This window comes from Faecalicatena sp. (assembly GCF_058819085.1).
This window is the reverse complement of the sequence record NZ_JBZUUL010000024.1, coordinates 173,015-230,043: the sequence shown is the minus strand read 5'-3', so window position 1 is coordinate 230,043 and position 57,029 is coordinate 173,015. Positions and strand designations below refer to the sequence as shown.

Annotated in this window: 62 protein-coding genes (2 of these 62 running past the window's edge); 59 read left to right on the top strand and 3 right to left on the bottom strand. The window is 47.2% G+C overall.

Going from position 1 to position 57,029, the window contains the following annotated elements; translation table 11 throughout:
* The 14 genes from AC4OGX_RS12530 to rnfB form a co-directional block, all read left to right on the top strand.
* A protein-coding gene (locus AC4OGX_RS12530) for a sodium ion-translocating decarboxylase subunit beta (RefSeq protein WP_493330854.1) crosses the window boundary here: on the top strand, positions 1–669 show its 3' portion. Its footprint begins 483 nt before the window's first position; the window shows 669 of its 1,152 coding nt (coding positions 484–1,152); its start codon lies beyond the left edge, outside the window; the stop codon is at positions 667–669.
* A gap of 17 nt (positions 670–686) precedes the next feature.
* Positions 687–2,099 carry an oxaloacetate decarboxylase subunit alpha gene (locus AC4OGX_RS12525; protein ID WP_493330853.1) on the top strand — a complete coding sequence of 471 codons (1,413 nt, stop codon included), beginning with the start codon at positions 687–689 and terminating at the stop codon, positions 2,097–2,099.
* Positions 2,100–2,412: 313 nt separating this feature from the next.
* Positions 2,413–4,200, top strand: a complete 1,788-nt coding sequence (locus AC4OGX_RS12520; protein WP_493330852.1) for an aminopeptidase P family N-terminal domain-containing protein — start codon at positions 2,413–2,415, stop codon at positions 4,198–4,200.
* A gap of 292 nt (positions 4,201–4,492) precedes the next feature.
* Positions 4,493–5,449 carry a MurR/RpiR family transcriptional regulator gene (locus tag AC4OGX_RS12515; RefSeq protein ID WP_493330851.1) on the top strand — a complete coding sequence of 319 codons (957 nt, stop codon included), beginning with the start codon at positions 4,493–4,495 and terminating at the stop codon, positions 5,447–5,449.
* The gene (locus AC4OGX_RS12510) at positions 5,442–6,668 is read left to right on the top strand and encodes a BaiN/RdsA family NAD(P)/FAD-dependent oxidoreductase (protein ID WP_493330849.1); all 1,227 of its coding nucleotides are present in this window, start codon (positions 5,442–5,444) and stop codon (positions 6,666–6,668) included. The genes AC4OGX_RS12515 and AC4OGX_RS12510 overlap by 8 nt, the downstream gene beginning before the upstream one ends.
* Positions 6,669–6,703: 35 nt before the next feature.
* The gene (cmk, locus tag AC4OGX_RS12505) at positions 6,704–7,360 is read left to right on the top strand and encodes a (d)CMP kinase (RefSeq protein ID WP_493330847.1); all 657 of its coding nucleotides are present in this window, start codon (positions 6,704–6,706) and stop codon (positions 7,358–7,360) included.
* 72 nt (positions 7,361–7,432) lie between these two features.
* Positions 7,433–8,287: a 4-hydroxy-3-methylbut-2-enyl diphosphate reductase gene (ispH, locus tag AC4OGX_RS12500; protein ID WP_493330872.1), complete on the top strand. Its 855-nt coding sequence runs from the start codon at positions 7,433–7,435 to the stop codon at positions 8,285–8,287.
* Positions 8,268–9,350: a 30S ribosomal protein S1 gene (gene rpsA, locus AC4OGX_RS12495; protein ID WP_493330846.1), complete on the top strand. Its 1,083-nt coding sequence runs from the start codon at positions 8,268–8,270 to the stop codon at positions 9,348–9,350. Before ispH ends, rpsA begins: the two co-directional genes overlap by 20 nt.
* Positions 9,351–9,543: 193 nt before the next feature.
* Positions 9,544–10,863 (top strand): electron transport complex subunit RsxC, encoded by a 1,320-nt coding sequence (gene rsxC / locus AC4OGX_RS12490; protein ID WP_493330845.1) that lies wholly within the window; start codon positions 9,544–9,546, stop codon positions 10,861–10,863.
* An 83-nt stretch (positions 10,864–10,946) separates the two neighbouring features.
* On the top strand, positions 10,947–11,813 hold the full coding sequence (locus AC4OGX_RS12485) for an RnfABCDGE type electron transport complex subunit D (protein WP_493330871.1): 867 nt from the start codon (positions 10,947–10,949) through the stop codon (positions 11,811–11,813).
* Complete coding sequence (locus AC4OGX_RS12480) at positions 11,813–12,427, top strand: RnfABCDGE type electron transport complex subunit G (RefSeq protein ID WP_493330843.1); 615 nt, start codon at positions 11,813–11,815, stop codon at positions 12,425–12,427. Before AC4OGX_RS12485 ends, AC4OGX_RS12480 begins: the two co-directional genes overlap by 1 nt.
* Positions 12,420–13,139 carry an electron transport complex subunit RsxE gene (rsxE, locus tag AC4OGX_RS12475; RefSeq protein ID WP_493330842.1) on the top strand — a complete coding sequence of 240 codons (720 nt, stop codon included), beginning with the start codon at positions 12,420–12,422 and terminating at the stop codon, positions 13,137–13,139. The genes AC4OGX_RS12480 and rsxE overlap by 8 nt, the downstream gene beginning before the upstream one ends.
* A 22-nt stretch (positions 13,140–13,161) precedes the next feature.
* Positions 13,162–13,737, top strand: coding sequence for an electron transport complex protein RnfA (locus AC4OGX_RS12470; protein WP_493330841.1), 576 nt, complete (start codon positions 13,162–13,164; stop codon positions 13,735–13,737).
* A gap of 14 nt (positions 13,738–13,751) precedes the next feature.
* The gene (gene rnfB, locus AC4OGX_RS12465; RefSeq protein WP_493330840.1) at positions 13,752–14,564 is read left to right on the top strand and encodes an RnfABCDGE type electron transport complex subunit B; all 813 of its coding nucleotides are present in this window, start codon (positions 13,752–13,754) and stop codon (positions 14,562–14,564) included.
* Positions 14,565–14,688: 124 nt separating this feature from the next.
* Here rnfB and AC4OGX_RS12460 read toward each other — a convergent pair whose 3' ends face one another.
* Positions 14,689–15,666, bottom strand: coding sequence for an FAD:protein FMN transferase (locus AC4OGX_RS12460; RefSeq protein ID WP_493330839.1), 978 nt, complete (start codon positions 15,664–15,666; stop codon positions 14,689–14,691).
* A 128-nt stretch (positions 15,667–15,794) separates the two neighbouring features.
* Here AC4OGX_RS12460 and AC4OGX_RS12455 point away from each other — a divergent pair, with 128 nt between their 5' ends.
* The 12 genes from AC4OGX_RS12455 (at position 15,795) to AC4OGX_RS12400 (ending at position 26,359) form a co-directional block, all read left to right on the top strand.
* Complete coding sequence (locus AC4OGX_RS12455; protein WP_493330838.1) at positions 15,795–16,151, top strand: NusG domain II-containing protein; 357 nt, start codon at positions 15,795–15,797, stop codon at positions 16,149–16,151.
* Positions 16,152–16,163: 12 nt separating this feature from the next.
* Positions 16,164–16,661: a Gx transporter family protein gene (locus AC4OGX_RS12450; RefSeq protein WP_493330837.1), complete on the top strand. Its 498-nt coding sequence runs from the start codon at positions 16,164–16,166 to the stop codon at positions 16,659–16,661.
* A gap of 19 nt (positions 16,662–16,680) precedes the next feature.
* Positions 16,681–17,283 carry a Holliday junction branch migration protein RuvA gene (ruvA, locus tag AC4OGX_RS12445; RefSeq protein WP_493330836.1) on the top strand — a complete coding sequence of 201 codons (603 nt, stop codon included), beginning with the start codon at positions 16,681–16,683 and terminating at the stop codon, positions 17,281–17,283.
* 17 nt (positions 17,284–17,300) lie between these two features.
* Positions 17,301–18,299: a Holliday junction branch migration DNA helicase RuvB gene (gene ruvB, locus AC4OGX_RS12440; protein ID WP_493330835.1), complete on the top strand. Its 999-nt coding sequence runs from the start codon at positions 17,301–17,303 to the stop codon at positions 18,297–18,299.
* A gap of 213 nt (positions 18,300–18,512) precedes the next feature.
* Complete coding sequence (locus AC4OGX_RS12435) at positions 18,513–18,923, top strand: cell division protein ZapA (RefSeq protein WP_216242268.1); 411 nt, start codon at positions 18,513–18,515, stop codon at positions 18,921–18,923.
* 48 nt (positions 18,924–18,971) lie between these two features.
* On the top strand, positions 18,972–21,389 hold the full coding sequence (locus AC4OGX_RS12430) for a U32 family peptidase (RefSeq protein WP_493330834.1): 2,418 nt from the start codon (positions 18,972–18,974) through the stop codon (positions 21,387–21,389).
* A 13-nt stretch (positions 21,390–21,402) separates the two neighbouring features.
* A complete protein-coding gene (locus AC4OGX_RS12425) occupies positions 21,403–22,833 on the top strand; it encodes an FtsW/RodA/SpoVE family cell cycle protein (RefSeq protein ID WP_493330833.1) in 1,431 nt (476 codons plus the stop codon).
* On the top strand, positions 22,745–24,226 hold the full coding sequence (locus AC4OGX_RS12420) for a peptidoglycan D,D-transpeptidase FtsI family protein (RefSeq protein WP_493330870.1): 1,482 nt from the start codon (positions 22,745–22,747) through the stop codon (positions 24,224–24,226). Before AC4OGX_RS12425 ends, AC4OGX_RS12420 begins: the two co-directional genes overlap by 89 nt.
* An 18-nt stretch (positions 24,227–24,244) precedes the next feature.
* Complete coding sequence (locus AC4OGX_RS12415; RefSeq protein ID WP_493330832.1) at positions 24,245–24,589, top strand: hypothetical protein; 345 nt, start codon at positions 24,245–24,247, stop codon at positions 24,587–24,589.
* A 6-nt stretch (positions 24,590–24,595) separates the two neighbouring features.
* Positions 24,596–25,741 carry a DUF2953 domain-containing protein gene (locus AC4OGX_RS12410; RefSeq protein ID WP_493330830.1) on the top strand — a complete coding sequence of 382 codons (1,146 nt, stop codon included), beginning with the start codon at positions 24,596–24,598 and terminating at the stop codon, positions 25,739–25,741.
* A gap of 19 nt (positions 25,742–25,760) precedes the next feature.
* Positions 25,761–26,174 (top strand): GerW family sporulation protein, encoded by a 414-nt coding sequence (locus AC4OGX_RS12405; protein ID WP_493330829.1) that lies wholly within the window; start codon positions 25,761–25,763, stop codon positions 26,172–26,174.
* Positions 26,175–26,224: 50 nt separating this feature from the next.
* Positions 26,225–26,359, top strand: coding sequence for a hypothetical protein (locus tag AC4OGX_RS12400; RefSeq protein ID WP_281419954.1), 135 nt, complete (start codon positions 26,225–26,227; stop codon positions 26,357–26,359).
* Positions 26,360–26,533: 174 nt separating this feature from the next.
* On the opposite strand, the gene rpmB is transcribed toward AC4OGX_RS12400, so the two are convergent.
* Entirely contained in the window at positions 26,534–26,719 is a 186-nt protein-coding gene (gene rpmB / locus AC4OGX_RS12395) for a 50S ribosomal protein L28 (protein ID WP_251387355.1), read from the bottom strand.
* 301 nt (positions 26,720–27,020) lie between these two features.
* Here rpmB and AC4OGX_RS12390 point away from each other — a divergent pair, with 301 nt between their 5' ends.
* The 14 genes from AC4OGX_RS12390 to AC4OGX_RS12325 all read left to right on the top strand — a co-directional run bounded on the left by AC4OGX_RS12390 (position 27,021) and on the right by AC4OGX_RS12325 (position 36,483).
* Complete coding sequence (locus AC4OGX_RS12390; protein WP_493330828.1) at positions 27,021–27,422, top strand: DUF6483 family protein; 402 nt, start codon at positions 27,021–27,023, stop codon at positions 27,420–27,422.
* 33 nt (positions 27,423–27,455) lie between these two features.
* On the top strand, positions 27,456–27,914 hold the full coding sequence (locus tag AC4OGX_RS12385) for a hypothetical protein (protein WP_493330869.1): 459 nt from the start codon (positions 27,456–27,458) through the stop codon (positions 27,912–27,914).
* Positions 27,915–27,970: 56 nt separating this feature from the next.
* On the top strand, positions 27,971–28,327 hold the full coding sequence (locus AC4OGX_RS12380) for a hypothetical protein (protein ID WP_493330827.1): 357 nt from the start codon (positions 27,971–27,973) through the stop codon (positions 28,325–28,327).
* A 190-nt stretch (positions 28,328–28,517) separates the two neighbouring features.
* Positions 28,518–28,691 (top strand): hypothetical protein, encoded by a 174-nt coding sequence (locus tag AC4OGX_RS12375; RefSeq protein WP_493330826.1) that lies wholly within the window; start codon positions 28,518–28,520, stop codon positions 28,689–28,691.
* A 69-nt stretch (positions 28,692–28,760) separates the two neighbouring features.
* Entirely contained in the window at positions 28,761–28,988 is a 228-nt protein-coding gene (locus tag AC4OGX_RS12370; protein ID WP_493330825.1) for a permease of phosphate ABC transporter, read from the top strand.
* 47 nt (positions 28,989–29,035) lie between these two features.
* The gene (locus AC4OGX_RS12365; RefSeq protein WP_493330824.1) at positions 29,036–29,257 is read left to right on the top strand and encodes a DUF4318 domain-containing protein; all 222 of its coding nucleotides are present in this window, start codon (positions 29,036–29,038) and stop codon (positions 29,255–29,257) included.
* Between the two features lie 103 nt (positions 29,258–29,360).
* A complete protein-coding gene (locus AC4OGX_RS12360) occupies positions 29,361–29,966 on the top strand; it encodes a cytidylate kinase-like family protein (RefSeq protein ID WP_493330823.1) in 606 nt (201 codons plus the stop codon).
* Between the two features lie 139 nt (positions 29,967–30,105).
* Positions 30,106–30,465: an Asp23/Gls24 family envelope stress response protein gene (locus AC4OGX_RS12355; RefSeq protein WP_493330822.1), complete on the top strand. Its 360-nt coding sequence runs from the start codon at positions 30,106–30,108 to the stop codon at positions 30,463–30,465.
* A 14-nt stretch (positions 30,466–30,479) separates the two neighbouring features.
* Positions 30,480–32,144, top strand: a complete 1,665-nt coding sequence (locus tag AC4OGX_RS12350; protein ID WP_493330820.1) for a DAK2 domain-containing protein — start codon at positions 30,480–30,482, stop codon at positions 32,142–32,144.
* A gap of 162 nt (positions 32,145–32,306) precedes the next feature.
* Complete coding sequence (gene recG, locus AC4OGX_RS12345) at positions 32,307–34,367, top strand: ATP-dependent DNA helicase RecG (protein WP_493330819.1); 2,061 nt, start codon at positions 32,307–32,309, stop codon at positions 34,365–34,367.
* A 170-nt stretch (positions 34,368–34,537) separates the two neighbouring features.
* Positions 34,538–34,744: an alpha/beta-type small acid-soluble spore protein gene (locus AC4OGX_RS12340; RefSeq protein WP_009004297.1), complete on the top strand. Its 207-nt coding sequence runs from the start codon at positions 34,538–34,540 to the stop codon at positions 34,742–34,744.
* Positions 34,745–34,835: 91 nt separating this feature from the next.
* A complete protein-coding gene (rsmD, locus tag AC4OGX_RS12335; RefSeq protein ID WP_493330818.1) occupies positions 34,836–35,405 on the top strand; it encodes a 16S rRNA (guanine(966)-N(2))-methyltransferase RsmD in 570 nt (189 codons plus the stop codon).
* Positions 35,399–35,890: a pantetheine-phosphate adenylyltransferase gene (gene coaD / locus AC4OGX_RS12330; RefSeq protein ID WP_493330817.1), complete on the top strand. Its 492-nt coding sequence runs from the start codon at positions 35,399–35,401 to the stop codon at positions 35,888–35,890. Before rsmD ends, coaD begins: the two co-directional genes overlap by 7 nt.
* 2 nt (positions 35,891–35,892) lie before the next feature.
* Positions 35,893–36,483 (top strand): ATP synthase subunit B family protein, encoded by a 591-nt coding sequence (locus AC4OGX_RS12325; protein WP_493330815.1) that lies wholly within the window; start codon positions 35,893–35,895, stop codon positions 36,481–36,483.
* On the opposite strand, the gene AC4OGX_RS12320 is transcribed toward AC4OGX_RS12325, so the two are convergent.
* Positions 36,484–37,422 carry a transporter gene (locus AC4OGX_RS12320; protein WP_493330814.1) on the bottom strand — a complete coding sequence of 313 codons (939 nt, stop codon included), beginning with the start codon at positions 37,420–37,422 and terminating at the stop codon, positions 36,484–36,486.
* Positions 37,423–37,543: 121 nt separating this feature from the next.
* Here AC4OGX_RS12320 and AC4OGX_RS12315 point away from each other — a divergent pair, with 121 nt between their 5' ends.
* The 19 genes from AC4OGX_RS12315 to iadA all read left to right on the top strand — a co-directional run.
* Positions 37,544–38,986, top strand: coding sequence for an aminoacyl-histidine dipeptidase (locus AC4OGX_RS12315; RefSeq protein WP_493330813.1), 1,443 nt, complete (start codon positions 37,544–37,546; stop codon positions 38,984–38,986).
* A 55-nt stretch (positions 38,987–39,041) separates the two neighbouring features.
* Complete coding sequence (locus AC4OGX_RS12310; protein ID WP_493330812.1) at positions 39,042–39,911, top strand: M23 family metallopeptidase; 870 nt, start codon at positions 39,042–39,044, stop codon at positions 39,909–39,911.
* A gap of 29 nt (positions 39,912–39,940) precedes the next feature.
* The gene (locus tag AC4OGX_RS12305; RefSeq protein ID WP_493330811.1) at positions 39,941–41,344 is read left to right on the top strand and encodes an RsmF rRNA methyltransferase first C-terminal domain-containing protein; all 1,404 of its coding nucleotides are present in this window, start codon (positions 39,941–39,943) and stop codon (positions 41,342–41,344) included.
* A gap of 24 nt (positions 41,345–41,368) precedes the next feature.
* Positions 41,369–42,076, top strand: coding sequence for a pseudouridine synthase (locus tag AC4OGX_RS12300; protein WP_493330810.1), 708 nt, complete (start codon positions 41,369–41,371; stop codon positions 42,074–42,076).
* Positions 42,070–42,807: an HAD family hydrolase gene (locus AC4OGX_RS12295; protein WP_493330809.1), complete on the top strand. Its 738-nt coding sequence runs from the start codon at positions 42,070–42,072 to the stop codon at positions 42,805–42,807. The genes AC4OGX_RS12300 and AC4OGX_RS12295 overlap by 7 nt, the downstream gene beginning before the upstream one ends.
* A 9-nt stretch (positions 42,808–42,816) precedes the next feature.
* On the top strand, positions 42,817–44,775 hold the full coding sequence (locus tag AC4OGX_RS12290; RefSeq protein WP_493330807.1) for a YgiQ family radical SAM protein: 1,959 nt from the start codon (positions 42,817–42,819) through the stop codon (positions 44,773–44,775).
* 20 nt (positions 44,776–44,795) lie between these two features.
* Positions 44,796–45,560 carry an SDR family NAD(P)-dependent oxidoreductase gene (locus AC4OGX_RS12285; RefSeq protein WP_493330806.1) on the top strand — a complete coding sequence of 255 codons (765 nt, stop codon included), beginning with the start codon at positions 44,796–44,798 and terminating at the stop codon, positions 45,558–45,560.
* A gap of 33 nt (positions 45,561–45,593) precedes the next feature.
* Complete coding sequence (locus tag AC4OGX_RS12280; protein WP_493330805.1) at positions 45,594–46,172, top strand: hypothetical protein; 579 nt, start codon at positions 45,594–45,596, stop codon at positions 46,170–46,172.
* Positions 46,173–46,224: 52 nt separating this feature from the next.
* Positions 46,225–47,202 carry an RluA family pseudouridine synthase gene (locus tag AC4OGX_RS12275; RefSeq protein WP_493330803.1) on the top strand — a complete coding sequence of 326 codons (978 nt, stop codon included), beginning with the start codon at positions 46,225–46,227 and terminating at the stop codon, positions 47,200–47,202.
* Position 47,203: 1 nt separating this feature from the next.
* The gene (locus AC4OGX_RS12270) at positions 47,204–47,737 is read left to right on the top strand and encodes a Holliday junction resolvase RecU (protein WP_493330802.1); all 534 of its coding nucleotides are present in this window, start codon (positions 47,204–47,206) and stop codon (positions 47,735–47,737) included.
* Positions 47,738–47,813: 76 nt separating this feature from the next.
* Positions 47,814–49,064 carry an ATP phosphoribosyltransferase regulatory subunit gene (gene hisZ, locus AC4OGX_RS12265; RefSeq protein ID WP_493330801.1) on the top strand — a complete coding sequence of 417 codons (1,251 nt, stop codon included), beginning with the start codon at positions 47,814–47,816 and terminating at the stop codon, positions 49,062–49,064.
* Between the two features lie 12 nt (positions 49,065–49,076).
* The gene (hisG, locus tag AC4OGX_RS12260; protein WP_493330799.1) at positions 49,077–49,724 is read left to right on the top strand and encodes an ATP phosphoribosyltransferase; all 648 of its coding nucleotides are present in this window, start codon (positions 49,077–49,079) and stop codon (positions 49,722–49,724) included.
* Complete coding sequence (gene hisD / locus AC4OGX_RS12255) at positions 49,724–51,019, top strand: histidinol dehydrogenase (protein ID WP_493330797.1); 1,296 nt, start codon at positions 49,724–49,726, stop codon at positions 51,017–51,019. The genes hisG and hisD overlap by 1 nt, the downstream gene beginning before the upstream one ends.
* A 34-nt stretch (positions 51,020–51,053) precedes the next feature.
* Positions 51,054–51,644: an imidazoleglycerol-phosphate dehydratase HisB gene (gene hisB / locus AC4OGX_RS12250; RefSeq protein ID WP_493330795.1), complete on the top strand. Its 591-nt coding sequence runs from the start codon at positions 51,054–51,056 to the stop codon at positions 51,642–51,644.
* Positions 51,645–51,658: 14 nt separating this feature from the next.
* Positions 51,659–52,942, top strand: coding sequence for a bifunctional phosphoribosyl-AMP cyclohydrolase/phosphoribosyl-ATP diphosphatase HisIE (gene hisIE, locus AC4OGX_RS12245; protein WP_493330793.1), 1,284 nt, complete (start codon positions 51,659–51,661; stop codon positions 52,940–52,942).
* A 78-nt stretch (positions 52,943–53,020) separates the two neighbouring features.
* Complete coding sequence (locus tag AC4OGX_RS12240; RefSeq protein ID WP_493330792.1) at positions 53,021–53,335, top strand: hypothetical protein; 315 nt, start codon at positions 53,021–53,023, stop codon at positions 53,333–53,335.
* 37 nt (positions 53,336–53,372) lie between these two features.
* The gene (locus tag AC4OGX_RS12235; RefSeq protein ID WP_493330791.1) at positions 53,373–54,680 is read left to right on the top strand and encodes a hypothetical protein; all 1,308 of its coding nucleotides are present in this window, start codon (positions 53,373–53,375) and stop codon (positions 54,678–54,680) included.
* Positions 54,681–54,784: 104 nt separating this feature from the next.
* Positions 54,785–56,221 (top strand): Na+/H+ antiporter NhaC, encoded by a 1,437-nt coding sequence (gene nhaC, locus AC4OGX_RS12230; RefSeq protein WP_493330790.1) that lies wholly within the window; start codon positions 54,785–54,787, stop codon positions 56,219–56,221.
* 3 nt (positions 56,222–56,224) lie between these two features.
* A protein-coding gene (iadA, locus tag AC4OGX_RS12225; RefSeq protein ID WP_493330789.1) for a beta-aspartyl-peptidase crosses the window boundary here: on the top strand, positions 56,225–57,029 show its 5' portion. Its footprint extends 341 nt past the window's final position; only the first 805 of its 1,146 coding nucleotides appear in the window; the start codon lies at positions 56,225–56,227; the stop codon falls past the right edge of the window.

Below are 57,029 nucleotides of genomic sequence, written 5' to 3'. Positions count from 1 at the left end.
AAATTGCAGCAGACGGCTATCTTAGGACCGATCGCAGTTGCGGCATATTCTTATATGTCACTGGTGCCGATCATCCAGCCGCCGATCATGAAGCTTTTGACGACTGAAAAAGAACGTAAGATCAAGATGGAACAGTTAAGACCGGTTTCCAAGCTGGAGAGAATTTTGTTCCCGATCATCGTAACGATTGTTGTTTGTACGATCCTTCCTACCACAGCACCGCTGGTTGGTATGCTGATGTTAGGTAACCTGTTCAAGGAGTCTGGTGTTGTAAGACAGCTTCAGGAAACAGCATCCAATGCACTGATGTACATCGTTGTTATTCTGCTTGGTACTTCTGTAGGTGCAACGACAAGCGCAGAGGCATTCCTGAATTGGGATACGATCAAAATCGTAATCCTTGGTCTGATCGCATTTGCATTTGGTACAGCAGCCGGTGTATTGTTCGGTAAGATCATGTGCAAGGTAACAGGCGGCAAGGTGAACCCATTGATCGGTTCAGCAGGTGTATCTGCCGTTCCTATGGCAGCCAGAGTTTCACAGAAAGTCGGAGCAGAGGCGGATCCTACAAACTTCCTGCTGATGCACGCGATGGGACCGAACGTAGCAGGTGTTATCGGTACTGCGGTAGCAGCCGGAACATTTATGGCTATCTTCGGCGTTAAATAATAATGGAGGACAATGAAATGGCAGAGATCGAAAAGAAACCAGTTAAAATAACAGAAACCATTCTGCGAGACGCTCATCAGTCTCTGATTGCCACAAGAATGACAACAGAGCAGATGCTGCCGATCGTAGAGAAGATGGACAAAGTCGGATATCATGCAGTAGAGTGCTGGGGAGGCGCAACATTTGATGCTTCCTTACGTTTCCTGCACGAAGATCCATGGGACAGACTCCGTAAGTTCCGTGACGGATTCAAGAATACTAAGCTGCAGATGTTATTCCGCGGACAGAATATCTTAGGATACCGTCCATATGCAGATGATGTGGTAGAGTATTTTGTACAGAAGTCAGCAGCAAACGGAATTGATATCATCCGTATCTTTGACTGTATGAACGATATCCGCAACCTGCAGACAGCTGTTACCGCAGCAAATAAAGAAAAAGCACATGCTCAGGTAGCAATGTCCTATACTCTTGGTGATGCATATACATTAGAGTACTGGATGGATCTGGCGAAGAGGATCGAAGATATGGGTGCAAACTCTATCTGTGTAAAAGATATGGCAGGTCTTCTTGTACCATATGAGGCAACCAAGCTTGTGACAGCATTAAAAGAAGCTGTCAGCATTCCGATCGAGATGCATACACATTACACATCAGGTGTGGGTGGAATGACATACCTTAAGTCTGTAGAGGCAGGAGCAGATATCATCGATACTGCAATGTCACCGTTTGCAATGGGAACTTCACAGCCGGCAACAGAGGTTATGGTTGAGACCTTCAAGGGAACACCATACGACACAGGACTGGATCAGAACCTGCTTGCAGAGATCGCAGACTACTTCAGACCGATCAGAGATGAAGCTTTAGCGAGCGGACTTTTGAATCCGAAGAACATGGGCGTAAACATCAAGACACTTCTGTATCAGGTACCGGGAGGAATGCTCTCTAACCTGACAAACCAGTTAAAAGAGCAGGGTGCAGAAGACAAGTTCTACGAAGTGCTTGAAGAAGTACCGCGTGTGCGTAAAGACCTTGGAGAATGCCCGCTTGTTACACCGTCATCACAGATCGTCGGAACACAGGCTGTTTTCAATGTCCTGATGGGCGAGCGTTACAAGATGGCAACAAAGGAAACAAAGGATGTATTATCTGGAAAATACGGTGCTACAGCAAAACCGTTCAACCCGGAGGTACAGAAAAAAGTAATCGGAGATGCAGAGGTGATCACATGCCGTCCGGCGGACCTGATCCCGAACGAGTTGGAAACTCTGCGTAAAGAGTGTGAGCAGTGGATCCAGCAGGATGAAGATGTCCTGACATACGCCCTGTTCCCACAGGTAGCAACAGATTACTTCAAATACAGACAGGCACAGCAGACAAAGGTAGATGCAAAAGTTGCAGATACTGAGGATGGAGCTTATCCTGTATAAGTATCACGTAAGGAATAAACGTGCAGGGAATCGGCAGCCAGACGCCGTCCCTTAAAAAGAACAGGGTGGGTTAAAAGCCTAAAGGCAGGCTGCTGCTCATTCCTGACAAAGAAGACAGAGAAAATGATGGACATGGATTCACTCCACATTTTCTCTGTTTTTCTGTTAGTATTCCCCCGTAAGCGTTAAGTCCCGCCCCCTTCTCTGCCTCCTTCCGGGCGTCCCCTTCTACTTTTCGATCGAGTAAAATTTCCTCCCCCATTCCTCCAATTTGTGCTATAATATCTTTATGAATGTAAAAGGAGGTTTTTTCATGAAAGTTACAGAGAGAGTTGAAAAGCTTCGTCAGTTGATGGCGGAGAAGGGCATTGACGTTTATGTTGTGCCGACAGCTGATTACCACCAGAGTGAATACGTTGGGGAACACTTTAAGGTAAGAGCGTTTATGACAGGATTTACCGGATCAGCAGGTACGGCAGTGTTCACGAAGGATGAAGCCGGAATGTGGACGGATGGAAGATATTTTATCCAGGCTGCCCAGGAGCTGGATGGAAGCGGCGTTACACTTCGTAAGATGGGAGAGCCGGGAGTTCCTACAGTTGAGGAGTATTTAAAGGCTGCTCTGCCGGAGAACGGCGTCATTGGTTTTGACGGACGTACTGTTGGAGTTGATGAGGGACAGGCTTATGCGGACATCGCTGCAGCTAAAGGCGGAAGCGTTGTTTATGATTATGACCTGGTAGACGCGATCTGGGAAGAAAGACCGCCGCTTTCAGAGAAGCCGGCATTTTTGCTGGATCTGAAGTATGCTGGTGAGACGGTTGCCTCTAAGCTGGAGCGTGTAAGGGCTGCGATGAAAGAGGCAGGTGCGAATGTACATGTGATCACGAGTCTTGATGATACGGGATGGCTTTTGAATGTAAGAGGGGATGATGTAGAATACTTCCCATTATTACTCTCCTACACGATTGTAAAGATGGATTCAGTTGAGCTTTACGCAGACGAACGTAAGTTCAATGACGAGATCAGGGCAGAATTTGAGAAGAACAATGTTCGTATACATGCATACAATGATGTTTATGAGGCTGTTAAGGCACTTGGTGAAGATGATGTTGTCATGATCGACCCAAGAAGACTGAACTATGCATTGTACAACAACATTCCTGAGGCTGTTAAGACTGTAAAGCAGGAAAATCCAACTGTTCTTATGAAAGCGGTTAAGAATGATGTTGAGGTTGAGAATATCAAAAAAGCACATATCAAAGATGGCGTTGCACATACGAAGTTTATGTACTGGTTAAAGAAGAATGTTGGCAGGATGGAGATCACAGAGCTGAGCGCATCCGATAAGCTGGAGGAGCTGCGGGCAGAGCAGGAGAATTTCTTATGGCCGAGTTTCGAGCCGATCTGTGCATACAAAGAGCATGGTGCGATCGTTCATTATACCTCTTCACCTGAGACAAATGTGGAGTTAAAGGAAGGCGCATTATTCCTGACAGATACAGGAGCACATTTCTATGAGGGTTCCACGGATATCACACGTACAGTTGCGTTAGGCGAAGTCAGCCAGATCGAAAAGGACCATTTTACAGCAGTAGCAGTCAGCATGCTGAACCTGGCAGATGTGAGGTTTATGTATGGCTGTACAGGAATGAACCTGGATTATGTAGCAAGAGAACCGTTCTGGAGACAGAACTTGAATTTCAATCACGGAACCGGACACGGTGTAGGCTACCTTGGCAATATTCATGAGCCGCCGACAGGTTTCCGCTGGCAGTTCCGTCCGAATGAGGTACATCCATTCGAGGCTAACATGATCATCACAGATGAGCCTGGTATTTATATAGAAGGTTCCCATGGTATCCGTACCGAGAATGAGCTGTTAGTATGCAAGGGAGAGAAGAATGAATATGGTCAGTTTATGCACTTTGAAACGATCACATTCGTACCGATCGACCTGGATGCTATCAATCCAGACCTGATGACCGAGAAAGAGAAGAAGCTTCTGAATGATTACCACAAGAAGGTTTATGAACTCATCGGACCACATCTGAATGAAGAAGAGCGTGAGTGGCTGAAAGAGTATACAAGAGAGATTTAATCTCATTAAAGGAAGCAGTGAAGCGGATCAGGAATGTCCGCTTTGACAGAACATAACTGAATCAGAGCCAGATCTTATGGAATGTCAAAAGTCATTTGTAAGATCTGGCTCTTTTTGACGCTTTCACCGCCAAAACCAAAGGCGTGTTAAGAACCGAATGGTCTTATAGAAACTAAGAACCTCACAGATTCCGACTTGAAATCGAATTTTGGGTATTGTATAATCAGAATGTTATTAATTGATATAAACCAAGGTTTTCTATATAAAAATGGAAGCAGGAAGAGGAAAGATTGTGAGTGAAAATAAGGTGAGCACGAATGAGAGCGGTACGAATGAATTGCTGCTTCGGATTGAAGAAAGATATAAGAAACTCAGCAAGGGGCAGAAGCGTCTTGCCGATTATGTCTGCGAGAATTATGACAAGGCAGTGTTTCTGACTGCGGCAAAATTAGGCGAGATTGTTGGGGTCAGTGAGTCTACGGTAGTGCGGTTTGCCACCCAGCTTGGATATAAAGGGTATCCGGGATTCCAGAAAGCATTGGAGGAATTGGTGCGCAATAAGCTGAACTCGATCCAGAGGATGGAGGTGACTTATGGGCGGATCAGCCAGTCGGAGATCCTCGCGACTGTTCTGCAGTCTGATATTGAGAAGATCAAGCTGACTCTTGCAGGAATCGACCAGAAGGTATTTGAACTTGCCATTGACACGATTTTAAATGCGAAGAGAATCTATGTGATCGGGATCAGAAGCTGTGCGCCGCTGGCTGCATTCTTAACATTTTATCTGAATCTGATCTGTGAAAATGTAACTGCGGTGAATACAAACAGCTCCAGCGAGATTTTTGAACAGCTGATCAGGATCAATGAGAATGATGTGATCATCGGGATCAGTTTTCCAAGGTATTCTATGCGCACCTTAAAAGCGCTGGAATTTGCCAGCAACAGGAAAGCAAAGGTGATCACGCTGACGGACAGCGTCCATTCCCCAATGACGCTTTATTCCTCCTGTAATCTGATCGCCAGGAGTGACATGGCTTCCATCGTGGATTCCCTGGTGGCGCCATTGAGTGTTGTGAATGCCCTTGTAGTCGCACTGTGCATGAAAAAGCAGAAGGAGGTCGTGACCACACTGGAAACACTGGAGGAGATCTGGGATGAATATCAGGTATACAGCGGTGATGAACTTAACCATGTCAGTGACAAACTGCCTGTGGCACCAAAAGAGATAAAGGGGAACGCGGATGAGTAAGGTTTTGATAATCGGCGGCGGTGCAGCCGGGATGATGGCCGGGATATTTGCTGAGCGCAGCGGCCATGAAGTCCATATTTATGAGAAGAATGAGAAATTAGGAAAAAAACTGTTTATTACAGGTAAGGGAAGATGCAATATTACGAATGCGGGTGATATGGATACTCTGTTTGCATCCGTAATGACAAATCCTAAGTTCCTTTACAGCGGATTTTACAGCTTTACAAACAAGCAGGCTGTTGATTTCTTTGAGGAATTGGGAGTGCGGACTAAGATTGAGCGGGGAAACCGTGTATTTCCCGTATCAGACCACTCATCAGATGTAATCTCGGCCATGAGCAGGGAATTGAACCGGCTTCGTGCGAAAATACATCTGAATAGTCCTGTGAAGGATATACGGACAGAGGAGGGGCATTTCCACAGCCTGCTCCTTGCGGACGGGGAGGAGATCACAGGGGATGCATGTATTGTCGCAACAGGAGGTGTTTCTTACCCTTCCACAGGCTCTACGGGGGACGGGTACCGGTTTGCGAAGGATACCGGCCACCGGGTGACAGAATTATCTCCATCGCTTGTACCGATGGAGACTCTGGAGAACGTAAAAGAGCTTCAGGGGCTTTCCCTGCGCAATGTGAATGCCTGTATTTATCAGGAGAGAAAAAAGATTTATGAAGAATTTGGGGAGATGCTTTTTACTCATTACGGTGTGAGCGGCCCTATCATCATCAGTGCCAGCAGTGCGGTCGGGAAAAAGCTTGAGGCGGGAAATCTCCGTCTTGTGATCGACCTCAAGCCGGCGCTTTCATTTGAACAGCTGGATGCGAGGGTGCTCCGTGATTTTGAGGAAAATATCAACAAGCAGTTCAAGAATGCGGTGGACAAATTGTTTCCCGCTAAGTTAAAGCCGGTCATGATCCAAAGGAGCGGGATCGATCCCGAGAAAAAGGTGAATGAGATCAGCCGGGAACAAAGGCAGCGGTTTGTGACTCTGATCAAGAATTTTGAGTTTACGCTTGTAAAGCTGCGTGATTTTAAAGAGGCGATCATCACAAAGGGCGGAGTGGATGTAAAACAGATCGATCCGGGTACGATGGAGTCAAAATTAATTCCGGGGCTCTACTTTATCGGGGAGGTCCTGGATCTGGACGCCTTGACCGGCGGCTTTAACCTGCAGATCGCATGGTCGACAGCCTATCTCGCAGGAATAGCAATTCCGTAAAGGAAAGTATCAAAAACAGAATGAGGAGAAAGAAAATGGGTTATAATGTTGCGATAGATGGTCCGGCAGGTGCCGGAAAAAGCACGATTGCAAAACTGGTGGCAAAGGAAAAAGGATATATTTATGTGGATACAGGGGCGATGTACCGTGCGATGGCAGTTCATTTCTTAAACTGCGGGATCGATCCCGGGGATACGAAAGGGATCGTGGATGCCTGCCGGGATGCCGATGTCAGCATTCAATACGAGGACGGCGTACAGCAGGTCTATCTAAACGGTGAGAATGTGACTTCCATGTTAAGGGAAGAACGGGTCGGCAATATGGCATCCGTAAGCTCTGCCGTCCCCGAGGTGCGCAAAAAGCTTCTGGAGCTGCAAAGAGGGCTTGCCCAAAGAGAAGATGTGATTATGGACGGAAGGGATATCGGAACACATATCCTCCCGGATGCCGATGTCAAGATTTACCTGACGGCAAGTGTTGCAACGAGAGCAAAAAGGCGTTATGATGAATTGACGGAAAAAGGAATCCGCTGCGATTATGAGGCGATCGCACATGATATCGAGGAGCGCGACAGAAGAGATATGAGCCGTGAGACTGCCCCTCTTAGGCAGGCCGAGGATGCCATACTTGTGGACAGCTCAGAGATGACCATCGAGGAGGTCGTGGCGGAAATCATAAGACACTGTAAGTAGACAGCGGCTATGGGGAAGGAACAAAACGGATAACGAATATCTGCTTTGAGAAGTCAGAGAAAGGAAGGCAGTATGGAAATCAGGCGGGCGAAGACAGCAGGCTTTTGTTTCGGCGTGAAGCGAGCCGTAGAAACCGTATATCAACAGCTGGATCAAGAAAAGGACAACCGTATCTACACCTATGGTCCCATCATCCATAACGAGGAAGTGGTCAAGGATATGGAGAAAAAGGGAGTTAAGGTGCTGCGTTCAGAGGAAGAGCTTAAGGAACTAAAAGACGGGATCGTCATAATCCGTTCCCATGGAGTCCCGGAGCGAATCCACAGGGAGATGGAAAAGAATGGACTAAAGATCATCGATGCGACCTGCCCGTTCGTGAAAAAAATACACAATATTGTCAGGAAAGAGAGCGGTGAAGGGAAGCATATCGTTATCATCGGGAATCCTGACCACCCGGAGGTGGAAGGGATACGCGGCTGGGCCGGAGAAGAGGTGACGGTAATACAGACTCCAGAGGATGCTCAAAAATTTTCAGTAAAACCCGGGAAAAAGGTATGTATTGTCTCCCAGACGACATTTAATTACAATAAATTTAAAGATTTAGTTGAAATTCTATTAAAAAAGAGTTATGATGTAAGTGTTTTAAATACAATCTGTAATGCAACGAAAGAGCGTCAGACTGAAGCACGTAGTATTGCAGAAGAGGTGGATGCTATGATCGTGATTGGTGACAAACATAGTTCCAACACCCAGAAGTTATTTGAAATTTGCCAGAAAGCATGTAAAGATACGTACTATATACAGACACTTGACGATTTGGATTTGAATCAATTAGGGTCAGTGGAAACAGTAGGTATTACAGCAGGGGCATCCACGCCCAACAATATAATTGAGGAGGTTCAAAATAATGTCAGAATTATCTTTTGAACAAATGTTAGACGAGTCATTTAAAACAATTCACAATGGAGAGGTAGTTGAGGGTACAGTCATTGACGTGAAGCCAGATGAGATTATCCTGAATATCGGATATAAGGCAGATGGTATCATTACAAAGAGTGAGTATTCTAATGATCAGTCTCTGGATCTGACCACAGTGGTTAAGGCCGGCGATCCTATGACAGTGAAGGTTTTAAAAGTGAATGACGGTGAAGGTCAGGTTTTACTGACTTATAAGAGATTAGCAGCAGAAAAGGGCAATGAGAGATTAAGGGAAGCTTTCGAGAACAAAGAGGTTCTGAAAGCAACTGTTACTCAGATCCTTGGCGGCGGATTATGTGCAACAGTAGAAGAGGCACGTGTATTCATTCCGGCAAGCCTTGTTTCTGATTCCTATGAGAAGGATTTAAGCAAGTATGAAGGACAGGAGATCGAATTCGTGATCAGCGAATTTAATCCGAGAAGAAACCGTGTGATCGGTGACAGAAGACAGCTGCTTGTAGCCGAGAGAGCAGAGAAGCAGAAAGAGCTGTTTGCTAAGTTACAGATCGGAGATACGATCGAAGGAACTGTTAAGAATGTAACAGACTTTGGCGCATTCATTGATCTTGGAGGTGTTGACGGACTGTTACATATCTCTGAGATGTCCTGGGGAAGAGTCGAGAATCCTAAGAAGGTCTTCCAGGTAGGAGATACATTAAAAGTCCTTGTAAAAGATATCAATGATACAAAGGTTGCCTTAAGCCTGAAGTTCCCGGAGACAAATCCGTGGGCAAATGCGGCAGAAGATTTTGCAGCAGGCAAGATCATCACAGGAAGAGTGGCACGTATGACAGACTTCGGTGCATTTGTTGAGCTTGCACCAGGAGTAGATGCACTGCTTCACGTTTCCCAGATTTCCAGGGCACACGTTGAGAAACCATCAGATGTACTTTCTATCGGACAGGAGATTACAGCTAAGATCGTTGACCTGAACGAGGCAGACAGAAAGATCAGCCTGAGCATGAAGGCTCTTGAGCCGGATGCACAGGAAGTTTCTGAGACAGAAGAATAGGAATGAATCCAAAATAATAATAAGATATCAGATAGAGGCCGAAACAGCCTCTATCTTTATTTTGTGGTAAATGTTAAAAAAACATCAAGATGTATGGATTTATGTGCAATAAAGTGGCCTAATTTACTGGATTTTAGACACAATTTTTAGTACAATACAAGTATTGCGATAAGAGAAAGGAAGGTAGTAAAGAATGGGACTTTTAACTTTTAAAGGTGGAATTCATCCAAATGACGGTAAAAGTCTGGCAAAGGATCAGGCGATTACCGAAGTACTGCCGAAAGGTGATTTGGTATATCCACTTTCACAGCATATCGGTGCCCCGGCAAGTCCAATCGTACAAAAGGGCGACCATGTGTTAAAAGGCCAGAAGATTGCTGAAGCGGGAGGATTTGTATCTGCTCCGGTTTATGCATCTGTTTCAGGTACAGTCAAAGGTCTGGAAAAGCATTTCAACCCTACAGGAAGTAAAGTGGACTGCATCGTGATCGAGAATGACGGAGAATATGCGGAGGTAGAATACCCTGCTGTCAAGCCGTTTGACGAGTTGACGAAGGAGGAGATCATCGGCATGATCGGTGAGGCTGGAATCGTCGGAATGGGCGGTGCCGGATTCCCTACGAGAGTGAAGCTTTCTCCCAAGGAACCTGACAAGATTGACTATATCATCGCCAACTGTGCGGAGTGTGAACCTTATATCACAGCGGACTACCGGAGAATGTTAGAGAATACAGAAGAGCTTGTAAGCGGGATGCGGGTGGTGCTTTCTCTCTTCCCAAATGCAAAAGGACTCTTTGGAGTAGAAGATAATAAGAAAGACTGCATTGAAAAATTGAAGGAGGCTACAAAGGATGAGCCTCGTATGGAAGTGAAGACTCTTCAGACCAAGTATCCGCAGGGTGCAGAGCGTCAGTTGATCTATGCGGTGACAAAGCGTGCGATCAATTCTACAATGCTTCCGGCTGATGCCGGATGTATCGTTGATAACGTGGAGACTCTGGTTAGTATCCACCGTGCAGTCATCGAAGGAAAGCCACTGATGGAAAGAGTAGTAACAGTCAGCGGAGACGCTGTTGAAAAGCCGGGCAATTTCAAGGTGCTTCTGGGTACGAACCAGCAGGAGCTTGTGGAAGCGGCAGGCGGATTCAAGAGTGCACCGAAGAAGGTGATCTCCGGTGGTCCGATGATGGGATTTGCCATGATGACCTTAGATACTCCGATCACAAAGACCTCTTCCTCTATTCTGGGATTTACGGAGGATGAAGTTGCAAAGTATAAGCCAAGCGCATGTATCAACTGCGGACGCTGTGTGGAGGTATGTCCGAGCCGGATCATTCCGTCCAGACTGGCAGACTATGCGGAGCGTCATGATGAGGAGACATTTACGGCCCAGAACGGACTGGAATGCGTGGAATGTGGTTCCTGCAGTTATGTCTGTCCGGCGAAAAGGCCGCTTAAGCAGTCCATTGGTTCTATGCGTAAGATTGCTCTGGCAAACAGAAAGAAGAAATAACGAGAGAGGTGAGAAAATTGAACGAGAATTATAACATATCATCTTCACCGCATATACGAGATAAGGTAACGACCAGTAATATCATGCTTTACGTTGTGATCGCGCTTCTGCCGGCTACGATTTTTGGGATCTATAATTTCAGACATGAGAATGCATGGCTCCTTGTTGTCGTTACAACCTTAACTGCGGTGCTTGCTGAATACATATATGAAAAATTAATGCACAAGCCAGTTACGATCAAGGATTTCAGTGCGGTTGTTACAGGTCTTTTACTGGCACTGAACCTGCCGCCGACACTTCCTTTATGGATGGGCGCTTTAGGTTCTATATTTGCGATCATCGTCGTAAAACAGCTTTTCGGAGGATTGGGACAGAACTTCATGAACCCTGCACTGGGTGCAAGATGTTTCCTTCTGATCTCCTTTACCGGCCGTATGACATATTTCGTATACGACGGTGTGACAGGAGCCACTCCTCTTGCCGAGCTGAAAGCAGGTGAGGCTGTCAATACAATGGATATGCTTCTGGGCAACATCCGCGGAACGATCGGTGAGACCTCTGTCATCGCCATTATGATCGGCGCAATGTTCCTGCTTTTGATGGGGATCATTGATCTTCGGATTCCGGGTACATATATTGTAACATTTGTCATCTTCATTACGATTTTCGGGGGACATGGATTTGACCCGCAGTACATCACTGCACATCTCTGCGGAGGCGGACTGATGCTGGGGGCATGGTTTATGGCAACGGATTATGTGACTTCTCCGATCACAAAGACCGGGCAGATCGTATATGGTGTCTGTCTGGGACTTCTGACGGGTCTGTTTCGACTGTTCGGCGGTTCTGCAGAGGGTGTATCCTATGCGATCATCATCAGTAACCTTTTGGTACCGCTGATCGAGAAGATTACTCTTCCAAAACCATTCGGTAAAGGAGGAGAGAAATAATGAATAAGATCATAAAGAATACACTCATACTTACGATTATCACTCTGGTTGCCGGAACACTTCTGGGGCTTGTCTATGAGGTGACAAAGGCACCGATTGCCGTGGCAGAAGAAAATGCGAAGCAGAAGGCTTATAAGACCGTTCTGTCAGATGCGGCGAATTTTGAAACATATGCAGACTTCGATGAGAGTGAAGCAGCAAAGGCATTAAAGGAGGCCGGATATACGGCGGATGATATCACAGAAGTAGCCGTTGCAAAGGATGCAGACGGTGAAGATATGGGATATGTTGTTACCGTGACTTCCCATGAAGGATATGGCGGAGATATCGTGGTCTCTGTGGGAATCTTGAGTGATGGAACTGTAAAAGGGATCGAGATGCTGACGATCGCTGAGACCGCCGGACTTGGCATGAAGGCCACAGAGCCTGCGTTCAAAGACCAGTTTAAGGATAAGCAGGTTGAGAAGTTTGCTTATACAAAGACCGGAGAAAAGGGCGATGACAAGATCGACGCATTAAGCGGTGCAACGATCACAACGAATGCAGTGACAAACGCAGTAGACTCTGCCCTGGTATATTTTCAGAATGTGTTAGGAGGTAGTGTCAATGAATAAGTATACAGAGAGACTGTCTAACGGTCTGGTCAAAGAGAACCCTACCTTCGTGCTGATGCTGGGAATGTGTCCGACACTGGCGGTCACCACATCAGCGATCAACGGTATCGGTATGGGACTTTCCACAACCGTTGTACTTGTATTATCCAATATGCTGATCTCCATGCTTCGGAAGATCATCCCGGATTCCGTCAGGATGCCCGCATTTATCGTTGTCGTTGCATCCTTTGTAACGATGGTACAGTTCCTTCTGCAGGGCTTCGTTCCGAGCCTGTATGACTCACTGGGAATCTATATCCCGCTGATCGTTGTGAACTGTATTATCCTGGGTAGAGCAGAAAGCTACGCATCCAAAAATCCGGTTCTGCCGTCTGTTTTTGATGGAATCGGTATGGGACTTGGTTTTACCGTAGGTCTTACCGCAATCGGTATTGTCAGAGAGCTGATCGGTTCCGGAAAAGCATTTAATGTCCAGATCCTTCCATCCTCTTATGAGCCGGTTACCATCTTCATCCTGGCTCCTGGTGCTTTCTTTGTACTGGCAGGCTTAACCGCACTGCAGAACAAATTTAAGAAAAAAGCAGCAGAGAAGGGAGATCCGATCGCAGAGAAGATCGGCTGCGGCACAGGCTGTGAAAGCTGCGGAAAGAAAGATACATGCGGCGGCAGTATGTTTATGGATGTAACGCCAGAAAAGAAAGCAGCAAAATAGGAAGGAATAGGAGGAGAACAAAATGAAAGAATTACTTTTAATTGCAGTTGGTTCTGCATTCGTGAATAACGTTGTACTCAGCCAGTTCCTTGGAATCTGTCCGTTCCTCGGTGTTTCTAAGAATGTAAAGACCGCAGGCGGAATGGGCGGCGCTGTTATTTTCGTTATTACGATCGCATCATTTGTAACAAGTTTGATCTATAAGTTTATCCTGATACCGACACACTTTGAGTATCTGCAGACGATCGTCTTCATTCTCGTCATTGCGGCTCTTGTGCAGTTCGTGGAGATGTTTTTAAAGAAGGCTATGCCGCCATTGTATAATGCGCTGGGCGTATACCTTCCCCTGATCACGACAAACTGTGCAGTGCTTGGTGTTGCCCTGACAAACGTTCAGAAGTCTTACAGCATCTTAGAGAGTGTTGTCAATGGTATCGCAACTGCATTTGGTTTCCTTGTGGCAATCGTACTGATGGCAGGTATCAGAGAGAAGATCGAGCACAATGATATTACAGAATCATTTCAGGGAACTCCGATCGTCCTGGTTACAGCAGGACTGATGGCAATCGCATTTTTCGGATTTTCAGGATTAATTTAGGAGGAAATAAAAACATGAGTATATCAGGAATTTTAATAGCTGCGGTAATCGTCGGCGGAACCGGATTATTCATCGGCGTTTTCCTTGGGATATCCGGAAAGAAATTTGCCGTGGAGGTCGACGAGAGAGAAGAAGCCATCATGGGCGTGCTTCCGGGCAACAACTGTGGCGGCTGCGGATATGCAGGATGCTCCGGCCTGGCTGCGGCGATCGTAGCAGGGAAGGCAGAGGTCGGCGGGTGTCCGGTCGGCGGTGCACCTGTTGCGGCTAAGATCGGTGAGATCATGGGCGAGTCTGCAGGAGCGCAGGTCAGAAAGACCGCATTTGTAAAATGTGCCGGAACCTGTGAGAAGGCACAGGATGAGTATGAGTATTATGGCATCGAGGACTGTACCATGGTGAGCATGATGCAGGACGGCGGACCGAAAGGCTGTGATTATGGATGCCTTGGGTTTGGGACCTGTGTGAAAGCGTGTCCGTTTGATGCGATCCATATTATAGAAGGAATCGCAGTTGTCGACAAAGAGAAATGTAAAGCATGCGGCAAGTGTATCGCGGCCTGTCCGAAGCATTTGATCGAGCTGATCCCGTATGATCAGAAGACATTTGTACAGTGTAACTCCAACGATAAAGGGAAGGCATTGATGGATGTCTGCCTGGTTGGATGTATCGGATGCCGCCTGTGTGTGAAGAATTGTGAGGCAGGAGCTGTGACAGTGACAGACAACCTGGCGCACATTGATCCTGAGAAGTGTACGAACTGCGGCGTATGCGCAGAGAAGTGCCCGAGAAAGATCATCACACCGAGGAAGATCCCGATTTCATAAGATATCAGAAAAATGCCTGTCTGTATCACATATGGCGGATGGAAACATCCGGTCATATGGATACAGGCAGGCATTGCTTTATGGCAGGAGGTGCAGAATGCGGGCTTCATCCTGAACGGGAAACTCAGTCTGCATAATGCAGGGCATAGTCATCCGTCACAAAGATGGCCTGGATGCCGTCCAGACTTTCGATCAGCTTCGTGCCCTCTTCAAGTCCCAGGGCAAAGCAGGTGGTGCTTAAGCCATCGCCGTCTACAGACTGATCGGAGATGATGGTGACCTGGAGCAGCCCGTTGTCAAAAGGATATCCGGTCTGCGGATCTAGTAAATGATGATAGATCTTTCCGTCCTTTTTAAAATACCGTTCATACGTGCCGGAGGAGACTACGGACTGGTCGTGGATCTCTACGGTTGTGATCGCCTCGTTTGTTTTGGCAAAAGGTTTCTGTATGCCGATGTGGAAGTCGCTGCCGTCGATCTTACTGCCTATGGTCAAAAGATTTCCGCCCAGATCGATCTGTCCGTGCTCGATCCCTTCACTTTTTAAGTAAGCTTTTAATTTGTCTGCAATGAAGCCTTTTGCGATCCCGCCCAGATCGATAGCGGCCTCAGGATCTTTTAAGGTGACAGTATTTCCTTCCACCAGGACATTTTTGTAATCGACATGGCTTTTGGCCTCCTCAATGGCGGCGGCATCGGGGATGTTTCCCGGGTTATTTTTGATATCCCACAGCTCGCTTAAGGGAGCGATGGTAATATCGAAGCTGCCCTTTGAGATCCGGCTGTAGTACAGTCCTTTTTCGATCAGCTCGATGGTCTCATCATCCACTGTCACCGGACTTCCTTTGGCGGCGTTGATCCTGGAGATGTCGCTGGTCTTAATGGTCCGGCTGAATAACTGTTCATAGTGGGAACACATTTCTTTACAGCGATCCAGTATTTTTTCGTCTCCGCCCCAGATCTTGATGGAGATGATCGTATCAAAATAGGTGCCGAAAGCTTCTAAGGATTCACCCGCAGGGGGCTTCGTACATCCGTTCAGTGAGAAGATAAGGGCTGCCGATAAAAGGCAGGGGAGCATGTGCTTTATCAATCGTTTCATAGAATCCTCTTTCTGTTATCGTTTTCACTTGGAACCTGCTTATTATAACCATTTTACAGGAAAATTACAATCGAACATGTGATTGCATTCTAAAAGGCTGTGTGCTATGATAATGGTCGGAGGCTGAAATGAAAAAAAATGATTTTGTGTTAATCGGGATAATAATTCTTTTAGCGGTTTCCATCCTGGGATACCATTTTCTGAAAGACAGGGATGGGGACGCTTTTGTTGTGATAACGGTGGATGGTAAGGCATATGGGACTTATGATCTGAGTGCAGACCAGACAGTCGACATTAACGGGACGAATACACTGGTGATAAAAGATGGTACGGCTGATATGCAGGATGCCGGCTGCCCGGATAAGCTCTGTGTACACCAGAAAGCGATTTCCAGGGACGGGGAGAGTATCATCTGTCTTCCGAACAAGATCGTGGTGACGATCGAGGGCGGAAAGAAGAGTGAGCTGGATGGAGTAGCAAAGTAGGAGGAAAGAGCAGTGAGGAATAAAGCAGCATATTTTGGTGTGTTTACGGCCCTAGCCCTGATCTTTGGCTACGTTGAGATGCTAATCCCTATTCATTTCGGGGTACCGGGAATCAAGCTGGGACTGGCGAATCTGATGATCGTCATCATGCTTTATAAGTCCGGCCCGAAGGATGCACTCCTTTTGTCTGTTGTGAGGATCGTGCTGTCGGGCTTTCTGTTCGGCAATCTGTTTGCCATTCTTTACAGTCTTGCAGGAGGCATCCTGAGCCTGGCTGTGATGGCGGTGTTAAAAAGACGGGGGACGTTCAGTGTCATGGGGGTGAGCATTGCCGGAGGTGTGTTCCATAATATCGGACAGCTGGCGGTCGCGATGGCTGTGGTGGAGACGTACCGGGTTGGCTATTATCTGCCTGTACTGCTGATCGCCGGAATGGTGACGGGGATGTTGATCGGGATCGTATCCAATGAGGTGTTAAAGAGGATACAAGGAGTCAGCCTGAAAAATTGAGAAGGACAGGAGAGAGAAGATGATTTCATATATTCGCGGCGAATTGGCCGCTTTGGAAAAAGATAAAGTAATCGTGGACGTGGGCGGCGTAGGCTATGGTATCTATATGCCGGGACAGGCCATGGCACTGCTTCCGGCAGCCGGCAGCGAGGTGAAGATCCACACCTATCTGAATGTGAGGGAGGATGCGATGCAGCTTTTTGGATTCCTGACCAGGGATGATCTGGAGATCTTTAAACTGCTGATCGGTGTCAGCGGGATCGGGCCAAAGGGCGGGCTTAGTATTTTGTCGAAGTTAAGCCCGGATGATCTTCGGTACGCTGTGCTCTCGGGAGACGTGAAGGCCATCTCTGCGGCTCCGGGGATCGGGAAAAAGACGGCGGAGAAGCTGATTATCGAGCTAAAAGATAAGCTGGATATCGCGGATGTCTTAGACCATGCGATCGGGAATGACACGGCGCCTCAGACAGAGAACAATGGTTCTGTTTCGTCCGAGGCAGTGCAGGCACTGGTTGCACTGGGCTATGGAAGCACAGAGAGTCTGCGGGCTGTGAAGCAGGTCCAGCTTGAAGATCCGACGGTGGAAGAGTTACTGAAAGAAGCATTGAAGAAGCTATTTTAATGGGATAGAGGGAGCATATGGGGAAACGAATTATCACAACGGAAAATCTGGAAGAAGATGTAAAGATCGAGAGCAGTCTGCGTCCCCAGTTTCTGGAGGATTATATCGGCCAGGAGAAGGCAAAGGAGACGCTTAAGATCTATATCAAAGCAGCGAAGGAACGGGAAGAGGCACTGGACCATGTTTTGTTCTATGGACCTCCGGGACTGGGCAAGACCACACTGGCCGGGATCATTGCCAATGAGATGGGTGTCAATATCAAGATCACGTCCGGTCCGGCAATCGAGAAGCCGGGAGAGATGGCGGCAATTCTGAATAATCTCCAGGAGAACGATGTCCTGTTCGTGGATGAGATCCACCGTCTGAACCGGCAGGTGGAGGAGGTCCTTTATCCGGCCATGGAGGATTATGCCATCGATATTATGATCGGAAAAGGAGCAACTGCCCGGTCCATCCGGCTGGATCTGCCAAAGTTTACATTAGTCGGGGCTACGACCAGGGCAGGGATGCTGACCGCTCCTTTAAGGGACCGCTTTGGGGTGGTCAACCATCTGGAATTCTATACAGAGCAGGAATTGAAGACGATCATCCTTCGATCCGCTCATGTATTGGGAGTGGAGATCGATGAGCGGGGAGCCTTAGAGCTTGCCAAACGTTCAAGGGGAACGCCGAGACTTGCAAACCGCCTTCTGAAAAGGGTCCGGGATTTTGCGCAGGTGAAGTATGACGGTGTGATCACCGAGGCGGTGGCGAATTATGCACTGGATCTTTTGGATGTTGACAAGTATGGACTGGATCACATTGACCGGAATATCCTTCTGACCATGATCGAGAAGTTCCAGGGAGGGCCCGTGGGGCTGGATACGCTGGCTGCTTCTATTTCCGAGGATGCGGGGACTCTGGAGGATGTATATGAGCCGTATCTGTTAAAGACCGGCTTCATACAGCGTACACCCAGGGGAAGAGTAGCCACGGAACTGGCCTATGCTCATCTGGGGATCCCGTATAGTGAGTAAAGTCCTCTGAAAAAGAGACCTGCAAAGGGTCTGTCTGGTGTATAAACGGGCGCTCCCTTTGTCTGTTATGGGACAGCAAATTTTTGTGCAGGCACAAATCTGCTGTCTCATACAGACGTGTGAACTGTAAGAATAGGAAATAACTTGAAAAAATGGTTGGTTTTTGTTTTCATATAGTTTATAATAACAGGTAAGAAACGCGAGGAGGATGCTATGAGTTCAGCAAAACATTATACCGAAGTTTTAATTGGAGGAAAAGTATACACATTAAGCGGCTTTGAAGGAGAAGAATATCTTCAGAAAGTTTCTTCCTATCTGAACCATAAAATTACAGAATGTGCGAACAGTGAAGGGTACCGCAAGCAGAGTTCAGATACCCGGAACGTACTCCTTGCCCTGAATATCGCAGATGACTACTTCAAAGCGAAGAAACAGGGTGATTCCCTTGAGAATGATATCGAACTAAAAGATAAAGAGATGTACGACTTGAAGCACGAACTGATATCAGTCCAGATCAAGCTTGAGAATGCTGAAAAGGAACTGGCGAAGATGAAGGAAGAGAACAACGACCTGCAGATGCAGATCGTGAAGTTAGAGACTGAGATGAAGAATCGCAGGAAATAATAATAGGCTGTCATAAAGACAGCTTATTTCATTTGTGGAGGAGCAGGTTTGACAAGGGGTAATCAAAGAAAGAAGCAAATAGAGATACTGGCGCCGGCAGGTTCTTTTGAGAGCTTTCTGGCTGCCATAAGAGCAGGGGCGGATGCAGTATATGCAGGCGGCCCTCGTTTTGGTGCAAGAGCATTTGCAGATAATTTTACAGAGGAGAAGCTTCTGGAGGCAATTGACTATGCACACCTTCACGGCAGGAAGTTCTATCTGACGGTGAATACACTTTTGAAGGATGCGGAACTAAATACACTGTATGATTATCTGGCGCCCTTATATCAGGGCGGGCTGGATGCGGTGATCGTTCAGGATGTGGGAGTCTTACATGAGGTACGGAAGTATTTTCCGGAACTTTCCATTCATGCAAGCACCCAGATGACTCTGACAAATGCAGAGGGTGCTCTGTTTTTGAAAGAGCAGGGGGCGGAGCGTGTTGTGCCGGCCAGAGAGCTGTCTCTAAAAGAAGTGAGGGAGATCGCAGACCGGACCGGTATGGAGATCGAATGCTTTGTCCACGGTGCGCTGTGCTACTGTTATTCCGGGCAGTGCCTGTTAAGCAGCCTGATCGGCGGAAGGAGCGGCAACAGAGGGCAGTGTGCCCAGCCCTGCCGTCTGCCTTATACGGTGAACGGAAAAAAAGAGTACGTTCTGAGTCTGAAGGATATCTGCACTCTGGAATTGATCCCGGAGATGGTTGAGGCGGGCATCACTTCCTTTAAAATAGAAGGGAGAATGAAGAAGCCGGAGTATGTGGCATTCGTGACATCTATGTACCGGAAGTATACGGACCTGTATCTCGAAAAAGGCAGAAAGGGCTTTCATGTAGATGAGGCGGATAAAGAGAAGCTGATGGATATCTATAACCGGGGCGGATTCAGCCAGGGTTATTATCAGCAGCATAACGGCAGGGACATGCTGTCCTTAAAGCGTCCGAACCATGCGGGGGTTGCGGCTGTAAAAGTTCTGTCACAAAAGGGGCGCGAGATCAGCGGACAGGCCCTCACTAAGATCCACAAGGGAGACATCCTGGAACTGGACGGGCCCAGAGGGAATGCAGATACGAAGAATAACTATACGTTTGGAAAAGGCGCTGCAAAGGGAAGTACCGTGCAGATCCTTGTTCCGCGCGGGAAGCAGTATACAAAAGGGACGGTTTTGTACCGTCTGCGTAATCAGGAATTACTGGATGAGATACACAGACGATATGGAGCCGGGACGGTCCAGGAGCCGATGACAGGGGTTCTGACTGTAAAGGCAGGAAAACCAGCCATATTGACTGTCAAAATGGGGAATACTTCAGTGAGCGTTTCGTCGGAGGAGCTGACGGAGACGGCCAAGAACCAGCCGATCGATGAGACACGGCTTAGAAAGCAGTTAGGGAAGACCGGGAATACAGAATTTTATTTTGAAGATCTGGAGATCGTAACAGAAGGAGATATTTTTCTGCCTATGCAGCGGATCAATGAGCTGAGGCGCCGGGGATTAGAGCTTCTGGAACAGGAAGTCGTGAAAGCCTTCCACCGGGATCTACCAATACGAAAGGACATACAGACAGAGAACGGCTGTCCCGGGAATGTAACGGATCAGAAGGGATGGACAGGCTTTTCTGTCTCGGTGGAATCAAGAGAGCAGTTAAAAGCGGCCGCAGATTCCCCGGATGTAGTAAGGATTTATATGGACAGTAATATTTCCGCTCATTTTCTCGAGGATCAGGAGCTGCGCTCTATCCGGGAGCTGTGCAGAATACAGGGAAAAGAATTTTTCCTTGCCCTGCCGCATATTTTCCGTCGGGATGCTGCAGACTTCTTTGAAAGGGGATATGAGGCGTTTCTTTCATTTGATTTTGACGGAGTCCTGATACGGAATTATGAAAGTTTTCATTTTTTGAAAGAACATGGATTTGACAAGACGGTCATATTGGACCATAATCTATATGTATTCAATCAGGGGGCAAAGCAGTTCTGGAGGAAGCTGGGAGTTTCTTCTTACACGGCTCCGGTTGAATTGAATGAGAGAGAGCTGGGCTGTCTGGGGCTTGAGGAGGCAGAATTGATCCTCTACGGCAGACTTCCGGCGATGGTATCCGCACAGTGTATTACAAAGACGTCGCAGGGCTGTACAAAGCGGCCGGGAATCCTCTGGATGTCCGACCGGTATCAGGAGAAACTTCCGGTTAAAAACTGCTGCAGCTTCTGTTATAATGTGATATACCATACTTCGGTCCTTTCTCTTGCGGATCTAAAGGAATCTGTATGTGAGCTTGCACCCGGGGGGCTCAGGCTTTCCTTTACGCTGGAGGATGCGCGGGGGACGGCACAGATCCTGAAAGAGTGCGGGGATATTTACCTGAGAGGTGGCAGGGCCAAGTGCGGCAGGACAGATTTTACCAGAGGACATTTTAAACGGGGAGTAACTTAGAAGCAGGTGAAAAATGGTTAATGTAATTGTAGAATTATCAAAGTATATTATGATCATACTGATGGCCGTCTATACCTTTTCGTGTTTTTCGGTATTTGCCCAGGTATATGAAGAGGATAAGAAATGGATCCTGATCAGGCAGAATGTACTGATGTTTCTGATCCAGTTTATCGCTTACGTGGTCATGTACCTGCAGACAGAGGAGAAGAAGCTTATGCTTTTTTATCTGGCGCAGGTGGTGCTGCTCATTGCAGTGCTGGTATTGTACCGGGTCATATACCCAAAGGTATCAAGACTGATCGTCAATAATATGTGTATGCTGCTGAGTATCGGTTTTATCATGATCACGAGGCTGACTTATGCAAAGGCTGTAAAGCAGTTCATCTTTGCCGTCATCGGGACAGTGATCGGGCTGGTGGTCCCGGTTCTGATACGAAAGCTGCATTTTTTAAAGGACTGGGGTTATATCTATGCAGGAGTGGGAATCCTCGCATTGGGGGCTGTAGCTGTATTGGGACAGCTTTCAGACGGGGCGAAGCTGGGCTTTACGATCGCCGGGTTCGGTGTCCAGCCTTCGGAGTTTGTTAAGATCCTATTCGTGTTTTATGTGGCGGCGAGTCTGAACAAGTCCACGGAGTTTAAGAATGTGGTGATCACGACGGCAGTTGCGGCCACGCATGTACTGATCCTTGTGCTTTCTACGGATCTGGGCGCGGCATTGATTATGTTTGTGGTATATCTGGTTATGCTTTATGTAGCGACGAGGAATCCCTTCTATGCGATCGCAGGAGTGGGGGGAGGCAGCGTTGCGGCAGTGATCGGGTATCATTTATTTGCCCATATCAAGGTCCGGGTTTCTGCATGGCAGGATCCTTTTGCTTCATACAGCGAGGGAGGCTACCAGGTGGCACAGTCTCTGTTTGCGATCGGAACCGGAAGCTGGTTCGGCATGGGTCTTTATCAGGGGCTTCCTGACAGTATCCCGGTAGCCGAGGAAGATTTTATTTTTTCGGCCATCTCGGAGGAATTAGGACTGATCTTTGCGTTATGTCTGATCCTGGTATGTGTGAGCTGTTATGTGATGTTTTTGAATATTGCCATGGCGATCCGCAACCAGTTTTATAAATTAATAGCTCTTGGTCTTGGAACCTGTTATATTTTCCAGGTATTCTTAACAATCGGCGGTGTTACCAAGTTTATCCCGTCTACGGGAGTCACGCTGCCGCTCATCAGCTATGGAGGAAGCTCCATGCTGAGTACGATGATCATGTTCGGGATCATACAGGGCCTGTATATTTTAAGAGAAGACGAGGAAGAGATTATTGAGAAGAGAAGAGAGAGAGAATTACGAAGAAATGAGCCGCCGGGAAGGGCGCCGCGTAAAAGACAGCAGCCAAAGAAAAAGCCCGCGTTCGAAGAAGTTCCGCAACAAAGAGTTCGCTAGGGTCACGTATTTCTTTGTCGCACTGTTTCTGGCTTTGATGGCTTATATCGTGTATTTTAATATCGTGCGGGCGAAAACAATCGTGAACAGTCCGTATAACGAACGGCAGGATGCCTTTGCGGACCGGGTCATCCGGGGAAATATCGTGGACAGGAAGGGGAACATCCTGGCGGAGACCCAGGTCGGCGATGATGGCAGTGAACTGCGCAGCTACCCCTATGGAGCGGCCTTTGCGCACGTAGTCGGATTCAGTTATCCGTCCACCGGGAAAAGCGGTCTGGAATCCATTGAGAATTTCAATCTGCTGACATCGGATTCCTTTTTCGTGGAAAAGCTGATGAATGAGTTTAAGGATGAAAAGAACATGGGGGACACGGTCGTTACCACACTGGACGCAGACCTCCAGCAGGCCGCATATAATGCCCTGGGAGACAACAAGGGAGCGATCGTAGTGATGGAGCCTGGTACCGGGAAGATCCTGGCGATGGTATCCGGTCCCACCTTTGACCCGAACAGTGTAGCCGGCAACTGGGATGCACTGAACTCGGATGACAGTGGAAGTCCTCTTTTAAACAGGGCAACACAAGGTGCTTACGCACCGGGCTCTACCTTTAAGGTGGTGACGACACTGGAGTTTATGCGGGAACGAAGCGACTACGCGAATTACAGCTACGATTGTGCAGGTGAGATTACGGAGGATGGTACGACGATCCACTGCTTCGACAGTACCGTGCATGGTTTAGAGGACTTAAGAAGCTCCCTGGCGAATTCCTGCAATTCTTCTTTTGCAAATATCGGGTTGTCCTTAAACAAGACAAATTACCGAAAAACAGCGGAAGAGCTTCTATTTAATAAGAAGCTGCCTTCTGTACTGGATTATTCGAAGAGCTCTTTTAAGATCAATGAGAAGTCTACCAGTGCGGATATGATGATGACTGCGATGGGGCAGGGTGAGACTTTAGTCAGCCCATACCATATGGCACTGATCACATCTGCCATTGCTAACGGCGGTACGCTGATGGAACCATATCTTGTTGAGAAGGTAACGAATTACAAGGGGACTGAGGTGCGCAAAAATGTACCGAAGAGCTATAAGAAGCTGATGACGTCAGATGAAGCTGCACAGCTCAAGGAATACATGAAAGCTGTTGTTGATGAGGGAACCGCTTCAATGCTGAGCGGACAGTCCTATACGGCGGCAGGGAAGACCGGAACTGCAGAGTACAGTATGGACGACGGTGAGAAGACCCATTCCTGGTTTATCGGATTTACGAATGTGGATAATCCGGAACTGGTCATCAGCGTCATTATTGAAGGGTATGACGGAAATGCAGGTGCCAAGGCAGTACCGATCGCAAAGCAGGTACTGGATGCTTACTATAATAATATGTGACCAAAAGTGGTGAAGAATATGCAGATGACATTTTACTGTGACTTATATGTCAGTGAAGATTTGGAAAAGAAAAAAGAAGAGGTGCTCTCTAAGCTTTCAGAGAATAAAGCGCAGCCTTTGGTCTATGTGATCACCCTTGCGCAGGGGCGGCAGAACCATCTGGAATTTTATTCTTCCCTGCTTTTAAAGCAGCATATCTATGAGGACACCCCGCTTTTTGTGGTGGGGATCGCGGATGGATACGACGATGCACTTTATCTGGTCGAGCGGATCGCTGCTGAGATATATGAGAAAACCAAAGGTACGGATATACGGGGATACATTGAGAAGCGTCAAAAAGAATATGAGGAAGGCAGAGTGTAAAGGCAGATGTTACATATAATCCTGTTGATTCTGAAAATTATAGGCTGGATATTGCTCGCGATACTGGGACTGATCGTATTGCTTATTTGTGTTGTCTTTTTCGTCCCTTTATGCTACCGGATCGAGGGGAAGTGCGGGGGAGACTTGGATTCCCTGTCCGGGAAGGTGAGATTTTCCTGGCTGTTCCATCTGATCGGCGGACTTGTGGAGTATGATAAAGGGAAGCTGAGCTGGGTCATTCGGATCGCCTGGAAAAAGATCCGGGAAGAGGACGAAGACGAAGATGAATCTGAGAGTGAAGATACGGCTGTAGATGACGATGAGATCTCAGACGTAGAAGAGGCTGAGACAGGAACGAAGGTTTTAAGAGAAGCGATGCCTCATGAAACGGAGGAACACACAGAATCCCGGGAATTCGCCTCGGATGTCAGACGTCTGGAAGAATTGATGAAGGCGGACGAAGAAAAAAAGCAGGATGAGACGTTCGAGGGAAGCTTAGAGATCCCGCCGGAAGAGCCGGTTTCAGAAGAGACAGCGGCAGAGACTGTAACGGAAAAGACGGCAGTGGAAGAACCTGTTACGGAAACCGCAATTCCGAAAGAGCAGGCACTGCCGGATGCAGACAGGAAGAGAAAAGCCAGACAGAGAAAAGCCGGGAAGGATTTTGCAGAAACACACAAGGATCAGAAAGGCTTCTTCGAAAGACTGGGCATGAAGATCCAGAAGCTTTTTGAAAAGTTAAAATATACATTTGAGAAGATCTGTGATACTATGAAATCATTGACAGAGAAGAAAGAGAAGCTGACAGCTTTTATCACGGACGAAGTTCACCGAAGTGCACTCGCAGCTCTTCTAAAAGAGATAAAAAGGCTTCTTCGTTTCCTAAAGCCGAAGAAAGTGGAGGCAGACATAGAGTATGGATTTGAAGAGCCCCATTATACAGGGCAGGTCTTGGCAGCTCTGAGTATGATTTATCCGTTCGTAGGCGAACACGTAGATATTCAGCCTGATTTCGAGCACAAGGTATTAAAAGGGAATCTTTTGATCGCGGGTAAGATTCGGGTGTTTTCTATGGTTATCATACTTTGGAACCTGGTATGGAATAAGAATGTCCGAATCACATTCAAGCATATAAGGAAATTTAAACTATAGAATCAAGGAGGATTCAGGAATGGCAGAAGAAAACAACTTCAAAGCAACAGTAGAGGCATTATTTCAGGGAATGGACGGCGTTGTGACATCCAAGACCGTTGTAGGTGACGCGATCCAGATCGGGGATACGACGATCGTACCGCTGGTGGATGTGTCATTTGGAATCGGTGCCGGATCTTTTAACGCCGATAAGAAGAACAAGGGAATGGGCGGTATGGGCGGAAAAGTGACCCCAAGTGCAGTCCTTGTGTTCAAGAACGGAACGACCAAGTTAGTCAATATCAAGAATCAGGATACAATGACTAAGATACTGGATCTGGTTCCTGAGATGATAGACAAGTTCACGACACGTAAAGAGGATAAAGTGACCGAGGAAGATGTGATGGATATCCTGAATTCTAAGGGTGCAGAGGAAGATGATGCACAGATCTAAGAAGCCCTGCATATAATAAATCAAACATCCTGCCGGGAGCCTGGTATCTCATGAAAAAAGTAATAGGGTTTGCACTGATCTGGTTCGCTATTGGAATGTTTCTTATGTTGATCCTGCCCAATGCAATAGGTCTGATCATAATCTTTATAAGCCTTGCGGTAGGATATAATCTTTTTTGTGGATGATCTGGCAGAAGGGATTCAAATTTTTAGCAAAGAGACAGGTCTTTGCATACTTATATTTTGCACCAGCAGCCGGGCTTTAGAAGTCCGGCTGTAACTATGTAATGGCTGTTGTTTTTGGACACAAAAAAAGTACCCACCTAAGTGAGTACCTCCGTGTCAGTTAAATGTCTTTCATTAAGCGCGTTCTACGCGTCCTGATTTTAAACAGGATGTACAAACGTACATTTTCTTAGATCCGCCTTCTGTTTTCACTCTAACGGACTTCACATTTGATTTCCACATTTTTGGTGATTTTCTATGAGAGTGACTTACGCTGTTGCCGAAGTGAGCACCCTTTTCACAAATAGCACATTTAGCCATCATTGCACCTCCTAACAATCTGAACTAGTCCATACAGACTCACAACACTGTTATTTTAGCAGAAAGGGTATGCTATTGCAAGTCTTTTTTTCAAAATTCTTGGGAAATTGGTAACAATTCTGCCAGGGGTGTCATTTACTGAGATATTCCGTGAAAAATAAATCAGCTTTAGGTTGATAGTTGAGAATATGAAGTGTATTCTAAAGGCAAAGGAAATTTTACAGCAGCTAAGAGTCTGTCTGGACCGTGATACAGCAATGCATATTGAAGTATAATAACTTATGAAAGGAAGTGCACGCATATGCTTTACAGTGATGAAAAGGATTATATCATGAGGATGATCAAAGAGGTAGCGAGAGTTCTTTTCTCCTTAATGTTGGGAAAGAAATATGTTCAGGTTGAACTTGAGGATCAGAATAAGTATGAAGTCTCAGGCAGAAAATTAGGGGATTATAAAGCTATGGTCGACCGTGGTGAGATCAATGAGGCGGAGAACTTTCTCCTGGAAGAAATCGACTATGATAACAGCGAAGAAGTTGCGGCGGCACTTCTGTTTTATCAATATGTGAGCCAAAAAGGACAGGATTTCCTAAAGCTGCATAACTATTCAGAAGAGGAAGTGCTTGAAGGCATGCAGCAGCTGGCCAGGAATGCGGGATACGGGGAAGCCTGTGATATTCTGGAACAGATAGAACCGCAGTAGCAGAAGCTATTTATATGAATGGAGGATGAACATATGCAAAACTTTTTCAAAGCATTGACAAGTGAAAATAAAAATGTGGAGATACCAAATGAATGTGATTATTTTGGAAAGCTGATCGGCAGTTGGGAAATCGACTATATTGATAACAGCAATTCTCATTCGATGAAAGGGGAGTGGCACTTTTCCCGGGTTCTTGATGGAATGGCGGTTCAGGATGTTATTATTCTGCCTGGTTATGAATATGGAACCACCATTCGTGTTTATAATCCCGGTACGCGTGCCTGGGATATTGCCTATTGCTATACAGGAAGAATTATGCGGTTCGAAGCGAGAAAACAGGATGATATGATAGTTCTTACGAATATTGAGGACGGAAGGAGAAAATGGGTATTTGCCAAGATCGAGGATCATAATTTTCATTGGCAGGATGTTATGGTACAAGAGGACGGTAAATGGCAGGTTAATTATGACTTGTATGCTCGGCGCATGTGATAGGAGATGCCTTGCAGTTGAGAGATTAGAAAGCAGTAGTCAAAAAGGAGATTATCATGGAGATGAATAAGAAAAATCAACGATCCCATATAAGAGTCTTTTTCATTATGTTTCTTTTTGCCATGTGCTTTATTTTGAATCTGGTCTTTCTTAGCTCTTATCCTCTTTATGAATTATCTGATAAGACAACTGCAAGTGAGACAGAGACATTTTCAGAAAATATTGCTGTCAATGGAGATGATGATACTATAGTGGAGAATATATGCATCATATCCATGACAGCAGCTCTTCCGGGAGGATTTAATCTGTTTCTTTTTCTTATTATAGTTTTTCTCTTTTTCTATTTAACCCTATTTATATTATTGCCTGATGAATGGACATTATTTCATCAGAAGGTACGTCTGGATAATTGAATTCATTCCTTCTCAATCCATAAAAAGTATATCCAAAGGGGCTTTCGTAATTCATGCCCCATATGGCAAGTGTGCCAGTGGCCATAAGTCATTTTTAAATACAAACAATGACTTCTTTTTTGTATGCGGATATAGATTGTATCTTACTATGAAAGTGAAGCAAAACAGAGATTGAATTGGAGGAATATGAATGAAAGAAAAGATATATAAATTTTTTCTTGCCCTGATCGTGAGTCTGTCCATTGCCACGGGGCCTATAGCTCAAAATGAGATACTCAAAATGCTTGAAGTCCTTACAGGAACGATTGAGGCACAGGTTCAGGAAATTGAGGAAGAAGAAAAAGAGACAGAAGAAATTTTATGAAGACAGACATATTGAGATTTCTATGTTATAATAAAAATACAAAGTGAAAAAATTCAGGAGGTAAAGGTTATGAAAAAATTATTGGCTTCTGCGGATCAATTTTTACAGGAAAGCGACTGGAGGGATTTGACGCTGGTGAAATTCTGCCTGTGTGCTATAGGAATCATGATCGGTCTATGCGTACCGAAAGAAAAGAAGAAATATCCCTTTATCTGTGCCGGTGTCATATTCATCATCACATATATTCCTCTGATGGTGAAGTTCATTAAGATTATTATCAGGCAGTATACTGACTGAGATCATGTGATTTAGAGTCTGTCTATAGAGAAACGGAGGAAAATTTTATGTTTAAGAAAACATTTTGGATTCCATATGAAGATACTACAAATTATCCGAACCAGATAAAAACAATGGATGCCATATCCAAATATTGTGAAGAAAATGGGGTATCATGTACATTCACAGGTGATGATGAAGTAGAAATTGACGGGATCAGATACGAGATTTATCGAGGCTATGAAAATGGCAGCAGAGGGAATTATGGGATCAAATGTAAAGAGAAATAGTCAGAGAGTTTTTGATATTCACAGAATCAGACTTTCATGATAAAATTAGTATAAACTAAAAATTATAAGCAGCCAGTGAATTGGGCGGAAAGTGGGGAAGACTATGGGCAGACGGGTGATTACGATTGGAAGACAGTACGGAAGCAACGGACATGAAATTGCGAAGAAATTATCTGAGAGGCTCGGGATTCATTATTATGACAAAGAGCTGATCAAGATCGCGGGCGAGGTGCAGAACATTACCTATGAAGAGCTTCTCAAAGTAGATGAAAAGCGGGCGAACCCATGGCGCTATCCAGTGGAGGATGACGTGCAGATGTCGAAGCAGTTCCGTTTCGAACCAATGAATGATGTACTTTTTTATACGCAGATGGAGATCATCAAGGATCTGGCAAAAAAAGAGGACTGTATCATTGTGGGCCGCTGTGCCAATGATATTTTAAAGGGCTGTGAGGGCTGCAGGAGCGTCTTTATCCATGCACCATTTGAAAAACGCGTGGAGACGATCATGCAGAGGGCGTCCATCGATGAGAGGGAAGCCTCCCTGCTGATCAAAAAGATTGACAAACAGCGCAGATACTATTATAACTATTTTACGGATCTAAAATGGGAAGATATGACACAGTATGATCTCTGTCTGAACAGCGGAAGCATTTCAGAAGAGCAGATTCTTGATGTTTTAGCAGCACTTTATGAATCCATATTGTAAATTTTGAATAAAGAGAGTATAATACTCCTGTTGATTATGCCCAAGGGGGCATTCTGCGCGCTTAGGACGGCAGGACAACAGCTGTTTGCTGTTGGTGAAGATTTGCAGGAATCCATATAAGAATTGGAGGGAATAAATAATGAAAGGTAGCATGAGTACAGATCTTGGAATCATTACAGTGAATCCGGATGTAATTTCCAAGTATGCAGGCTCCGTGGCGGTAGAGTGCTTCGGTATCGTCGGGATGGCTGCGGTTAATATGAAGGATGGCCTGGTAAGGCTCTTGAAAAAGGAAAGCCTGACCCACGGGATCCATGTGGAGATTTCTGACGAGAACATCCTGACACTGGATTTTCACGTGATTGTTGCATATGGAGTGAATATTCTTTCAGTTTCTGACAATCTGATGAACAATGTAAAGTATAAGGTAGAGGAATTTACCGGTATGACTGTAGAGAAAATAAACATCTTCGTCGAAGGTGTCAGAGTGATTGATTAAGGAGGATACTTGTCGTGGCAACAAAAACGATAAATACAGAGCTGCTTATGAAGATGTTTTTAGCAGGGGCAGCAAATCTGGAGGCAAAAAAGGAATTTATTAACGAATTGAATGTGTTCCCTGTTCCTGATGGGGATACGGGAACGAATATGACATTGACGATCATGTCTGCGGCCAAAGAAGTAAGCAGCTTAGAAAAGCCGGATATGGTAAGTGTCTCCAAAGCTATTTCTTCTGGTTCCCTGCGTGGGGCGAGGGGAAACTCCGGAGTTATCCTGTCCCAGCTGCTGCGTGGATTCACTAAAGAAATCCGGGAACATAAGGAGATCGATGCACTTATCCTGGCTCAGGCTTGTGAACGTGCCCGGGCAACTGCTTATAAGGCTGTTATGAAGCCAAAGGAAGGGACGATCCTGACTGTGGCTAAGGGCATCGCACAGAAGGCGGCTGAGATGGCAGAGACAACGGACGATCTGGAAGTCTTTATTCCGGAGGTGATCGCACATGCCCAATATGTGCTCTCCAAGACACCGGAGATGCTGCCGGTCCTGAAAGAAGCAGGGGTAGTAGACTCCGGCGGACAGGGATTATTAGAAGTGATCAACGGCGCATATGATGCTTTCCTTGGGAAAGAGATCGACTATAGTGCCATTGAGGCAAGCTCAGGGACCACGATGGTAAAACCGGGAGCGCAGGCAGAGGCAGATATTAAGTTCGGATATTGTACAGAATTCATCATCATGGTTGAGAAGGAATTTACCGAAAATGATGAAGTGGAATTCAAGGCATACTTAGAATCGATCGGTGACTCCATTGTCTGTGTTGCAGATGATGATATCGTGAAGATCCATGTGCATACAAACGATCCCGGCCTGGCGATCCAGAAGGCCCTGACCTATGGACAGCTTTCCAGGATGAAGATCGACAATATGCGTGAGGAGCATCAGGAGAAGCTGATTCGTGAATCCGAGAAGCTTGCAGAACAGCAGAAAGAGGAACGTAAGAAAACACAGCCCAGGAAAGCCGTTGGATTTATTGCAGTATCCATCGGTGAGGGGATGAATGAGATTTTCAAAGAGCTGGGTGTTGATTATATCATCGAGGGCGGCCAGACCATGAATCCGAGTACAGAGGACATGCTGACAGCGATCGATAAGGTGAATGCAGACCATATCTTTATCCTTCCGAATAATAAGAACATCATCCTGGCGGCAAACCAGGCACAGATGCTGACGAAGGACAAGGACATCCTTGTGATCCCGACGAAGACAGTACCCCAGGGAATCACAGCGATCATCAATTACATGCCGGAAGCAGACGTGGATACTAATTTTGAGACGATGAATGAAGAGATCAAGAACGTGAAGACCGGACAGGTAACATACGCTGTCAGGGACACGAAGATCGACGATAAAGAGATCCATGAGGGAGATATCATGGGAATCGGAGATGCAGGGATCCTGGCGGTCGGACAATCTGTCGAGGAGACTGCCAAGGAGATGCTGGCTTTGCTGGTTGATGATGATACGGAACTGATCAGCCTGTATTACGGACAGGATATCCTGGAGGAAGATGCTTTGCGTTTTGCACAGGAGATCGAAGAGCTGTATCCGAATGCGGATGTGGATGCACACGCAGGCGGACAGCCGATCTATTACTATGTATTATCTGTAGAGTAAAATTACGGCAGTAAAAGAGATAAAACGGGTCAGTACCCCTATCGGGCAGCTGGCCCGTTTCGAGATTCTGCAGGAATGTCTGGATTTTTTGACAAAGAAATGATAACGATAGAACCTAAATTATAATCAAAGATTTTGGCAGGCAGGTGAATAGAAAAGCCAATGAATGAAAATTCTAAAATCAGTTCCTTAAAAGGGATCGGTGAAAAAACAGAAGCATTATTTAAGAAAGCGGGTGTCGATACAGTCGGCGATCTTCTGCGCTATTATCCGAGAGGATATGATGTATATGATGACCCTGTTTCCATAGGAGAGGCAGAAGAAGGAAAGACGGTGGCGGTGACAGGGGCCATATTCGGGACGGTACAGGTGAGTAAAAACCGAAATATGCAGGTCACGACTCTTTGTCTTAAGGATATCACGGGGACCTTGAAGGTCATCTGGTTTCGGATGCCGTTTCTAAAAAACACACTGGCCCGGGGTGGTGTGATCACCTTAAGAGGGCGGATCGTGAGAAAACGTGACGGCCTTGTTATGGAGCATCCTGAGATCTTTTATCCCAGCGGGAAATACGAGGAGAAGCGCAATACCCTGCAGCCGATCTATCCGCTGACAGCAGGACTGACGAACAATGCAGTGAAAAAGGCAATGCTTCAGGCAATGGAATACCTGGATCGCAGTCAGGACTTCCTTCCTGAGGGGATTCGGAAAAAATATGATCTGACAGAATATGAGGATTCGGTAAAAGGAATTCATTTCCCCAAGGATAAGGAAGAGTTCTTCCATGCCCGGGAACGACTCGTATTCGAGGAATTTCTGGTCTTTATCCTTTCCTTACGTTTCTTGAAGACCAGGGAGGATAAGGCGGAAAATGGATTTGCTTTCCAGGAGCAAAAGAAAATAGACGGCTTCTTAGAGTCTCTTCCTTATGAACTGACAGCCGCCCAGAAAAAGGTCTGGATGGAGATAAAAAGAGATCTGTCAGGCCCCCATGTCATGTCACGCTTAGTCCAGGGGGATGTGGGATCAGGAAAGACGATCGTGGCACTTTTAGGATTGATGTACGCGGGACTGAATGGATATCAGGGCGCCATGATGGCACCGACAGAGGTGCTTGCAAAACAGCATTATGAAAATATCAGTGCCATGTTTGAACAGTATAAGATCCCCCTTAAGGCCGTTCTGTTGACAGGTTCTATGACGGCAAAGGAAAAACGTGCTGTCTATGAGCAGATCGCCCTGGGAACAGCAGATATCATTGTGGGGACGCATGCGCTGATCCAGGATAAGGTGGAATATAAAAATCTCGCACTGGTAGTGACAGATGAGCAGCATCGGTTTGGAGTGAAACAGAGAGAGGCTCTGGCAGGAAAAGGCAGGATGCCGCACATCCTGGTCATGAGTGCCACACCGATCCCAAGGACACTGGCGATCATTCTGTATGGCGACCTGGATATCTCTGTGATCGATGAGCTTCCGAAGAACAGGCTTCCGATCAAGAACTGTGTGGTAGACACAGGATACAGAAGCACAGCCTATCATTTTATGCAGAAGCAGGTGGAAGCGGGACGGCAGTGTTATGTTATCTGCCCGATGGTGGAGGACAGCGAGCACCTGGAAGCGGAGAATGTCATTGATTATACAGAGCACCTCAAGGATTCTCTTGGGCGCAGGATCCAGATCGCTTATCTGCACGGGAAGATGAAGCAGGCACAAAAGGATGAGATCATGGAGGCATTTGGAAGGAATGAGATCCAGATCCTCGTCTCAACGACTGTGATCGAGGTTGGGATCGACGTGCCAAATGCTACAGTGATGATGATCGAAAATGCGGAGAGATTCGGACTGGCACAGCTCCATCAGCTTAGAGGGAGAGTGGGAAGAGGAAAGCATCAGTCTTACTGCATCTTTATGAGTGCCTCTAAAGCGAAAGAGACAAAAGAACGTCTTGAGATTTTAAATAAGTCGAATGATGGATTTTTCATTGCCTCAGAGGATCTGCGCCTCAGAGGGCCGGGCGATCTGTTCGGGATCAGGCAGAGCGGTCTATTGGATTTCAGGCTGGGAGATGTGTTCCAGGATGCGAAGATTCTTAAGACGGCCAATGACGCAGCAGCAGGTCTTTTGCAGGAGGACCCGGAATTAAAGCAGGAAGAGCACTTGAGGTTAAAGGAACATATCAACCGTTATATGTCTAAGGTCATGCTTGAGACGACGCTCTAGACCACCATGCTGCTGCCCATACAGCAAGTTAACAAAAAACGTAAAAACAGGCAGGAACTTCCAAGAGTAAAAGATGAAATCCTCCATATACTATGGTTGTAACACACAAGAGTGTTACTAAAAAATCTGAAAATGTAACGAAGATACGTTACGAGAAGGAGGAAATTATCATGGCAAGTCGTTCATCAAACAGAGCAGCCGTACCAGAAGCTAAGAGCGCACTGGACAAATTCAAATATGAGGTAGCAAGTGAGCTGGGAGTACCGCTTTCAGACGGTTACAACGGAGACTTAACTTCTAAGCAGAACGGATCAGTTGGCGGTTATATGGTCAAGAAAATGATCGAACAGCAGGAAAGACAGATGGCTGGTAAATAAGCAAATTTCGTAAGAAAAAGCACTTAGGATTGACCTAGGTGCTTTTTTCTGCTAAAATTCAGCATAGTTAGAAGAATGAGGGTGTTAATATATGAGAGTCATTGCAGGAAGTGCCAAGAGGTTACAGCTTAAGACATTAGACGGGCTGGATACGAGGCCGACAACAGACAGGATTAAAGAGACGTTATTTAATATGATCGCACCGGAGATTTATGACAGCATTTTTCTGGATCTTTTTTCCGGCAGCGGCGGGATTGGAATAGAGGCGCTAAGCCGTGGTGCAAAGGAAGCCGTATTTGTAGAGAATAACCCGAAAGCAATGTCATGCGTCAAGGACAATTTAACGTTCACGAAGCTGAAACATAAGGCGTTGACACTGACGAAGGATGTCATGACCGCACTCTATCAGCTGGAGGGCGAGAGGGTATTTGATTTTATTTTCATGGATCCGCCGTACGACAGGGGCTTCGAGAAAAAAGTATTGGAATATCTGGCTGATTCACAGCTTGTGTATGAGGATACACTGATCATCGTAGAAGCTTCGAAGGAGACGGATTTTTCTTACCTTGGAGATCTCGGTTTCCATTTACTCAAAGAGAAGGTCTACAAAACGAATAAGCACGTCTTCATTGAAAAGGCTGGAAAGGAAGAAATATGTTAAGAGCAATTTACCCGGGAAGCTTTGACCCGGTTACATACGGACACTTGGATGTCATCAAAAGATCCTGTAAAATCGTGGATGAATTAATTGTCGGAGTACTGAATAATAATGCGAAAATGCCGTTGTTTTCTGCGGAAGAACGTGTTAAAATGTTAGAGGAAGTAACCAAAGACCTGGGAAATGTGAAGATTGTCCTGTTTAACGGGTTATTGATCGATTTTGCAAGACAACAGGGGGCAGACGTCGTAATCAGAGGATTGCGGGCGATTACAGATTTTGAATATGAATTACAGATGTCCCAGACGAACCATAAACTGGAACCAAGTGTCGAGACTATGTTCTTGACGACGAGTATTGAATATTCTTACTTAAGTTCCACCACCGTGAAGGAGATCGCAGCTTTTGGGGGAGATATATCACAATTTGTGCCGGAAGCTGTTGCTGTGGAGCTGGAGAAAAAGATGAAAGCAAAAAGGAGAGTGTAACTATGAGCAGCCGCATTGAGCAGATTATTGAAGAGATCGAGGAGTACATTGACAGAGACTGTAAGTTTCAGCCATTGTCCACGACTAAGATCATCGTGAATAAGGAACATCTGGATGAGTTGCTGCGGGAACTCAGGATGAAGACACCAGATGAGATCAAGAGATATCAGAAGATCATTGCGAACCGGGATGCGATCCTTGCCGACGCCCAGGCGAAGGCAGATGCTATGATCGAGGAAGCGCAGGTTCAGACTACTGAGCTGGTCAGTGAGCATGAGATCATGCAGCAGGCATATGCCCAGGCGAATGAGATTGTGACACAGGCCACCGCCCAGGCACAGGAGATCATTGATAATGCAACGGAGGATGCCAATGCGATACGGATCGGTGCCATCCAGTATACAGACGATCTTCTGGCGAATGCAGAGAGCATTATCGGACATACGCTGGACAGCTATACAACGAAGTATGACGGCCTGATCAATTCCCTGCAGGAATGCTATGACGTGGTACGCACAAACCGTGCGGAGCTGGAAGTTCCTGAGGAGGAGGGAAACGAGTATATTCCTCAGGACATGTCAGGTGAGATGTGATCAGCAAAACATAATATAGAGAAATGCAAACAGGCTGGTGACCATTGCGGTTGCCAGCTTTTCTATTGTATAAGGCAGGATGGACAGACCGGTCTTCTGGATCATACACTGAGTCTGTGCGACAGAGCAGAAGCCGCCAAAGGATGTCAGTGCAAGGATGGCAGGGTATGAGACAGTGAGCGGCAGGGAAGACCTGCCAAGCAGCGCGATCCCGTTCGTTACCTCCAGTGTGGGTAGGATCCAGGAGATCGCAGGGATCTCCAGGGGAATGGATCGGATCAGTTCCAGGATCACGGAGAAGAGTATGATATACCCGCCCACCTTTGTGATCGTCTCAAAGCTGTCCATGATGCAGCTGTCCATGATCCGAAAACTCCATTCTTCATTCGTTTTGTCAGTCCTTCTCTGGCTGTCCCGGGTTTCAAACTTACCGGCCCCCTTTAGGTAAAGCTTCCGGAAGAGAAAACTCATCAGCATAGGAGTAAGAAGGAGGATGAGCAGAGAGGGGATGAGCAGCTCTTCCTTTCCCAATGTCTTCCAGACAATAAAGTTCAGGATAAACACAGGACTTGTATTATTGCAGAAGGAGAGCAGATAACGTCCCTCCTCTTTGGTGACATAGCCGGAGGTGATCAGATCGGCAGTCACCTTTGCCCCCATAGGATAGCCGCAGAGAAAACCTACGATGATGGCAAAACTGCCATTTTCGGATACCCTGAAGATTTTCGTGAGAATGGCGCCGGCTGCGTCGGATATGTAATGGATGCTGTCGGTGCAAAGGAGCAGGTTTGTAATGATGATGAATGGAAATAGTGTGGGCAGTATGATCTGGAACCAGAGAAGAAGACCTTCGCTTGCCCCATTGAATACCGCCTTCGGGGAAATCAGCATGACAGCAAAAAGTACGACAACCCCGATTCCCGGCAGATTACGCTTCATGAAAGGCCTCCCGTGAATTTCAACAATAAAGATTAATAAAGATATATGAAATTGGTTGATTTTTTATGAATATTGTGACAGAATAGTAGCAGGAATTCAATCAGGAAGGGGAATGAAAACAATGGCTATTTTAGAGAATTTGGAACCAAAGGAAGTATTTCATTATTTTGAAGAACTCAGTCAGATTCCTAGGGGAACATTCAACACAAAAGAAGTCAGCGACTACTGTGTGAAGTTTGCCAACGATAGAGGACTTGAAGTGATTCAGGACGAGATCAACAATGTCATCATCAAGAAACCAGGTACTAAGGGATATGAGGAGAGCGATCCGGTCATCATCCAGGGACATCTGGATATGGTATGTGAGAAAACAGAGCTCTCAGACCATGATTTTACAAAGGATCCGCTTGATATCTATGTTGAGGACGGATATGTTAAAGCTGTAGACACTACGTTGGGGGCTGATGATGGTATCGCCGTAGCTATGGCACTGGCACTTCTGGACAGCAGCGATATTCCGCATCCTCCGCTGGAGGCGATCTTCACAGTAGACGAAGAGGTCGGAATGGGAGGTGCAGAGGGGATCGATCTGTCACCGATCAACGGTAAGATGCTGATCAATCTTGATTCAGAAGATGAGGATACGATCATCGCAGGCTGCGCAGGAGGCTTAAGCTTCCGTCTGAATCTGCCGATCGGAAGAAAATCACTGACAGGGGACTGCCTGGAAGTTGTAGTCAGAGGATTAAAGGGAGGACATTCCGGCCAGGAGATCGACCAGCAGAGAGGAAATGCAAATAAGCTTGCAGGACGTCTCCTGAACCGTCTCAATGAGACGATGGACATTGCACTCTCAGATGTACAGGGAGGTGCTAAGGATAATGTTATTCCTTCTTCCTGTAAGTTTACGATTGTTGTACACGACAGTATCAAGGCAGAAGTGATCATTGAGAATATGCTGAATATCTGGAAACAGGAATTTGGTGCAGATGAGCCGGATCTGGATGTCGTTGTGACAAAGACAGAGAACACAGAGAAGTCAGTCATGACTGATATGGACATGAAGAAAGTGATCTTCTTTATGAATAACTGCCAGAATGGCGTATATGGGTTCAGCCGTTCCTTAAAGGGACTGGTCGAGACATCTGACAACCTGGGCGTTGTCACAACAGAGGAAGGAAAGGTCTCCTTTGTCCTGCTGATCAGAAGTTCTGTTTCCTCTAAGCTGGATGAATTGAAGGAAGCGTTCATCAGCTGGGCAGAATTCCTTGGAGGCACCTATGAACTGTCAGGTGCATATCCTGCCTGGATGTACAAAGAGAACTCCAGGATCCGCCCGATCGTTGCAGAAGTATTTGAGAGAGTATACGGCAGAAAACCGAATATTTCTACGATCCATGCAGGATTAGAGTGCGGACTCCTTTCAGGAAAGAAACCGGAGTTAGACTGCGTATCCATCGGACCGAAGATGTTTGATATCCATTCAGTGAATGAACGTCTGGACATCGCTTCCACGGGAAGAATGTGGAATCTGATGAAGGAAATCCTCAAAGAATGCAAGTAGGACAGACCCCCGCTCATATACTGGAATGATGAGACTTTGAAGGGGCGTTCCGGCTATGAGGAAAAGAGGACTGCACAAGCTGCTGCTATGGAACTTCATCCTGGCGCTGTTTCTTGCTATAGGCATACATAAGATCCTTCTTTTGGGAGGATTTGCAAGGCTGAATGAAGATACGGTGACTAAGGATGGATTCCGGCAGCAGGCATTGAACGAGGAAGTGTTGAGTTACATACAGAGTACAAAAGACCCGGGCAAGGACCTGGGTCTTTATTTATTGGAGACGGATTTTGGGACAGAGCCGCTTGGAGCGAAGCCCGGGAAGAAACTTTTTTCTGAGCTGGAGAGCAGGTGGGCGGGCCGGGACGGCTGGGACAGCTATCTTAGGCAGTGCCGCGCGATCTGGAATGATGTACAGTACTTTCCGATCCCGGAATCTTCTAAGGGCAGCGGACCCGGGATTTCGTATGTGGATTCCTGGATGTTTGAACGCAGTTATGGAGGAAAGCGGGGGCATGAAGGGACGGATATCATGGCAGATGAAAACGTACGCGGGCTGTATCCGGTCGTAAGCATGACCGACGGGGTGGTTCGTCATAAGGGATGGCTGGAGCAGGGCGGCTGGCGGCTGGGGATCGCAGCGCCCGGTGGAGCTTATTTCTACTATGCACATCTGGATTCCTATGCAGATATTGAGGAGGGGGATACCATCCGCGCCGGAGATCTTCTCGGATATATGGGGGACACCGGGTATAGTAAAAAGGAGGGGACTACGGGAAATTTTCCGGTACATCTTCACCTGGGGATCTACCTGATCCACGGGGAGGAAGAGATCAGCGTGGACCCTTACTGGGTGCTTCGTTTTATAGAGAGGCGAAAGATAAAATGTGTCTATACAGGTTCGCTTGTACTGCCGAACAAGGTATGATATAATCATTTCCATGTGGAGGAAATGATATGAACTTACCAAAAGCATTCGAAGAAAAAATGAAGAACCTGTTAAAGGATGAGTATGAAGATTATATAAAATGTTTTGATGAAGCGCGGCATTACGGGCTTCGTGTGAATACGAACAAGATCACGGTGGAGGAGTTTTTAAAGATCGCTCCGTGGCCGCTTGAGCCGATCCCGTGGATACACAATGGGTTTTACTATGACGGGGAGACGGCGCAGCCGGCAAAGCACCCCTATTATTTTGCCGGGCTGTATTATCTGCAGGAGCCAAGTGCCATGACACCGGCGGACCGCCTGCCCATAGAGCCGGGAGATAAGGTGCTGGATGTCTGTGCGGCCCCGGGAGGCAAGGCGACCGAGCTGGGGGCAAGGCTTAAAGGGGAAGGAGTACTGATCGCCAATGATATCAGCAGTTCCCGGGCAAAAGGGCTTTTAAAGAACCTGGAATTATTTGGGATTGGGAATATGATGGTCTTAAGTGAAGAACCAGGGAAGCTGACGGACTATTTCCATGAGTATTTTGATAAGATCCTGATCGATGCGCCGTGTTCCGGCGAAGGGATGTTCCGCAAGGATAAGAAGATGGTCAGGGCATGGGAAGAACATGGGCCGGAGTTTTTTTCCAAACTCCAGAGAAGCATCATTACCCAGGCGGCAGAGATGTTAAAGCCGGGCGGGATGCTGTTGTATTCTACCTGTACCTTTGATCCGTCAGAGAATGAGCAGACCATCGAATATCTGCTGTCAGAGTATCCTGAGTTTGAGATCTGCCGGATGGAGGACTATGAAGGTTTTGCGGATGGAATGCCGGAGGTTTCCGGCACTAAGGATCCTGACCTTAAGAAGACTGTAAGGATCTTCCCCCATAAGATGCAGGGGGAGGGACATTATCTGGCCCTGCTTAGAAAAGGAAAAGCAGAAGAAAAGCAGGTGTCTGCCAGAGAATTAAAGGGAAATCCGAGAAAGAAAAAACTGCCGGAGGAGCTGGAGGCATTTTTCAGGGATGTGGACTGGGAACTGGATGCATCCCGTCTGGATATCCATGGCGAACGTGTTTACTATATGCCGGAGGGACTTCCGGACCTGAAAGGGGTGCGTTTCCTGCGCTCCGGACTTCTTCTGGGGGAACTTAAGAAGAACCGCTTTGAACCGAGCCAGGCACTTGCGATGTGTCTGAGAAGGGAAGAATACAAAAAGATCCTGAATCTGCCGCTTGCTGATGAACGTGTCGTGAAGTATCTAAAGGGGGATACTCTGGATGTGGAGGACTTAGCGGACAGAAAGGCAAAGGGATGGTATTTAGTCTGCGTGGACGGTTATCCTCTGGGCTTCGGGAAGCTGTCCAACCAGACATTAAAGAATAAATATCTTCCGGGATGGCGCTGGATGGGACAGGGGGCTTATTAAGCCTTCTATAGATGGAGTGAAAAGATGAAGTTAAGACTGGACAAATATCTGGCTGATATGGGGCTTGGAACCCGCAGTGAAGTGAAAAGGGCAATCGCAAAGGGACAGGTCGGCGTCAATGATGTGATCTTGAAAAAGCCGGAGGCAAAGATCGATACACAGACGGACAGAGTATCATATCAAGGGCAGTCTGTCTGCTATGCTGAGTATGAATATTATATGCTGAACAAGCCGGCGGGCGTTGTTTCGGCAACTGAGGATCAAAAGGAACGGACTGTGATCGATCTGATCCACAGTAAGAAGCGCAGGGATCTTTTTCCGGTCGGAAGGCTGGACAAGGATACGGAAGGGCTTCTTCTGATCACCAATGACGGAGCGCTTGCACACCGCCTGCTGTCCCCGAAGAAGCATGTAGATAAGGTCTATTATGCAAAAATCGCAGGGAAAGTGACGGATGAGGATGTAAGGGTATTTGCAGAAGGACTGGATATCGGAGAAGAGAGAAAGACCCTTCCGGCTAAGCTTAAGATCTTGAGATCTGAGGAGCTCTCCGAGATCGAACTGACCATCCGGGAAGGGAAGTTCCATCAGGTAAAGAGGATGTTTCAGGCGGTTGAAAAGGAGGTCCTTTATTTAAAGCGGCTTCGGATGGGAAGCCTTACTCTGGATGAGAGCCTAAAGACGGGGGAATACAGAGAATTGACGAAGGAAGAGATTGAAAAGCTATGTTAGAGAATAAAAAAGCAGTGATATTTGATCTGGATGGTTCCCTGGTTGATTCCATGTGGATCTGGCCGGCTGTGGATGTGGAATATATGAAGAAATACCGACTGACCCCGCCGGAGAGCTTCCACAAGGATATCGAGGGAATGAGTTATACGGAGACGGCACAGTATTTTTTAGATACATTTCCGACTCTGGACTGTACCTTGGATGATGTGCGCAGAGAGTGGATGGAGATGACGATGGAACTGTACACCACAAAGGTGCCTTTAAAAGCCGGGGCCAAAGAATTTCTAGATAAGATGCGTGCCCAAGGTGTGCTGTTAGGAATCGCAACCAGCAACGCAAGAGAATTGGTGGATGCCGTTCTAAAGGCACTGCATATCAAGGAATATTTTTCTTCTGTGCGCACCTCATGCGAGGTGGCAGCAGGAAAGCCTGCACCGGATGTGTATTTAAAGGTGGCAGAGGACCTCAAGGTGAGACCGAAGGACTGCCTTGTTTTTGAGGATGTGGTTAACGGTATCCTGGCGGGTAAGAATGCGGGAATGAGCGTTTGCGCCGTGGATGATGAGTTTTCCAGACCGGATGAGGCCAAGAAGAAGAGAGCCGCGGATTATTTTATCCGTGATTATCATGATATTCAGAATCACACCTATGAAGTCTGCACAGGACACGGCAGAGTGTACAGCGGCAGTTCATTTTGTGTGGGAAAAAAAGCGGCAGAGACCGCTCAATAAGGAGAGACAATGAACAACGCTTTTTTACCATTATGTAAACAGGATATGATCGACCGGGGATGGGATCAGGTGGACTTTGTCTATGTGATCGGAGATGCTTATGTGGACCATCCATCCTTCGGACATGCCATTATCAGCCGGGTGCTTGAGGCTCATGGCTTTCGCGTGGGAATCATTTCACAGCCCGACTGGCGCAGGAAGGAAAGCGTGACCGAATATGGAGAGCCGAGGCTTGGATTCCTTGTCTCGGCAGGGAATATGGATTCCATGGTGAACCATTACTCTGTGTCGAAGAAAAGACGCCGCCAGGATGCATACACACCGGGCGGAGAGATGGGAAAAAGACCTGATTATGCAGCGGTGGTCTACGGCAACCTGATCCGTCAGACCTACAAGAATACGCCGGTCATTTTAGGCGGGATCGAGGCGAGTCTGCGCAGACTCGCACATTATGATTACTGGTCTGATAAGCTGAAGCGCTCGATCCTTCTGGATTCCGGGGCGGATATCATCTCCTATGGCATGGGAGAGCGCTCGATCGTGGAGATCGCGGAGGCTTTGGACTCCGGGATCGCGGTAGAAGATCTGACTTATCTGGACGGCACGGTGGTGAAGACAAAGAGCCTGGACTGCGTCTATGATGCGGTGGTCCTTCCGTCCTATGAGAAGCTTGCCAGGGACAGAAAGGTCTATGCAGAAAGTTTTTATACCCAATACCAGAACACGGATCCTTTTACAGGCAAAAGACTGGTGGAGCCTTATGGGGAACATCTGTATGTGGTGCAGAACCCTCCCTCCAAGCCGCTTGATCAGACGGAAATGGACGATATCTATGCACTGCCTTACAGGAGAGCCTGTCACCCTTCTTATGAAGCAGCGGGCGGCGTTCCGGCGATTGCAGAGATCAAGTTCAGCCTCATCAGCTGCCGGGGCTGTTTCGGAGGCTGTAATTTCTGTGCATTGACCTTCCATCAGGGCCGGATCATCCAGACACGCAGTCATGGATCGCTGCTTGCAGAGGCAGAGCTGTTGACGAAGGAGCCGGATTTTAAAGGTTATATCCACGATGTGGGCGGGCCGACGGCGAACTTCCGCCATCCCTCCTGCAAAAAACAGCTGGAGCATGGGGTGTGTAAGGAGAAACAGTGTCTGTTCCCGCGTCCCTGCAGGAATCTGGATGCGGACCACAGAGATTATGTAGAGCTGCTTCAAAAGCTGAGAAAGATCCCGAAAGTGAAAAAGGTCTTCATCCGTTCGGGAATCCGTTTTGACTATCTGCTTGAGGACAGGAAACAGACCTTTTTAAGAGAGCTTTGTGAGTACCATATCAGCGGCCAGCTAAAGGTCGCACCGGAGCATGTGGCGGATGAGGTGCTTGCGAAGATGGGGAAGCCGGAAAACAGGGTCTATGAGGAGTTTACAAGACAGTTCACGCAGATGAACGAAAAGCTGGGCAGAAAGCAGTATTTGGTGCCCTACCTGATGTCTTCCCATCCTGGCTCTGACATGAAAGCTGCGGTCAAGCTGGCGGAGTACTGCCGTGACCTGGGTTATATGCCGGAGCAGGTGCAGGACTTTTATCCGACACCGTCTACGATCTCCACCTGTATGTACTATACAGGACTTGATCCCCGCACGATGGAGAAGGTCTATGTGCCGAGAAATCCTCATGAGAAAGCACTGCAGAGAGCGTTGATCCAGTACCGGAATCCGGACAATTACGATCTGGTGATGGAGGCGCTGAAAAAGGCGGGACGTATGGATCTGGTCGGATTTGGAGAAAAGTGTCTGATCCGTCCGAGACGCTTTGCAAGTGAGCTTAAGAAGGGCAGTGTCCCCAAAAAGGGAAAAAGCCGTCCGGGCAGTCAGGGAAACAGACAGGCAGACGGGAAACAGACAAAGAGTCAGAAAAAGGGACAGAAAAAGACGATCCGCAGTCTTCAGAAAAAGAAGACAGGACGGTCTTAGTAAAGAAAGAGGTGTCAGGTATGAAGATTGCAATTGTGACAGGTGCTTCTGCGGGGATGGGCAGGGAGTTTGCTCTCCAGATCCCTCATTTCTACAAAAGCTTAGATGAGATATGGGTGATCGCGCGCAGACGTGACAGACTGGCCTCGCTGAGTGAGAGTAAAGAGATGCCTTACCGGATCTTTCAAGGAGATCTGCAAAAAGAGGAGATCTATCAGGACCTGGCCCAGGCTCTTGAGGAGGAGAAACCGGATATCCGTATGCTGGTGAATGCTGCAGGATTCGGTAAAATGGGCTCAGTTAAGGAAATTTCGTACAGGGAACCGGATTCTCAGGCAGAGATGATCGACTTAAACTGCCGGGCTTTGACCAGGATGACGCTGCTCTGCCTGCCTTACATCAGATTCGGCGGGCGTATCGTTAATCTTGCGTCTGCCGCGGCCTTCTGTCCGCAGCCGTCCTTTGCGGTCTATGCAGCCACCAAGTCCTATGTGCTTAGTTTTTCGAGAGCGCTTGGTGCGGAGCTGAAAAGCCAGAGGATTTATGTGACAGCGGTCTGTCCCGGACCGGTGGATACGGAGTTCTTTGATGTCTCAGGCCGTCTCCCGAACATGTGGAAGGATGCCATGATGGCGAACCCGAAAAAGGTAGTCAGAAGAGCCCTCATAGATACAAGGAAGAAAAAGGAGGTCTCCGTATACGGACCTGCGATGAAGGCGGCAAGACTGGGCGCCAAGCTTCTGCCGCACAGGGCAGTCATCAATTTTATTTTTCATAAGCACTAAGAGAATTATAGATAAAATGAGGAGAATTACAACATGAAAAAGGTAATGAAGGGGAATCCGGGATATCTGGAGTATAAGAAGAAAGTGGAGCTTATCCGCACAGTCATTTATTTTGCTATCGTAGCGGCGATCTTTTTCCTGGGATACAGCCAGACCCATACGAAGAAGAATCTGCTGACGATCGTGGCTGTTGTCGGGTGCCTTCCGGCTTCAAAAGCCCTTGTAGGAGTGATCACCCGGTTTCCATACCCCTCCATTGCGGCAATACGGGCAGAGGAGATCCGGAGTAAGACCAGACATATCACTGTGATCTATGACATGATCATCACCAGCCGGGAGAAGGTCATGCCTATGAGCTGCATCGTGTTGTCCGGCAATACGATTTTCGGCTATACGGACAGCGAGAAGGTGGATCTAAAGTATGCGGCGACTCATATCAGAGGAATCCTGAACCAGAATCAGTTTCCGGAGGCTTCTGTGAAAATATTGAATAATTATACCGCTTTTCTGGCCAGGGCAGAAGGACTGGATTCCATCGCTTACGTGGAGAAAAGTGATACAAAGGAATTAGAAGAGAAGATGGCGAATATCATCCTGAATATATCTATGTAGGTCTGATCCTACTGAAATCTTACTTAAAAGCAGCAAAGGAAAGGAACGATCCATGCAGCAGATCATCATCAATGCGAACGAAGCGGGACAGCGGTTAGACAAACTGCTTGCAAAGTATTTAAGCGAGGCACCTAAGAGCTTTCTCTATAAGATGCTCCGCAAGAAAAATATCACACTCAACGGAAAAAAAGCATCTGGAAATGAGAAATTGAATACCGGAGACGAAGTGAAGCTTTTTCTATCCGATGAGACGATCGGGAAGTTTTCAGGCAGCCCTGTTAAGGCGCCTGTCAAAGCTCCGGCTGTAAAACTGGATATCATATATGAGGATGACAACATCTTATTGATCAATAAGCCTGCCGGCATGCTGTCACAGAAAGCGGTGGATTCAGATGTATCGGTGGTGGAACACTTGATCGCCTATCTGCTGTCATCAGGGCAGCTTGACGAGGCGCAGCTGCGTACCTTTAAGCCATCCGTCTGCAACAGGCTGGACCGGAATACCAGTGGTATGATCGCGGCAGGAAAGAGCCTGGCAGGACTGCAGGAGTTAAGCCGCCTTTTTAAAGACAGAACGCTTAGGAAGTACTATCTTTGCCTGGTCAGGGGGCAGGTAGAAGAGTCTTCTTGTATCCGGGGCTACTTAAAAAAGGATGCAAAGACAAACCAGGTTCAGATCCTGCGTCATGAGGAGAAGGACAGCGCCCTGATCGAGACGGAATACAGACCCTTAAAGACCGGGGGCGGTGTTACGCTTTTGGAGGTCCATCTGATCACGGGGAAGACACACCAGATCCGTGCGCATCTGGCTTCGGTGGGGCATCCGATCATAGGGGACTACAAATATGGGGACAGGAAGCTAAATGACAGATACCGGGATGCATATGGGTTAAAGCATCAGCTTTTACATGCTTACCGCCTGGTATTTCCTTCACTTGAGGGGGCGCTTTTTGACCTCTCAGGCAGGGAATTTACTGCCGCTCTTCCTACCCAGTTTAAGATAATAGCACGGGATAAGGGAGTTTTGTAATATGGGAACATGGAATTCCAGAGGGCTTCGCGGCTCTACCTTGGAGGACTTGATCAACCGCACGAATGAGCGGTATGAGGAGATGGGGCTTGCATTGATCCAGAAGATCCCGACCCCCATTACTCCGGTCCGTATCGATAAGGAGCGCCGTCACATTACTCTGGCGTATTTTGATAAGATCAGTACAGTCGATTACATCGGTGCGGTACAGGGAATTCCTGTCTGTTTCGATGCAAAGGAATGCAGTGTGGATACATTTCCGCTGCAGAACGTACATGAGCACCAGATGGTTTTTATGGAAAAATTTGAAAAGCAGGGGGGGATCTCCTTCCTGATCATCTATTACAGCAGCAACAATGAGCTGTACTACATGCGTTTTGAAGAGATTAAGAGATTCTGGGACCGGGCCCGGGAGGGCGGACGCAAGAGTTTTCGGTATGAAGAGCTTAACCCGGATTATTTTATGAAGCTGAAAAATAATTGTTTTGTCCCGTATCTGGATTATATCCAGAAGGATTTGGACGCCAGGGATTGACAATATAGGAGAAACTGCGTATAATTTACAAGGGAATTTAACGTATTAGCACGATAAAGTGAAAGGGCAGTGAAAAATGGAACAGAAATTACATACACCTGAGGGAGTCAGGGATATTTACAATACAGAATGCAAGAAGAAGCTCGCAACCCAGGAGAAGCTGCTGGATGTTCTGCACAGCTACGGATACCAGGATATCCAGACACCTACTTTTGAATATTTTGATGTATTCCGTAAAGAGATCGGAACGATCTCTTCCAGGGAATTATATAAGTTCTTTGACAGAGAAGGGAATACACTGGCATTACGCCCGGATATTACGCCTTCCATAGCAAGGGCAGCCGCTACATTGTTTGAAGGGGAAGATTTCCCCATCCGGTTATGCTATGAGGGAAGTACCTTCATCAACCACTCCAGCTATCAGGGACGGCTCAAGGAGAATACACAGATGGGTGCCGAGCTGATCGGAGCAGACTCACTGGAGGCGGATGCAGAGATGCTGGCTATGGTCGTGGACGGCCTGAAAAAAGTCGGGCTGGAGGAATTCCAGGTCAATATCGGACATGTGGATTTCATTCAGAGTCTGATGGATGCAGCCGGTCTGGATGATGAAAGCAAGGCGGAGGTCCACCATCTGATTACGAACAGGAACTATTTTGGGGTTGAGGAGGTCCTGGACAATCAGGAGGTGGAAGGACATATCAAGGAGGCATTTCAGGTGCTGCCGGAGCTGATGGGCGGTGTGGAGGTCCTGGAGCAGGCTTTAAAGGCCGCTCCAACGATCAGCGCTAAGCTGGCGATCACCCATTTAAAGGAGATGTATGAGCTGCTGACGCTTTACGGGGTACAGGATCACATCAGCTTTGATTTGAGCATGAGCGGAAGCTATGGATACTATACGGGGATCATTTTCCGTGCCTATACATATGGAACCGGAGATGCCATCGTGAGGGGCGGCCGCTATGACCAGCTTCTTGAGAAGTTTGGTAAGAATACCCCTTCCATCGGATTTGCGATCATCGTGGATGAGCTGATGAGTGCTCTGAGCCGTCAGAAGATTGCAGTGGAGGTCAGCCATACCCACCTGATCGTCTACACTGAGGCAACGCAGAAATGGGCAGTTTCTCTGGCAAAAAATTTCCGTGGAAAGGGAAAATATGTGGAGATGCATAAACGTGGTGACGGCAAGGAAAAGGAAGCCTATTTGGAATACGGAAAACGCACCCAGGCGGTGAGCATGCTGTATTTAAAGGATGATCTGACAATTGAGATGGTCAACCTAAGGACCGGAGAAGAAAAGCAGATCAATGCGGGAAAAAGAAAATAGAGGAAGCAGAATATGAGATATTTAACATTTGCCCTGACAAAGGGGCGGCTGGCTAGTAAGACATTGGATATGTTGGAGAAACTGGGAATTACCTGTGAGGAAATGAAGGATAAGAGTTCCCGGAAACTGATTTTTGTTAATGAGGAATTAAAGCTCAAGTTTTTCCTGGCAAAAGGCCCGGATGTGCCGACTTACGTGGAATACGGCGCAGCAGACATCGGAGTGGTCGGGAAGGACACGATCGTTGAGGAAGGACGCAAGGTACATGAGGTCTTGGACCTCGGTTTTGGAAAGTGCAGGATGTGTGTGTGCGGGCATGAGGATGCGGCAGAGCTGTTAAAGCACCATGAGCTGATCCGTGTTGCGACCAAATATCCGAATATTGCAAAGGACTATTTCTATAATAAGAAGCACCAGACCGTGGAGATCATCAAGATGAACGGCTCTATCGAGCTGGCACCGATCGTGGGACTTTCTGAGGTGATCGTAGATATCGTGGAGACAGGGTCCACCCTGAAGGAAAACGGACTGGTCGTACTGGAGGAGGTATGTCCGCTTTCTGCGCGCATGATCGTCAATCCAGTCAGCATGAGGATGGAGAATGACAGGATCAGGGAGTTGATCATGAATCTGAGAAAATTACTACAGGAGGAAGGATAATGCGGATCGAGAAATTAGATGAAAGCACAAAAAAGAACCTGCTGGATGACTTATTAAAGCGCAGTCCCAATAACTACGGACAGTATGAGGCCAGCGTCCGCGGGATTCTGGATGAGGTGAAGGAAAAGGGCGATGAAGCCGTATTTGCTTATACAGAGAAGTTTGACAAGGCTAAGGTGGATGCCTCTACGATCCTTGTGACAGAGGAGGAGATCAAAGAGGCGTATGCCCAGGTAGAGGACTCCCTGCTTGAGATCATCCGAAAGTCTTTGAAGAATATTGAAGCGTACCATGCAAAACAGATGCAGTACAGCTGGTTTGACAGCAAGCCCGACGGGACACTCCTTGGACAGAAGGTGACGGCACTCCAGCGGGTGGGAGTCTATGTGCCGGGTGGAAAGGCTGTTTATCCGTCCTCCGTGCTGATGAATATCATGCCTGCTAAGGTGGCAGGAGTGGACGAGATCATCATGACTACCCCTCCGGGAAAAGACGGGAAGGTGAACCCGACTACGCTGGTGGCAGCGAAGGAAGCCGGTGCGACGGCAGTCTATAAAGTGGGTGGTGCTCAGGCGATCGCGGCTCTGGCTTATGGTACAGAGAGCATTCCAAAGGTGGATAAGATCGTAGGACCCGGCAATATTTATGTTGCACTCGCTAAAAAGGCTGTTTATGGCCATGTCAGCATCGATTCCATCGCAGGGCCGAGTGAGATCCTGGTGCTTGCAGATGAGACTGCGAACCCGAGATATGTGGCGGCTGATCTGCTCTCTCAGGCAGAGCATGATGAGCTGGCATCCGCGATCCTGGTCACCACGAGCGAGGAGCTGGCAGAGAAGGTTTCTGCACAGGTCGAGGCATTTGTGAAAGAGCTTTCCAGAGGGGAGATCATTCAGAAATCCCTGGATAATTATGGTCATATTCTGGTGGCAGAGACCATGGAGGCGGCCATTGAGGCGGCCAATGAGATCGCATCAGAGCATTTGGAGATCGTAACGAAGGATCCTTATCAGGTCATGATGAAGATCCGCAATGCGGGAGCCATATTCTTAGGAGAATACTCAAGCGAGCCTTTGGGGGATTACTTCGCAGGACCGAACCATGTCCTTCCGACGAATGGAACAGCCAAGTTTTTCTCCCCATTGTCTGTAGATGATTTCATCAAGAAATCCAGTATTATCGCATATTCTAAAGAGGCATTGGAAGCGGTTCACCTGGATATTGAGAAATTTGCCGAGGCAGAGCAGCTGACTGCCCATGCAAATTCTATCAAGGTACGGTTTGAAGAAAAATAACAGAACGGGCGGTTACAAAAGACAGGAGGTATGTATGATGGACAGGACCGGCAGTTGTATGCGTAAGACGAAAGAAACAGAGATCACTCTGACCATTTGTCTGGATGGGAGAGGAAACAACCAGATCGACACAGGAATCGCCTTTTTCGATCATATGCTGGATGGCTTTGCCAGACATGGGCTGTTTGATCTGGAGGTAGAGGTGAAAGGTGACCTGGATGTGGACTGCCATCATACAGTCGAGGATACAGGCATCGTCCTGGGTCAGGCCATCGCGAATGCATTGGGAGATAAGGCCGGGATCAAGAGATACGGCAGCTTCCTTCTTCCCATGGACGAGACGCTGGCACTTTGCGCTGTGGACCTTTCCGGGCGCCCCTATCTGAAATACAGTGCACCTTTTACAGCAGAGCACTTGGGCGGCCTGGATACGGAGATGATCAGGGAATTCTTTTATGCCGTGTCTTACAGTGCGGCAATGAATCTCCATCTAAAGATCATGGAAGAGGGCAATAACCACCATATGGCAGAGGCATTGTTTAAAGCATTCGGAAAAGCACTGGATATGGCGACCATGGAGGAGCCGAGAATGAAAGAGGTGTGGTCCACGAAGGGCAGCCTTTAAAGGAGAGATGATAAATGAGCTATAAGAGATTGACCCCCTGCATCCTGATCGATGGAGGGAAAGCTGTAAAATGGTTTGACGATAAAGAAGTGATCGCGGAGGACGTGGTTTCCCTCGCGAAGCAGTATGGTGAGATGGGTGCGGATGAGCTGATTATTTTTGATCTGTCCAACTCAGATGAAGAGCATGAAGAGGCGATCGACCTGATGAAGAAAATCAACCGGGTCATCAGTATCCCCATGGTGGCAGGCGGCAATATCCGCAGGCAGGAGGATGTCAAAAAGATCCTGTATGCAGGGGCAAAGCGCGCTATGCTGAACTTTTCCAAGCACTTATCCATCGAACTGATCGAAGAGGTTTCTAAACGCTTCGGAAAAGAGAGGATCGCCGTATCCCTGAATGATTTTGATGCTCTGTTCAAGCAGCAGCATTTGATCGAGGAATACAGTACAGAGATTATTTTCATGCACAGACTGGACTTAAACTCTGTCATGAATGTAACACAGATCCCGTGTGTTGTCGTGACAGATACGATGGAGCAGGAAGAGATCTTAAAGATCCTTAAATGTGACGGTGTGAAGGGCGTATCCGGCATGTTCATCAGCCAGAAGGAGATGGATTTCAATTATTTCAAGGATATCTGCACTGAAGAAGGGATCAAGATGACCTCCTTTGAGAGCATGATGGATTTCTCTGAGTTTAAGCTGAATTCAGACGGGCTGCTGCCGGTCATCGTACAGGATTATAAAACAAATGAGGTGCTGATGATGGCCTATATGAACGAGGAGGCCTTTGAGCACACCGTAAAATCAGGAAGGATGACTTATTACAGCAGGAGCAGGAAAGAGCAGTGGGTGAAGGGCGAGACTTCCGGGCACTATCAGTATGTGAAGACTCTGACCATCGACTGCGATAAGGATACTCTTCTTGCAAAAGTAGAACAGGTCGGGGCGGCCTGCCACACGGGCAGCCATACCTGTTTCTTCCAGCCTATCGTGGGCAGTGATTATGATGCTAAGAACCCGCTCCAGGTCTTCGAGTCCGTATATGCCACGATCATGGACCGGAAGCAGAATCCAAAGGAAGGCTCTTATACCAATTATCTGTTCGATAAAGGAATTGACAAGATCCTTAAAAAGGTCGGGGAAGAGGCGACAGAGATCGTCATCGCTGCGAAGAACCCCAATCCTGAGGAGATCAAATATGAGATGTCAGACTTTTTATATCACGCCATGGTCCTGATGGTAGAGCGCGGGATCACCTGGGAGGATATTACGAACGAGCTGGCGGACCGATAGTTCTAGCACGGACACGAAAGGCATATGATATGGTAAACGTATCATATGCCTTTTTCAAAACCAAAGGGGGTACCGTATATGAACGATTCAGAAGCACGGCGCCGTGAACTTCTGCGCCAGACAAGGAAATTATATAACGAGGACGGCTTCATTCCTGCAGTCCATCCCAGATACGGGAATATCTACCATGATCTTTATGATGACGGAACGAACCAGCAGCCCAGAGGCAGTTTTTTCTTCAGGCTGTCTTTGGGGATCCTCTGCTTTATCTGCTATGTCTGGGTGGATTATGGGAAGATCACCGTAGCAGATGTAAGCAGTGAGAAAATCGTGAACCAGATTGAGAAACAGACGGATCTGAAAGATATCAAGGAGGTTTGGAAGAACCTTTAAAAGAACCTTTAGGAAAAGAGGAAAGGGGTAACTACCAATGAAAACAGCAATCATTTGCCCAAAGACATTTGTGCCCAAAATGGAGCATTTGATCCCGGAGTTTGACAGCATTCATTTTGATTTCCTGCTATATGAAAAATATGAGGACGTTGCCGAAATCGTACGAAGCAGGCAGAAGAACTACGACGGGCTTCTATTCTCGGGGCTGATCTCCTATTATATAGCCAAGGATTACCTGGACAGCAGCACACTGTATGAGATTCTGCCCCGTTATGAGGGGGAAATGATGTCTGTCCTGTTAAAAATCAGCTTAATGGGGTATGATATCCAGCGGGTGAGCTTTGACACATATCCCAGGAAGATCATTCAGGAGGCGCTCAGTGAGGTCGGGATCTTTAAAAACCTGGACGAGATCGTAGGGATGAAGGAAGCGTATGACGATTACCAGAGCAACCAGATGATCTATCATTTCCATAAAAAAGCTTATGAAGAGAAACGCGTGGATATCTGCGTCACAACACATAATGAGGTGGCAAGGCTTCTTCTTGGTGACAATATTCCCTGTGTGAAGAGCGAACGTACCTGCGAAACGGTCAGGTCTGCGATCCGCCGTCTGGAACAGCGCTATATGGACGCACACAATACACCGAAGGATATCGCTGTTTTATGCCTGCATATGCCAGCGGAGGTCTCTCTGGGGAATCTTGCGAACTACGAATACCAATATCTTGTGGACCGCATGAAGGTGATGGAGCAGATCTACCTCTTTGCCCAGCAGATCGAGGCCGCAGTGGTGGAGGGCAGCAACCGTAATGTGTATCTCTTTACGACCAAGAAGGTACTCGTGGAGGTGACAAAGCATTACACGAACCTGATGTTTTTGGAACAGTTAAAGAATAAGATCTTCTGCCGGATCGCAGTCGGCATCGGATATGGCGCGACCATGTTTGAGGCAAAAAAGAATGCACTTTCAGCTCTGGAGTATTCGATCCAGTATGACCACAGCGTCATCTTTATTGCGCACGGGGAGGGACGGATCGCGGGGCCCATCGAGCCGAATGAGAGCAAGGCGGCAAAGACTCTGCTTGCGGAGGAGAAGCTGGAGCAGATCTCCATTGACAGCGGAGTCAGCATGAAGTATCTGTTAAAGATCAAGGGAATGATGGAAAAGTACAAGAAGAATACATTTACATCGAAGGAGCTGGCTGAATACTGCGGAGTTTCAGTCAGGAATGTGGACCGCGTCATAGAAAAACTGATGAGCAGCGGATATGCCTGTATCTCCGGTATGAGAAATCAGGCGGAAACAGGAAGGCCAAGCAGAATTCTGATATTTTACTTATAGTTTCAGAATTCTGGATAAACAGAGTTTTGGACAAGTTAAAGATATTTTATAGCTCTTTATTTTTATTTATAATCTAATTATATAAAAAATGAGGAGGAATTGAAATGAGTAAGACAAAGGAGAAGAAGGAGAGAGTAAAGAAAAAACCTACGACGGCCCAGGCGCTGTTCCCCATTATTTTCATGTTCGTAATCCTGGCAGTGGGATATGGCTATCTAGGGTTAAAGACAGAATTCCTGATGATTCTGGCAGGACTTGTGGCAGGAGTTATGGCATATTATCTGGGATTTGACTGGAAAGAGATGCTGGATGCCATCATTGAGAAGATCGCAAGCGCACTGCCCGCAACATTGATCCTGTGGTCTGTGGGTCTGCTGATCGGCGGTCTGATGTTCTGCGGAGCTGTGCCTATGATTATTTATTATGGTGTACAGATCGTAAATCCGAAATTCATGCTTGTAACCGCATTTTTTGCATCTGCGATCCTATCTGTCGTAACAGGGACTTCCTGGGGTGCGGCCGGAACGATCGGTGTGGCTATGATGGGAATTGCAGGTGGCTTGGGAGTTTCCCTTCCGGCGACTGCAGGAGCAGTTGTATCCGGAGCATTTTTCGGAGATAAGCTCTCCCCGCTGTCTGATACGACAAACCTGGCGCCGATGGCTGCAGGAAGTGAATTGTATGAGCATATCGCGCATATGCTGTATACAACCATTCCTGCCACAATAGTTTCTCTGGCAGTGTATTTTGTGGTTGGTTTAAAGACTACAGGTTCATTAGTTACACCGGAGAGTGTTCAGCTTATGATGGACCAGTTAGATGAAATGTTCGTGTTCAATCCGATCATCCTGCTGCCGTTTGTACTGGTCATCGCAGGATCATTCCTGAAATGGCCGACGATTCCTACGATGGTAGGCTCCAGCTTTTTATGTATCATCCTTGGTATCACAGTACAGGGATTTTCACTGGTAAATGGAACTACAGCCCTGATCTCAGGATTTGACCTGAGCATGACAGGCTTCACAGGGGAGGCATCTGCAGAGGTCATCAAGCTGATCAACCGGGGCGGTGTCACTTCGGTTACAGGAACCACAGTCCTGATCTTCTGTGCCATGGGATTTGCCGGAATCATCAGTGTATCCGGTATGCTGGACAAGGTGCTGGAACTGCTGTTAAAGAAGGTAAAATCTACAGTAGGCCTGATCGGTTCTACGATTGCAGCATGCTTTACCGTAGCCCTGACAACAGGAAGCTCCTATCTGACCATCCTGGTTCCGGGAGAGTTGTTCAAGGATGCTTTTAAGAAACGTGGACTGGCAGCCAAGAACCTTTCCAGAACACTGGAGGATTCAGGAACCGTGCTTGTACCGCTTGTACCGTGGTCCGCGGCCGGAGCTTATATGGCAGTTACTCTCGGAGTCGATACCGTGAAGTATCTTCCATGGGCGATCATGAACTACACAGGAATCGTTATGGCGATCATTCTTGCGGTCACCGGATTTGGGATCGCTAAGATCAAACCAGGAGAAGAGGAGTCTTAAGATATGTTGATAATCAGAAATGTTGATGTTTATTCCCCGGCACACGAAGGGAAGAAAGATGTTCTGGTCTGTGATGACAAGATCGAATGGATCGCGGATTCAATCCCCGAGCTGCCTGACCGTTGCCGGGTGATCGACGGGGAGGGGCTGACCCTTATCCCCGGTCTGATCGATAATCATGTTCATGTGACCGGAGGTGGGGGAGAAGGGAGCTTCTTCACGAGAACACCGGAGATCCAGCTTTCCGAGCTTTTGGAAAATGGGATCACCACGGTCATGGGACTGATCGGTACAGACGGGATGACCAGAAGTGCGGAGAACCTTTATGCCAAGACAAAAGCACTGAATGAGGAAGGGATCACCGCTTATATGTTTACCGGAGCTTACGGGCATCCGGGGCCTACGATCACCGGAGAAGCAGACCGGGATATCGTCTTTATCGATGAAGTGCTGGGCTTAAAGCTGGCGATCTCAGATCACCGTGCGCCGAATGTTTCACTGGATGAGCTGATCCGGATTGCAAGCAAGACACGTGTAGCAGGGATGCTGAGCGGAAAACCAGGTGTTATCGTTCTTCATATGGGTGATGCAAAAAGCAGGCTTAAGCCGGTCTTTCAGGCAGTAGAAGAGACGGCGATCCCGATCAAGATCTTCCGTCCGACACATGTGAACCGAAATCCGGAACTTCTGGAAGAGGGTTACGAGCTCATTCAAAAGGGCGGATATATCGATCTGACCTGTGGAACAAAGGGACAGCCGAATCCGGGGGACTGTGTGGTGGAGGCAAAGAAACGCGGCCTGCCGCTTG

Coding starts and splice junctions, on each gene's coding strand:
- AC4OGX_RS12525 (WP_493330853.1), top strand. CDS start 687: ATGGCAGAGATCGAAAAGAAACCAGTTAAAATAACAGAAACCATTCTG.
- AC4OGX_RS12520 (WP_493330852.1), top strand. CDS start 2,413: ATGAAAGTTACAGAGAGAGTTGAAAAGCTTCGTCAGTTGATGGCGGAG.
- AC4OGX_RS12510 (WP_493330849.1), top strand. CDS start 5,442: ATGAGTAAGGTTTTGATAATCGGCGGCGGTGCAGCCGGGATGATGGCC.
- cmk (WP_493330847.1), top strand. CDS start 6,704: ATGGGTTATAATGTTGCGATAGATGGTCCGGCAGGTGCCGGAAAAAGC.
- ispH (WP_493330872.1), top strand. CDS start 7,433: ATGGAAATCAGGCGGGCGAAGACAGCAGGCTTTTGTTTCGGCGTGAAG.
- rpsA (WP_493330846.1), top strand. CDS start 8,268: ATGTCAGAATTATCTTTTGAACAAATGTTAGACGAGTCATTTAAAACA.
- rsxC (WP_493330845.1), top strand. CDS start 9,544: ATGGGACTTTTAACTTTTAAAGGTGGAATTCATCCAAATGACGGTAAA.
- AC4OGX_RS12485 (WP_493330871.1), top strand. CDS start 10,947: ATGCTTTACGTTGTGATCGCGCTTCTGCCGGCTACGATTTTTGGGATC.
- AC4OGX_RS12480 (WP_493330843.1), top strand. CDS start 11,813: ATGAATAAGATCATAAAGAATACACTCATACTTACGATTATCACTCTG.
- rsxE (WP_493330842.1), top strand. CDS start 12,420: ATGAATAAGTATACAGAGAGACTGTCTAACGGTCTGGTCAAAGAGAAC.
- AC4OGX_RS12470 (WP_493330841.1), top strand. CDS start 13,162: ATGAAAGAATTACTTTTAATTGCAGTTGGTTCTGCATTCGTGAATAAC.
- rnfB (WP_493330840.1), top strand. CDS start 13,752: ATGAGTATATCAGGAATTTTAATAGCTGCGGTAATCGTCGGCGGAACC.
- AC4OGX_RS12460 (WP_493330839.1), bottom strand. CDS start 15,666: ATGAAACGATTGATAAAGCACATGCTCCCCTGCCTTTTATCGGCAGCC.
- AC4OGX_RS12455 (WP_493330838.1), top strand. CDS start 15,795: ATGAAAAAAAATGATTTTGTGTTAATCGGGATAATAATTCTTTTAGCG.
- ruvA (WP_493330836.1), top strand. CDS start 16,681: ATGATTTCATATATTCGCGGCGAATTGGCCGCTTTGGAAAAAGATAAA.
- ruvB (WP_493330835.1), top strand. CDS start 17,301: ATGGGGAAACGAATTATCACAACGGAAAATCTGGAAGAAGATGTAAAG.
- AC4OGX_RS12435 (WP_216242268.1), top strand. CDS start 18,513: ATGAGTTCAGCAAAACATTATACCGAAGTTTTAATTGGAGGAAAAGTA.
- AC4OGX_RS12425 (WP_493330833.1), top strand. CDS start 21,403: ATGGTTAATGTAATTGTAGAATTATCAAAGTATATTATGATCATACTG.
- AC4OGX_RS12420 (WP_493330870.1), top strand. CDS start 22,745: ATGAGCCGCCGGGAAGGGCGCCGCGTAAAAGACAGCAGCCAAAGAAAA.
- AC4OGX_RS12415 (WP_493330832.1), top strand. CDS start 24,245: ATGCAGATGACATTTTACTGTGACTTATATGTCAGTGAAGATTTGGAA.
- AC4OGX_RS12410 (WP_493330830.1), top strand. CDS start 24,596: ATGTTACATATAATCCTGTTGATTCTGAAAATTATAGGCTGGATATTG.
- AC4OGX_RS12405 (WP_493330829.1), top strand. CDS start 25,761: ATGGCAGAAGAAAACAACTTCAAAGCAACAGTAGAGGCATTATTTCAG.
- AC4OGX_RS12400 (WP_281419954.1), top strand. CDS start 26,225: ATGAAAAAAGTAATAGGGTTTGCACTGATCTGGTTCGCTATTGGAATG.
- rpmB (WP_251387355.1), bottom strand. CDS start 26,719: ATGGCTAAATGTGCTATTTGTGAAAAGGGTGCTCACTTCGGCAACAGC.
- AC4OGX_RS12390 (WP_493330828.1), top strand. CDS start 27,021: ATGCTTTACAGTGATGAAAAGGATTATATCATGAGGATGATCAAAGAG.
- AC4OGX_RS12385 (WP_493330869.1), top strand. CDS start 27,456: ATGCAAAACTTTTTCAAAGCATTGACAAGTGAAAATAAAAATGTGGAG.
- AC4OGX_RS12380 (WP_493330827.1), top strand. CDS start 27,971: ATGGAGATGAATAAGAAAAATCAACGATCCCATATAAGAGTCTTTTTC.
- AC4OGX_RS12375 (WP_493330826.1), top strand. CDS start 28,518: ATGAAAGAAAAGATATATAAATTTTTTCTTGCCCTGATCGTGAGTCTG.
- AC4OGX_RS12370 (WP_493330825.1), top strand. CDS start 28,761: ATGAAAAAATTATTGGCTTCTGCGGATCAATTTTTACAGGAAAGCGAC.
- AC4OGX_RS12365 (WP_493330824.1), top strand. CDS start 29,036: ATGTTTAAGAAAACATTTTGGATTCCATATGAAGATACTACAAATTAT.
- AC4OGX_RS12360 (WP_493330823.1), top strand. CDS start 29,361: ATGGGCAGACGGGTGATTACGATTGGAAGACAGTACGGAAGCAACGGA.
- AC4OGX_RS12355 (WP_493330822.1), top strand. CDS start 30,106: ATGAAAGGTAGCATGAGTACAGATCTTGGAATCATTACAGTGAATCCG.
- recG (WP_493330819.1), top strand. CDS start 32,307: ATGAATGAAAATTCTAAAATCAGTTCCTTAAAAGGGATCGGTGAAAAA.
- AC4OGX_RS12340 (WP_009004297.1), top strand. CDS start 34,538: ATGGCAAGTCGTTCATCAAACAGAGCAGCCGTACCAGAAGCTAAGAGC.
- rsmD (WP_493330818.1), top strand. CDS start 34,836: ATGAGAGTCATTGCAGGAAGTGCCAAGAGGTTACAGCTTAAGACATTA.
- coaD (WP_493330817.1), top strand. CDS start 35,399: ATGTTAAGAGCAATTTACCCGGGAAGCTTTGACCCGGTTACATACGGA.
- AC4OGX_RS12325 (WP_493330815.1), top strand. CDS start 35,893: ATGAGCAGCCGCATTGAGCAGATTATTGAAGAGATCGAGGAGTACATT.
- AC4OGX_RS12320 (WP_493330814.1), bottom strand. CDS start 37,422: ATGAAGCGTAATCTGCCGGGAATCGGGGTTGTCGTACTTTTTGCTGTC.
- AC4OGX_RS12315 (WP_493330813.1), top strand. CDS start 37,544: ATGGCTATTTTAGAGAATTTGGAACCAAAGGAAGTATTTCATTATTTT.
- AC4OGX_RS12310 (WP_493330812.1), top strand. CDS start 39,042: ATGAGGAAAAGAGGACTGCACAAGCTGCTGCTATGGAACTTCATCCTG.
- AC4OGX_RS12305 (WP_493330811.1), top strand. CDS start 39,941: ATGAACTTACCAAAAGCATTCGAAGAAAAAATGAAGAACCTGTTAAAG.
- AC4OGX_RS12300 (WP_493330810.1), top strand. CDS start 41,369: ATGAAGTTAAGACTGGACAAATATCTGGCTGATATGGGGCTTGGAACC.
- AC4OGX_RS12295 (WP_493330809.1), top strand. CDS start 42,070: ATGTTAGAGAATAAAAAAGCAGTGATATTTGATCTGGATGGTTCCCTG.
- AC4OGX_RS12290 (WP_493330807.1), top strand. CDS start 42,817: ATGAACAACGCTTTTTTACCATTATGTAAACAGGATATGATCGACCGG.
- AC4OGX_RS12285 (WP_493330806.1), top strand. CDS start 44,796: ATGAAGATTGCAATTGTGACAGGTGCTTCTGCGGGGATGGGCAGGGAG.
- AC4OGX_RS12280 (WP_493330805.1), top strand. CDS start 45,594: ATGAAAAAGGTAATGAAGGGGAATCCGGGATATCTGGAGTATAAGAAG.
- AC4OGX_RS12275 (WP_493330803.1), top strand. CDS start 46,225: ATGCAGCAGATCATCATCAATGCGAACGAAGCGGGACAGCGGTTAGAC.
- AC4OGX_RS12270 (WP_493330802.1), top strand. CDS start 47,204: ATGGGAACATGGAATTCCAGAGGGCTTCGCGGCTCTACCTTGGAGGAC.
- hisZ (WP_493330801.1), top strand. CDS start 47,814: ATGGAACAGAAATTACATACACCTGAGGGAGTCAGGGATATTTACAAT.
- hisG (WP_493330799.1), top strand. CDS start 49,077: ATGAGATATTTAACATTTGCCCTGACAAAGGGGCGGCTGGCTAGTAAG.
- hisD (WP_493330797.1), top strand. CDS start 49,724: ATGCGGATCGAGAAATTAGATGAAAGCACAAAAAAGAACCTGCTGGAT.
- hisB (WP_493330795.1), top strand. CDS start 51,054: ATGATGGACAGGACCGGCAGTTGTATGCGTAAGACGAAAGAAACAGAG.
- hisIE (WP_493330793.1), top strand. CDS start 51,659: ATGAGCTATAAGAGATTGACCCCCTGCATCCTGATCGATGGAGGGAAA.
- AC4OGX_RS12240 (WP_493330792.1), top strand. CDS start 53,021: ATGAACGATTCAGAAGCACGGCGCCGTGAACTTCTGCGCCAGACAAGG.
- AC4OGX_RS12235 (WP_493330791.1), top strand. CDS start 53,373: ATGAAAACAGCAATCATTTGCCCAAAGACATTTGTGCCCAAAATGGAG.
- nhaC (WP_493330790.1), top strand. CDS start 54,785: ATGAGTAAGACAAAGGAGAAGAAGGAGAGAGTAAAGAAAAAACCTACG.